Genomic DNA, 48006 nt, shown 5'->3' with positions numbered 1-48006 from the left:
GGCTATTTGCATTCTTTGGTTGAAACGTCTCTGACACGCTGTTTTAGCTTGTGCAATAACTGGTTGAAACCATCCTTCATGTATGCAATTCCAGTTTCATCCCAAGTTATTAGTATGCTTTAAGTATTCAAAAGCCAGCTCAGATTAGAACGACTTGGACAACCCTGATTCGTTTCTTTTACCTGGTCTGCATGTGTTTTATGGTAGTCAAGAAATGATAGTCTGCACCTTATCTTCCATATGCCGCCTCTTTTATCAAGATAAAACGGATTGTCGATATCCTGCCGGTAAACAGGCTTAGCATCGCTTTCATTCAGTGCTTGGCCAAGAAGGTCGAGTGCGGCAGACATTGGCTTTATTCCAAGGATTAGATACATGCGTTCAAATCTCTGTTTGGTTTCTTCATCAAATGAGATCGGTACTGTTACCCGAAGATAACTATGCGCATAATCCAAACGCCTTATGGTACACCGATCCCTATATGTCTGAATCAGGTGTGCGGGGATGGGATTCACATCCAGTGTATGCCAAATAATAAAAGAAATGATATTATCATAGCCATCTATGTGCAGGTACCTGCCATAAGATAAAAAGCCATTTTTCGCATGTTGGGTGAGTGTGTAATTTGTACATTTACTCATATAAGTTATGTATTCCTCATGTTAATTAGTTTTTGATGGTACATATGTCCTTTTGTGGCACGTAATATCATTGCTTTCATGTGATTTTTCAACCATCTATTGCACAAAAGATTTTAGATTGCGTTCAATCATTCAACCACTCATTGCTAATACCCATACTTTTGATTGCATCATAGATATGTACCTCGCTTTAGAAAGAAAACTACTTTTCTTAATTGGCTCCTGTGCTCCCGAATCCGCCAGCTCCACGCTCAGTTTCATCAAGAGTGTCTACTTCCGTAAATTCCACGGGAAGATAAGGCATAACAACAAGCTGTGCTATGCGGTCGCCGGTCTTTATCGTCTGCTCTTTGTCTGTGTCATTGTGAAGTGCTACTATAAGCTCTCCACGGTAATCACTGTCGATTACGCCGACTGCATTTGCGGGCCTTAATCCCTGCTTTGTAGCAAGGCCACTCCTGGCATAGATGGCTCCAAAATATCCATCCGGAATTTTTGCAGCAAGTCCTGTTCCAACTTTTACAGTCTCATGAGGCTTGATCTTAAGAATTCCCATTAAAATATCAGTGTTTTCCTTGTTAAGCTCAATTGTTGTGCTCTGACTCATCCTGAGGTCGTAGCCCGCAGCTTTTTCACTCCCTCTTGTAGGGAGCTGCGCATCTTCTGATAATTTTTTTATTTCTACTTGCATATGCTTACCTTCCTTTACTGTTCGCTTACCTGAATACCGTTAAGTTCGATATCGCCCTCAAGCACAACTACTATACAGTTTTTACCATCTACTTTCTTTTTCTGCACAAGGCCTGTCTTATCAGGCTTTATCTTTATCTCCACATCAGGAGCTTTGATATTGAATTTACTTATTTCCATAAGATTCTGAGGAGCAAAGTCTGTTGTGTCATTGCCGCCTGCCCTCTCATAGATATGATCAAAATCTGAAAGCTTTGAGTCGTCTACTCCGGCCTCTTTTAAGATGGTCTTAATATCTTCCTTGTCGAGTTTTTTATCATTTGCATTTATTTTTGCTTCTTCTGCCATCTGGGAGAGATTTTCATGCAGAGTCTTAACAATCTCAAAACCTGCCTTATCGTCTGTGACTTCTGCAATAATATTCTCGAAAATTCCCTGCTGTTCTACTGATGAAGTAGGAGCAGCTGTCCCGGTAAGAGCCTCTATAAATTCAGGATGTTCATCATCCGGTTTTTTGGTGAAATAAAGCATTCCTGAAAGATCGGCCTGCCTGTCATTAAATGCTGGATATAAGAATCCGTTTATTGGCTTTTCTACAATCTGAATCTGAGTTGATGAGATCATGCGGCCAGTCTTAGTATCAAGAGTAAGTCCTGCCTTTGTTGAATGTACGGGACAGATAACTGTTACCATGAATTCATAGGTATCTGTCTCGTCTTCGAGTTTTGCTCCGTCAGATGTTTTTACAGGAACATCGTAAACACCATGGCCTGCTACAATAAGGTAATTTTCATTAAAATCGATACTTTGAATGATCCTATCGAAGAATGCATCTCTTACTGCGTCGTTAGTAAACATATCCTTGTAGGTACGCTGTATCTCTTTTTGAGCAGCTATAGATGAAGCTGATGAAGTGTATTCAAGATTGATCAGTTTCTTTCCGATTGTTCCAGTCAGGGCAGAGCTTAAGAGCTCAATGTACTTAAACTGCTCTTCTTCCTCAAGCTGCAAATACTTTTCTGTGTTGGATATCAGCTTCTCCTTATTCCCATTTACAAAACAAGTGCATATCGTATTTATACAGGGAATGTCGTTCACTGTTATCTTGAATGTCTTTTTAATTTCCATTACATTTGATTTGTTCATGGGTTCTCCTTCTTATTGGGAAAAGTTTACTTATGGGGGCTTTAATGCTTTTTTCAATTGCCTTTTTATAGTGAGCGGCTTTTTCTGTGAGGTTTTCGAAGCTCTCGCTTCTTTCCAGTAGCAGTAAGGGCTTATCGTTCTCATCCGCGGAATTAAATCTGTATATTCGCCCTGGATAATGAGAGACATATTCTCCTTCTTCTAAAGTTCTTAGCAGGTAACTTCCGAATAATTTTGTTTCCAGGGCAAGATAAACAAGCCTTTCCGTTTGAAAGGTTTCTATTTTTATGAGTTCGATCTGATTTCCATTAAAATCTTTAAATGTGTTCATGGCCCAATCCCCATATAACTTGAAACAACTCTTATGGTAACTGCAAAAATAACGGTAAAGATTATTACTCCAACAAGTACCGGAATAATAGACCTGTAATCGATATCACGATTCCGATATTTATGCTCTGACAAAACATGCCCGCATTTATCACACTTTATATACATCTTTTCATTTGACTTATATGACTCTATCTTTTCTGAGCCGCATATGGGGCATTTGTGCTTCTCTTTTTCCTCGGTCATCATCTGCTCAATTCTTAAATCAAAATCCATAGAAAAATCCTTTTTATCACTGCGCTTCACTATTGCTTAATGTGTCATAAATCCTGTACTGCCTGTCAGGATGTTTTTTGGCATCGGAAGTTCCTTTTTGTTTCCTGAATGCTGTTCTTGCCTTTGCAATGTCGCTAAAACGACATTTCTTACCGTTGTAGCTGCATGTATGCCACTGTGCCTTTTCTGAGTCTCTTTTCTGAACTACGTACATTCACAATCCTCCTTATAAAAATGGGTTCATCATGTAAATATATGAATACAAGCTGCTTGCGAGCAGTTTTTCATGTAGTTCTGCTGCGGGCGGTGCAAAAGCTGAAAGATATGTAAGAAGCATCATGAAAAACCACATCTTGATAACTGATATGAGCGCTCCTGCAATAATTCCCAGTACTCTGTCGGGAATGGATATAATAAAACCTCTTCCAAGTACTTCTATCAGAATTTTTACTGCTATTCCTGAAAGTGCATAAATGATGATGAAAGCAACTACATTCCTTGCAATATCGCTTTTATCCTGCTTAAGGTCTTCTTTTAATTCATCTGCGAAGCTGTTTTCAATATCAAAAATTGTTTTCATTGAGTCGTCTTCATCGTATTCAGGCAGGATCTGACTCTCTCTTGTGTAATTCTTTATTATTTCTTCTGTAATGTACTTTGCTGATTCATAGGCTGGCTGAGATATCTTTTCTGTAAAATCCCCCAGGACAAGGTTTCCTGTGCCTGCGACAGACAGGGCAAGTATAAGGGCGATAACGGGGCTTGCTATTGATAAAACGCCTCTTCTTGCGCCCTCAATCGCAGCCTCAACGACAAGTATTATGATAAATAGACATACAAGAGCCGGTGTTCCCATATTCTTACTCCGTTACCGTGATTATCGTGTCTTCATCGTAGCTAAGATCGCCTGTTTCTGTTGTTACAGTATCTATTTCAGTGTCGGTATAGTGGTATACCTTTACTACGTAGCTTCCGCCATTTATGTAAGGTACATTACTGTAAAGAACCTTGTTTTTAGCTTCGTGTTTAAGCTCCTGCGTGGTTCCATCAGGAAATACCAAAAGGGCATAGATCTCAGGGTCTTTGTCTTTGGAATTTACGCTTGTCTTATACTTCACAACAAACTGGGTATTTTCCTGTGCTTCATCGAAAGCAAAGTTGTATGTTTCCTGTGTTATTTCCTGCTGATTTGCACTTGATACGATATTTGCCTTTGTGATGGCTATGTCCTTGGGCTGAATGTAGATATTCCATTTTCCGGCCATGGCTTCTAAAAGACTTATCGTGATAAGCGACTTGGAATAGTCAACGTTAAGGGAATACTCGGTGCCGTCAGGACTTACTGCCTTTCCGGTAATGGATTCGATGTCGTTGATAGATGTAGAGTCGTAGTTAAGATTTATCGTTACATTGGCCATTCTTACATCAAATTCTACGGAATATTTCTGAGCGTAAGCGTCCTCTGCGGAGTATTCATCAGAGTAATAAGGCTCATTCATGCTGATATCGAGTTCATTGGTGCCTTTTTTATCTGCGATATATTTAAACATTCCTGCGCCCTCGATATAGTAGTAGCCGCTCTTTGCATCTTCAGGGAGAGACAAGGCAAAATAACCATTGGCGGTGTTATCTGCTTCATTTATCTCGTAATATTCAAATTCCTGTAATGCGAACATGTCGGCCTGAAGCTGTGATGATGAAAGCTTGGTGCCGGAATAATACTCAAGGGTATAAATGCCGTTCTCTTCAAGGCAGTCAAATATTCCGGTATCATTTATCATGCTTTCTGATACAGGCTGATTATTGATGCTGACAAGCTGAAGGCTTGTAGAATATGTTTTCTTTCTTAATGTCTTGTAGACATTGCTATCCTCGGCAAGATTCTGATCCGTGCTAAGGTCTAGTGTTCCGGTATCTTCGTTCTTCTTAAGTCCGAACATTCCAAGAGTATATCCGATAGTCTCATAGCGGATTATCTCAACCTTTTTAAAGGCTGTGCTCTTTGTGGCAAGAGCGATTATCTCGCCTTTATAAAGTGTGGGTACGGTCTCGAAATCGAGTCCAAGAAATACTGTCTTTTTGTTTCTTCCCGATTCTGTGCTTGTGACATTGTAGGTCTGGGCTTTATATACCTGGACAAACTTCGTGCCGTTCTTGATGTAGTAGACATCATCTTTAAGTTCTTCTTTTGTAAGCTGAACCTGAGCATACTTGTTCTTTTTTCTCTCAATGATGTTGGTGCATCCGGTCAGAAGTGGCATCACAAGGACGATAGCCAGTGCAAGAGGAAGTATCTTATGAATTTGTCTTGATTTATGGTCTTTCTTTTTTAGCAACGTAAGTTCCTTTCAAGATCCTCTGGATAGTATTGGGGCTGCAACCGTATTTGATAGCGAGGTCTCTGATTGATGGACCTTTGGAGTCCCACTGCGATGTAGCCTTATGTTCGAAGTCATACTGACTTTTGATTTCCTCGCAGGTGGCAGCATCGAATTTGCTACCGCCCTCTGCGTTAGAGTCATATAGATGTCTGTTACTCTTTTCGACCTTTAACAGGTCTTCTACGTCATATTCCGGTTCCGTAGTTCCCTTTTTACTGACAATTGAATACATTCTTGTCAGCTCCTCACCTGTAAAAAGTGAATACAGGAGCCTTTCGACACACATCTTCTTATTAAGATTTCCTCCATCGGGAGTTTTTGATATCAGATTGACATAATGGCTCCCTTTGATCTTTTTCTGTCTCAGTTCATGGCCGTTCTTGATGTTCACGATCCTGCCATTTCTGAATATTCTGTAATTGCCGTAGTCGATATAGTCGGGGTACTGCATTTATTTTGTTCCTTTCGATCGTCTGTTTCTTCGTCTTGAAAGCAGTTCTCTCTTCATCTGATAAAGTTCCTGCTTGGTTCTTGCACAGATATACATTTCAACAACGTAATCTGCGAAGATGATAAGTAAGATGACTCCAAGAATGATCGCGATATATCTTGGGTCTGTCATTGTGTTTTCAATTATCAATTTTTCGCCCTGTTCAAGTAGCATGTACTGTCTCCTTATATTTCGATGAGCTGACCTGCAAATACCCTGTACTCAAGCTCAAGGTTTATTGATTTTTTGATCTCGTTGAGTTTTGATGGGTTATCCCCGACAAATTCCCTGATATATTCATCAGTAATAGAATCAAGGTTTTCCGTGAGCTGGCAGCTCTTGATCTCCAAGATGAGCTTTAAAATATCGTCATAATCCATGGCTCTTAGATACTCTTTGGATTCCTTGTCGGTAGGATAAAACTCAGTCTCAAGATATTCTTTTAGCACTGAGCCAATGAAAGCATGATTAAGAGCTTTTCCTGTTGCCTGATTGAGCATCCCTTCAAGGATCTGGAACGCATTAGACAGCTTATTTTTGTTGCCCATGTTGTTTCTGACTTCCACGTAGGCATTAAAAAGGATTCCGGGTGAGATTTCCTTGATAGCCTTATTTACTTCTCTTTTTAAGATGGCGGTATCCTTATTGATAAAAACAATGTCGTTATCTCTTAGAACTGTCATCATAGGCTCTTTTCCGGGTGCAATCCTGATGTCATATTCTGACTGGTTATCCAGAATATCTCCTAAGATATCGCTGTAAATATCAACGATGATATAGTCCTCTTTGTCATATTCTCCAATGACCAAAAGGGATACTTCTCTTCCATCTTCATACTTGACTTCTTCGGCCTTTGCCCAGTCTTTTACTACTTTGTATAATTTCATCTTTTCTTTTTTGACCTCCAAAAAGATAAATACACTGATTGTATCTGTCACTATATTACACCTATAACCCAATTTAAGCAATAACAAAATACACCAATGGCGTAAATTTTAAATTGTTTGTGGCAAGGATTTTTCGCACACATTTGTGTTTTGTATGCTACAATATAAGCATTAAAACAAAAATGTGTATAGTATACCGAAAATGCCTAAAAAGTAAGTATCTGACAGCGTTTGCGGCGTTTGAGAAGGATAAAAATGAAAAAATATAATAACACTAAAGAAAGAGTTCCATTTTATTACAGATATTTTGGACGGCTTGTAGATGCCGGAGTTGAAAAGGTCCATTCCAAGGATGTTGCATCAGAACTGGGCTTTAAATCAGCTAACAGCATTGTAAGAGATTTCAACTTGTTTATTGAGAATGCGGGAAATATAAAATACGGCTACAATAACACCTTTATGTACAATAAATTTAAAGACCTTATGGATATCGGAATTGGTGTCAATGTTGCCGTTGTTGGAGAAAGCCTTCCACTTTTTAATAATGCAGAATGTAGTAGGCGCGGATTTCATATTGTCGGTACGCTGGATAAGATAGATACAGAATTGATAGAGGCTCATGAGATACAGGCTCTTATTCTGACAAATAAAGATGCTCTGGCAGATTTTGGAAAAATCCCCGACATTGTAAAGGTCATAATCAACTTTACAGGGAAAGAAATTGATGATGCCGGTATGGGATTTTACGTGGTAAATATTGATATATTAGAGCTTTTATCAAATGCCTGGTATCTAAAAGGCAAAAAAGAATAGGATAATCAAACTTGTTGAGGGTTTGCCGTCCAAGTTGAGGGTCTAAGATGAGGGTTTACTTCAAAAATGGATTGACTTGTTGAGGGGCAAACTTGAGGGTTTGGTAAATTGAACAACGATTAAGGGATAAGGCGATGATACCTTATCCCTTTTCTCGTTAAATTATACTTCCAACATTTTATCCACCAGCATTTTCTGCTCGCTAGTAAGCTTTCTGTACGCATCAATAACACTTTGCTCTTTCAGCGACATTAAATCTATTATTCGTCCGGTGATAAGCTCTTCCGGTTTAACATGAAGTGCAGTCGCATATCTAAATAATTTTTCAATAGTAAGCTCTACAAGACCATTTTCCACGTTATCTACATCGTCTTCGGATTCTCCTATTTTAAGCGCTAGTTCTGATTTAGGGCAATGTTGCAACATTCTTATGCCTTTAATTCTAGCGCCTACAAGTCGGCTCTCATTGGGTTCACAAGTATATTCTTTCTTCACTGAACGAGAGATGATTTGAACATCAGGAAGTTTAACCTCTAATAAGTTTCTATAATATAGTTCTTGCTCTAAATATATATTTCTCTCACGCTCGTCTCTTGTCTTCCTAGCCTTTTCAAAATAATATTTACACCACTCTGAACCTGCATCCTGTAGTTCACTTTTGTTAGACAATATACCACCTAAAACAATATAACCTGTATCATGCCGATGCAATGAAACAATCCTTACGCCATATATTCCTGACTTCAGCGGTTCTGCGTAACTTTCTAGGCATTCCCTATATGAATCATCGCCCCGATATTTAGCATCTATCATATAATCGTCAGAAGTGTCCTCAAAAAATCTGAACAGACCTTTTTCTAAATCCAAAGGCACAACTAACTGCACTATTTCATTTTGTAGATGCCTTTGATATTTCTTATATCGCTGCTCCTCAAGTGAACATGTTTTTTGTTTTGCCATACGATTCTCCTTATTGAACAGGTATACGGATATAATATCGTATTTTGTTTATGCAGGGCAATGCAAATTGTTTTGCGTTAATTTTCTGTAGTGAAAAACGGAAAGAGATCAATGTACTTCAATTTAATATAGTGACAGCCCCTCAATTAAGCCCCTCAATCACGACCCTCACGAAGGTAGACCCTCAACAACTTTGATTACCCAAAGAATAATAGATAATGCAAGAAGGGCTATCCGCTATGGACAGTCCTTCTTTAGATGTAGGAAGACTTATATGTATGAGCAAGCATTTAGTAAACTTGCTGCCATGTCTTATTGCCCCCTGTAACAAGGGTTATCGTGCTGCCTTTATATGTAAGGAAAGACTCTCCGGCTTTTTCAGCCTGTATTATGGCAAGTTTTTCATCGTCAGTGCCACATAAGCTTATGTTAGTGTGGCTTCCTGTGACAAAGTATATATGGCTTCCAACCTGGTATGTGTATATCCTTTCGGAACTGCCAAGCTGTTCTTGCAATTCAAGGATGTCTGTGCGGTTGTTTTGAATATCATCCGTGTCTATGATCACAGATGCTCTTCCATCCTCGAAATTGACAAGGAGTTCGCCTTTAGAGTTGATCGTTGCACTAAGCTCAGATGGCTCTTCAACCTGAGTCACAGCCTGCGCTACAGGAATGGCTGTAGGATAGCTTGCAGTAATGGTCACGTTGTCATCGGGCATTGTGAATATCAAAAGGACATATCTGTTCTGTTCAGAATCAATAGCATATCTTGTCAGGAAGAATGTATTTTCTCCTGTGTAAGAAGCTGCATTGTCTATAAATGTGAAAGAACCGCTCTCTTTTGCTATCGTAATGCTGCTATCGTCAATATAGTGACCGCTTTTAGCATAAGGAATAGCATATACCACAAGGTCTCCTGCTCTCTTTGTAACAGTTTCTGTCCCTGCGCTTCCGGCATCAAATGTGATAGTCTTATTGTAGGTTGAACCACCACTTAAGAATGGATTAGCCGAGTAAACGATGCTGACACCTACTCCATCTTTTATGTAGGAGCTGATATCTGATGTAAGAGTGCTTAATGTGATTCCCTCTACCGGCATATAAATGTTGCTTACCTGCCAGAGCGAACCGGTAAGGCTTTCATCATCATTACTGCGCCTTAGGTTATTGGATGTATTATTTCCGTAGGCAGTAGCTTCTTCATATACAGCCTTAATGTTCACATCTCTTGCGGGCATATAAAATCCCAGGATCGCCTTACCCTCAGAAATATTTACATCTCTGTATGTATATTTTGGAAGTCCGTCTGTAGCCCCACTTGTCAGATCCTCCCATCCTTTTAAAAGATAGGTCTTGTTGTCATTTGACGTTATCTGCAAGTCCTGTCTCAGTTCAACGTATACGCCTTCTGTTTTGCCTTCAAGTGTTGTAGGGCTTGAAGCGGCAGAGTCATTTACCTGTGCATATACATTGATGTCATATTCTGTTGTGTCTGCAAATACCGGTGTTGCCCTGTTAAATGCTCCTACAATAAAGAACATAACAAGAAGTGTTGCTGCAAAAAGGGAAATTTCCTTTGCAATGCTTTTAAAACTGATACCCATATCTATAAACCTCCAATCCCATAATTACTTGTGTCCACTAGGAATTGTCATTGTTACTGTTGTCTTACCATCTGAATTGGTTGTTATCGAATAAGATGGAAGTGTATCACTTAACTCTCCCATACTGTTTATTGTGTAAGCCTGTAAGGAATCTATCTTATTAGTAAGAGAGGTATTGTAGTTGGAGATGAGGTTTTTGAGCTCTGTCTCTTTTACGCCAAGCTTATTTGCAAGCTCTTTTATCTTGGAATCATCACTGCTTGAATTGGATGAAATGAGAGCTGTGAGCTGTTCTACTGATACTCCAAGTTTATCTGACAGCTCCTTAAGTTTTGCACTGTTTGATGTTTCATAAGCTGAAAGGAACTGTTTTACATCATCCTCTGACATGCCATATTTCTTGACTACATCATAGATATCTGAATAGGAATAGTTGTTTATGGTCTCAAGCATCTTCTGAAGCTCAAGGGTCTGTTTGTTCAGGGCGTCTATCTGTGCCTGATACTTTTCAATAAGCGTGTTGTTATCTTTTAAAGTCTCACTGAGTTGCGCTTTTACGATATCGTTTGCAAGCTGACTTATCGTTTCGGATGCAACTGTTGTAAATTCTGACTCAAGATATGTCTTAACCTGATCCATAAGGCTCTTAAGCTGCTCGTCTGTCAGGTTTTCTACGTCCATAGTGGCTATGGAGTCATTAAGGTCCTTGCTTATCTGTGCTGCAATCCTGCCCATTTCAGCTTCTGATACATTTAACTCTGAACCGGAAAGTGCATCAAGAACGTACTTCTTCGTTGCATAATTGTCTCTGTAATAAGTGTTCATAAACAGAAATACAATGAGCACTATTGCAAATGCTGCTCCAACGCTTGAGAGCGTTACAATGAGTTTCTTATTTTTCCTTGCTCTTGCTGTGTTTGTAGCCATCTTTAAATTCCTCCTACATGAAAATATGCCGAGTAATGTTCTGTTTCTGTGCCAACTTCTCCGTCTCCAAATTTAAGGACATATTCTTTGCATCCGTTTGGTACGGCGTAAAATACTTTTATATTTCTCAAAGTCTCGTTGGATGAATCATCTTCTATGTCGTAATCAACGTAGTATGTTCTCTGTGGTGCAGGAACACCTCTATACTTTAGTACGTTTCCATCAACACCAAGCATTCTTACGTCTATTTCATGTCCCGGATCTGCTCCAGTGTAAATGATGTCATATTCGGCAACCTGCCAGGAATAACCAAGTGGTGCTTCGAAATAGTCATACCTTGTGGTAGATGAAGCCTGCTTCTTTACTATTTCAACTGCATCATTTCCGGTGTAGACGGCTTTTAAATGGACCACGGGGTACTTTATCTCACCGTCAGAATCAGAATTTACCATGATACCGTAATTACCGGTCTTTAAAAGAGAATAGATGTCTGAACTATAAACCTTTTCTTCTGTAAGATCTCTTTCTCTTTGGTTCGTGCGTACCTTTTCATCACTTTCCGTGGAAACAGCTACAACTTTCACTTCTTCTGAGGAAGGTTCTTCTATAACAGGCTCTGTGGTTTCTGGTGTTTCTTCTGTCTCTTCCGGCTCTGACCAAGGTTCCTCTGTTACCGCTTCTACTATTTCAGTGACCTCTGTTGTTTCTTCTGCTTCCTCAGCTTCGCCTAGATCGAGGATTACTTCATCTGTTTCTGTGTCGGATTTCGAAACTTCTGTAGTAGCCGATTCTTCTGTTTCCACCACGGGCTCGCTGATTGTATCAGCCTCAGGGATGGTTCTTTCATTGGCCGCTGCTTCGGTAGTTTCAAGATCATTTATAACTACGTCATAATCCGGGGTATTGGTCTGTATAACGCTTTCTCCGTGAGTTGCTTTCATTGAGCTGACTACTGTATCGATTACCGCAAGCTGCTCTTTTGATATGTCGGATAAGCTGCTTCCTTTTACTCCTGCAAGCACGCTCCATTCTTCTGTACCATCTTCTATTACTGCAAGGCGGCCTACATAGTCACCATAAAGCTCTGTTGTAATTGAGATATTTTCTGCAACATCCCCGATTATCTTATACACGCCGTCCTCTGTAGATTCCGTATAGCTGAACTTCTTGCCAAGCTTGGAACACATTGAATCAATGACACTTGAGGAAGAAAGAGCGCTCTCTTTTGTCTCTGTTCCTGAGAAGTTATAGCTTGTGCCTTTATTTGCAAGAATGACAAGCTCATCCATACAGAAGAACATATACTCATCTTCTCCATTTGCGTAGGAGTAGATGCCATCTGTTGTAAATTCCTGATCGTTGGCAATCCTTGTTACTGCGGTGGCCTTATTTGAAAAGTTTTGAGGAATTTCAAAGGTAATCCCGTCTATGCTTGATATCGTTGTATAGCCTTCGCCGCCTTCTTCATACGATGCAGCCTTTTTGCTGCCACAGGCTGTGAGCATCATTGCAGTGCTCATTACAAGGCACATTGTTTTAATAGAATTCTTTTTCATAGTCTCCTTTTTATGTATTGCATCAATTTTCCTAAAGGTGTATTTATTATAGGATAAATATACCGCAAAGCTCTCAATTTTTCAAGTGGTAGACATAGAGAAAACGCCCAAAGCATATATGATGCAAAAGGCGTTTTGTATCTGAGAAAATCAGTTTTGATTAGGATATGTTTCAGGTATGGTTACTGTAACAGAATTTGTTATGCTATTGGTCTCATAAGAAGGAGCTGCTGATTTATCAAGCTTGGTGTCTCTAAGTTCCTGAATGAGTGTTTCAAGGTTCGTATTGAGTCTGTCAAGCTTATCGGAAAGCTCCTGCTTATTCGCAGCATCCTCAGCCGATAATTCGCTTGCTGTCTCGGCAAGGTCAGCAACGGTCTGATCAATCCTCTCGTTCAGATTGCTGCTTGTCTGATTAAGCTTTGATGTAAGCGTATTATTTGTTGTTTGTAAGAGGCTTATAAGGTACTGCTTGTCTGCGGTATCTGACGCCTGAAGTGATGCGGTTGCTTCACTTATGGCCTGTTTTCTCGCATCTATTTCAGCCTGAAGGCTTGCTGCTATCCCCGAATCAAGTGAGGAAAGCTGTCCTTTAAGAGCTGCATCTGCTTCGTTTAATGCTTCCATGACTGCTTCTAATTCTGCGTAGATATCTTCATTCGTGCTTAAAGTATTATTCTGCAATTTCTTAAGCGCGTCATTAAAAGAAGTTGTTGCTTTTTCAATCGATGAATTAAGTTCATTTTTGTTTGATGTCTGTGCCCCGGACAAAGTATTTATCTGTGCCTGGAGGTCACTGTCTTTCTGCTTTAGTTTTGCAATCTCGTTATTATAAGTATTCTGTATCTCAGCTATCTTGGCCTGAGTACTGTTCTGAGTTTCCTTGATACTTGCAAGAGTATTCTGAACAGACGTATAAAGGTTCTTTGTTTCGTAAACTTCGCTCTCAAGCTTCTTTGTATAGTCCTGAAGCTCTTCAAGAACTATAACCTTAACAGATGCAGCAATATCATTGGCTTCTTTGTCGGTATACTCCTGATAATGCTGCCTTACGATATCGTTAATATCGCTCATGAGCTGATCCACTACAAGATCTTTGAGTTCGTCCTTATACTCAGTAGAAATCTGACTGATAACCAAGGATGCAACGGTATCTGCAAGCTCCGCTGCTCTCTCATCATCTGTTTTGTTGTCTACTGTCCCAGTACTAGCGTCAGTTACAAGATTGCTTTCTCCAAGAGGTGCCTGACTTATGATGTTGGTTGTGATCTCTCGGTTTAAAGCATCCTTGAGGTCGGTCTGTAATGCTTTGACTGACAACAGCTGTATATTGTAGATAAGAAACTGCATAAGTAAAATGATCAGTATTGCAGCCCCAACAAATAATTCTTTTTTCGAGAATCTGATTTTCTTTAGTTTCACTTTTTAGCTCCCTTCTTTGCCTTTTTCTTGGTGTTGGCAAACTCGAATTCTACTTTTCCCTTGTTAAGTTTTAATTTTGCTGCAAATAAAGTCCCTTTATTTGAAATAAAACCTTGCAGTTCCTCTGTATGTCCTTCTGTAATAAGTGCCATTGCATCTTCTCTTGTGATGTGCTTCTGGCTTATGGTCTCTTTTACGGTTATCACATCCTTGCCGTCATATAAAAGGTATGCGGATAAGTTGTTTCCGGTGTCCTTCTCCTTAAAGCCATCTATAGGTCCTATGACCATATCTGTAAAGAGCCTTGACATTTCATCCTCTGTAATGAGCCTTCCATAGGATGTGTGGAAGAATTTCTTGCCACATGAACATGAATATGTGTATTCATCCTTTACCATGGGCTTTCCGCATTTAGGACAGATAAGTGACGTACTCTCAGTATCTCTGATGAACTGTACCTGGCCATCAACAAGACCAAGGGCAGATGTAAAAGGCTTACCGCTTTTTGATGTAAAGCCTTCAAGAACATCTGTCTTTCCGCCGGATAACAGGACCTGGATTTCTTCATCAGAGAATGCCCTTCCTGCTATTGTCTTTGAAAATGCGAATTTACATGCCTTCTTATCATTCTTTGAGTATTTACTGCATATAAAGGCTTTTTCAGTCTCATAAACGGTCTCTCCACATACAGGACATGTTCCAGCTTCTGTTCTCTGGGTTTCAGGTCTTTCTTCCGCAGACTTGCTCTTTATGGTGTCTACGGTTTTAATGACGAAACTATAGAGTTTTGTTTTATAGGAGTCGGGTGTGATCTCTCCATTTTCAATAGCTGAAAGACCTTTTTCCCAACTTGCTGTCATTTTAGGCGATAACAATGAAGGAACATTATCCTTAACTATGTAATAGACCTCATATCCTATTCCGGTAGGAGTAAGTATCTGAGTCTTCTTATCGAGTGCTATATATCCTAAGGAGACGAGCTTTTTAATAACTTCTGCTCTTGTAGCTGACGTACCGATGCCGCTTCCTTTGATCTGGGCTCTTAATTCCTCATCTTCAATAAGCTGTCCTGCGTTTTCCATTGCAAGAATGATAGAACCTGATGTGTACCTCTTGGGCGGTTTTGTTTGTCCGGCATTAAGTTTATATTCTGATGAAACCTTTTCTCCTGCCTTGAGTTTTGCTATTACAGGAGAAGCTTCCTCGTTTTCTTCATCTTCTTTCCCAAGAACCTTTAAGAATCCAGGGGCTGTGAGTACTTTTTGATTTATGTAAAACATTTCCCCGGATGAGTGCAAAAGCTCTACTGATGACTTTGCATATTCCGCAGCCGGATAAAAGATAGACAAAAATCTCTTACAGATAAGCTCGTATACATTCTTTTCGAGATCAGATAATCCATCTTCGAACTGGCCTGTTGGAATGATCGCATAGTGATCTGTTATCTTGGAATCATCTGTATAACGCTTCTTCTCTATCCCTATCTGCCAGTCATTTGCAAGGATTTCCTCTGCATAATCAGATATCGCCTCGTAATCCATAAGCCCCTCAAGGTTTTTGTCGATCTCCTTGGCAACTGCGCTGGATAACACTCTTGCATCTGTTCTTGGGTAAGTAGTCATCTTCTTTTCATAAAGAGCCTGAGCTACTTCAAGAGTCTTATCAGGACTTATCTTGAATTTCTTTGAGCATTCGTTCTGAAGCTCTGCAAGATTATAAAGAAGTGGCGCGTTCTTTTTCTCGGGTTTATTATCAACAGCCTTTATTGTAAGGGTTGGATCTTCTTTAAGCATGGCTATAAGAGCGTCTGCATCTTCTTTAGACTTAAAGCCGCTCTCATCATATAGCTTATCTTTGTATTTTCCATTTTTATCTGTCTTCCAGTGTGCTGTAAATGACTCGCCATTTGCGCTGCATAGAGCATCAATCTTATAAAAATTCGTGGGCTTGAAATTCTTTATAGCCTCTTCTCTGTCTATTATCATTCCCTGCACGCAGGTCATGACGCGGCCCACTGTGATGGGAACATATTTAGACGAATTGATCTTCCGATTAAATTCATATCCAAACTTACAGGAAAGAGCACGGCAGAAATTGATACCCATAGAATAATCTTCTATGGCACGCATATAAGCTGCTTTTGAGAGGTTGTCGTATGCGCTTTCAGGTTTTGCTTCTCTTATGCCTCTTCTTATTTCATCTTCTGTCTGCGAGTCTATCCATACTCTCAGGATCTTCTTTTTGCCCTCGACACCGGCTTGAGTAAATACAAGTCTTTGAATATATTCCCCTTCTCGTCCTGAGTCTCCTGCATTATAGATAACATCAACATCTTTGCGGTTTAAGAGTGATTCAACGACCTTATACTGGTCCTTTACATTTTTGATCACTTCGTATTTATATTCTGATGGCAAAAATGGGAGATCGGCCAGATTCCATTTAGCATATTTCTCGTTGTATACCTGAGGGTATGAGAGTGATACAAGATGCCCTACGCACCATGTAATTATCCATTCATTATTTTCTAAGTAGCCATCCTTACGCCCGAACACCTTAAGTGCCTGGGCAAACTGCTGCGCTACTGAGGGTTTTTCTGTGATTAAAAGCTTCACTGATGGTCTCCTTTCACTAACGCAAATACACACATGGCGTATTTTAAGTATAATATATTACATTCCGGCTGTTTTTTCAATACACAAAAAAGCGCCTGCACTACGCAGACGCTCGAATTTCGCATATCAGTCATTGTACTTTTCAAAGAGGTTACTGTTTGGAAAGCTTTCATAAGAACCAGTCTCGTAAGGATCTACATGAGTTGTTTTTTTCTTTTTCTTTTTAGGCTTCTCCCTTAAGACTACAGAATCCGGGACTGCGCTTCCCATCTGAGTTAGGATTACAGAATCTGGGACTTCGCCTCCCATTTGGGTTTTCGCTTCTTCAAGGTCGTCCATGAATTCATCTCGGCTGCTATTGATAACGGCTCTTATATAGTCATCATTTATCAGAATCTCCAAGGTTTTTCCGATAGAAAGAGCTTCTTTCCCCTCTCTTTTTCCATAATACTGCATGAGCTTATCAAGCTTTAGGGCGGTTTCTTTTGTCAGCCTGAAGCATTTGGTCACAGTCCTGCCATCCTCTACCGCGGGTCTTCCGGGGCCTTTTACCTTGCTGTTTTCTGTATCTGTATTGTTAGCCATTATTGTTTCTCCTTTACCGTATCAATTATAAGGGATTGTCCGTAATTTTTGCAATACATTTATTATTACTCCAAATGTGTATCATAAATTGTCGATCCACTGAGGACTTCTGATAATAACTCCTTCCAGTGTCTTTTCTGATTTAGCCCTCTCTGAGAAGCTGTCCTCGATGTAGTACATCTTCATTTCGCGGGGAAAGACCTTCCTGTAGGCTTCAAGCACGGAAGTTTTGTCTACATCTACACTGACCCCGATATAGTCAAGTACATTAAGGCCCGGGCAGTGTTCACTTACCCATATCTTCTTTGCTTCAAGCATAAAAGATGAAGCAGATGACATAACATAAACGACTGCCTTGGAATTTGGGTCTTCCTGCTTATGTAAGAGCCAGTCGTAGAGCTTTTTGTTGAGCATACTCTCTTCATAGGCTTTCTTTGCAATATATTCAGGTGGTGATGTAATAAAGTGTCTTGAGCTTATCCTGTGGGAATGAAGGCAAATGGTATCATCAAAATCTATGAATATTTTATCGTTCATGTTATCCTCCTATCGACCTCATCATCATAAAGGCTGATGATATAGGCTTTTTATCTGTATGTTCACTTAGAGTATCCTTTTTCACCGCTTTTATCTCTGCCGGTTCTGATGCGGGTTTTATCTGAGGTTTTATATCTACCGTCTTTGTTTCCTGCGGTATTTCTTTTGTTTCTAACTGCGTAGTGATTGGTGCATGCGCTCCTGCATCTAAATATCTTTTTATTTCCAGGTATTCTGAGATGGATATCGTGGCAAGAGGTCGTCCTGTTACCTCTGAGTATTCAGTTAGTAGCTGTTTAATGTCATTCATGTCTCCCACCTATAATAATATCCATCCGGCGCTACTTTCTGGTCATTACAGTGATTTATGATCGTCTGAAGGTTCATAAAACCCTTCCTTGCGGCTGCTGTAGCTGATGGAAAAAATTCTATCACCTCTCCTGTTTTTTCGAGTTTCGATACCGGTTTTCGCCTTCCTTTAAATCCGTGGATTTTCCCAAGTTCCCTTCTCGAGCATAGGATAAGGTTTTCGGGCGCGTTATCCGTATGCAGGCCGTTTTTGTGAACTACCGAATAATCATCCGGGATAGTTCCCTTGAAAGCTTCATATACAAGTCTTGCAACAATGAGATCTTTGCTCTTTCTGTGTCCAAGGCTGTATCTGACCTTGTACTGGTTCTTAGGTCTGTTGGTGCCGCCATTGGCCCATTTACATAAGACTCTGTATGTGCCATCTTTGTAGGCAAGCCTTATATTGCCTTTGCTTGAAGCCTGCAAGTTATCATAGCCCGGCACATCCTTCCAAATTTCGGCTATCTTCTTTGACATAGGCATGCCTTAGCTTGCTTTCTTTTCTGCTTTCTTTGCTTCCTTAGGTGCATCTGAGATAGAGATTTCCTTTGCCACTCCGGGGTCCTGCGCACACATGATACGAAGGAATCCAAGTACATTGCAGTACTCGGGGTTAGGAAGAACAATGATATTTGAGAATACGGCCTTAAGCTCTGCCTCAATATCCTTTGATGTTCCGCCTATTGCAATGACCTTCATAAGGTCAAGGGACCATTTCCTTGAGTTGCACTGCCTCTTTACTTCCTTTGCATGGTTTAAGAGGACTCTCTTTATTACTTCCCTTGACTCTTCTGCCTGCTCTTCTGAAAGGCCGTACTCCATGGGAAGCACCCTGTCGGCACTCTTAAGGACGTTGGCTGCTATCATTTCCTCGGTGGGTACTACGTGGGATGAGAGCTCCTGTGAAAGCTCCTGTATAAGAAGCGCTCCACCAAGATCGGCTGTAATGGACTTGTCCATGACAAGCTCAGTCCCCTGCCAGTAGGTTGCATTAAGGTTGAGGTTTCCGATATCGATAACGCCGGTGATGGAAGTTGGCTCGATGGAATTATACATTTCATCAGAGAAAAGAGCTCCGATCGACTCAGGGAATACATATCTTCTTCCAATGGTAAATGTCTTTGATATGACCTCGGAGCGGGAATCTTTCTTGATCCTTACGGTCACTTCGCCTTCGGGAAGAATATAATCCTTAAAATCCATTCTCTTTGTCACATTAGCCCATTCGTTAGCAGGAAGGCCGATCGCTACATTGATCGTGTCGTTCTCATTTGAAGATGCGAGCATTCCGAGAACTGTAAGAACACAGATCCTGTGTGTATCTGTCTTCTTGTCAGTTATAAGCTCAGCTCCCTGACCTCTTGCACCGTTACCTACCTTGTACTGTTTACCATCTATCTCTACAACGTAAGTGTTCTTTTCTATGGCATCGTCCCTGAAATCACCATCAGATACCTTTGTCCTGATGCAGAATTTCTTAACGAGGTCTCTTTCCTTGCTGTACTCAGCTACCTTTGTTGCAAATTTTCCACTGTCTATTGCGATAAATCTTTCCATTTTATTCTCCTTTTTAAACTGTGAGAGTTGCGGGCAGTATTTCCTTGCCTCTGGTTACATCTATATATGTCCTGTCCAAGAAATCATCCAAAATATATTTGGTTGCTATGTAGTATTCGTGGCAGTAATAGTAATATGCCAGTGCTACGTTTTTATACTTAAACAGATCTCTTGGGTTCTTGATGTGATATATATGACATTCTTCAAGAGCTTCATCTTCTGTTTCATCGCCATCATCAAACATATCGTCGTAAAAGCTCTTGTCCTCGAATTCATACTTGGAAACATCTTTTGTCCAATGCGATATGGGCTGCCGGCCTTTTGAATCATCTTCTTCTGAAAGGAGCTTTCTTAGAATATTGTCTTCCGAAATTTCCTCTCCAGAATTGACGTTTTCATTAAAAAGCTCGATGAATTCCGAGCGGATCTTATCCATGTCAGATAAGTCTATCTGCATCTTGTTAGATATGATGATCGCAAGGCACATGTCCATATCCAGTATTAGCGGGTTAAAAAAGGGGCATCCGTCAGGGACAATCCCTGCTTCGTACATAGCATCTATAAAACCCATGCTTATAGTTTTTCCTTTTTCGACTTTTTTAAGCTCGTCTTTTATGGCTTTATAAAGCTTTGGACTTGTTTTTCTGAATATAACTCCTGCCTTAGCATCTTCTAATTGATATATCTTCATAAAAATTACTCCTCGCCTGCGATGGCTCTATACCCATCATATTGCCAAAGGCCTGTATTACTTTTCTTGGCCGCATCAATAAGAGCTTTGAATTCTGAGGCATATTTTGTATTTGGCTCAATGGTCATCTGCCTGCAATAACCGTTTTTAGCGATTATGGCATTGGCCATGAAATTAAGATCTGATGTATCATTACGGAGCCATACATAAGCAAGAAGCCTTGAGTATTTATCATACATTTCAGCATCTGTTTCAATATAGATTGTATCTACATCTTTCAAAAGCTCCTTAGTGTATGTGCTTGCCATTGTGCCATATTCATTATTCTTGCTCTCGTCGGCATTTACCGATTCGGGAGTATCTATTCCGATAAGTCTTATCCGGTATTCAAAGCTGTCTTCCCCAAGAGCAACGATTGTGTCACCATCTGTTACGCTAACAAGTGTCATTTTCTCAAGATTTGACTGCCCATTACTCTCTTCATTCGTCTTGGCAGCCGAGCCTGAGGTTTCTTCCTTTGTAGCGTTTTCTGCAATTTCAGCAACTTTGTCAATTATGAATCCTGTGACATCCTTGGCAACTTCTGTTGTGTCGCCGCTTTCTATTCCTTTGCCGTATTTCTCAGTAATCTCATCTGCCTTTTTGTCTATGTTGGAACCGATGCTCTGAGAGTTTGTTCCAAGATCTTCGTCAATTGCCTGGGCAATTCTTTCTGCGGAACATCCGCAGGTAAGAAGTGTTACTATCAAAATTATGGGTAAAAGTAGCTTTTTCATTCTTCTTCCTCCTTGACATCGCCATCCTTCTTTGCCATTTCGAGCCAGTGGAAGAACAGGCTCATATGTGCGTCTTTCCATTCTTCCAGCGCGGCGTTTGTCTTAAATGCCAGTGTGACACAGGCAAAGTCGTTCTTTTCTTCAGGAAGCTTGTGATGGTAAAAAGCTCCGATAAAATCATCGGACTGAGTGTTTGTTTTGAGCGCTTCTTTTAGTGGTATGTGATATTTGTGTGGTGTAAAATCATCACATGCTTGTGCTTTTATTTGTTTGTCATCCAAATCTTTACCAAAGCTTTTGCTGCTTTCATTGTGGCAAACCATGCTGTTATGGCTTTCCTCGAAGGTGCAGAACCGGCAAAGAGCGCATATATTTTCTTTCTTATCTGACATATATTTTCCTTTTTGGTGTACTTATATTTTTAATACACTTATAGTGTACACTAATAGCAAAATAAATGCAATACATTTATTATACAAACAGCTATTTTGCGCAAAAAAAGACTGTCCTCTTCCTATAAAGGAAAAGAACAGTCTAAAATTACTTATCATGCCACAAGGTAGATCTTGATAGGCCTTGAAAGATCCGCTATATCTTCAGTGGTGCGTTTTTCTGCACCCGACTTCTGACCAGGGATAAAACTTCCCTCAGAAATCTCATGGATTCCCATTACACAGTTTTTGCTTTCTATAAAGCGTTTCCACTCCTTATAGATGCGAAGCTTATCCAAAAGGTCATCGTCTCTTGCCATAAGCTGAGATGTATAAAAATATCTCTTAGTTCCCCTCTCGAAGAAACCGATTGTGCAGTGGCGACTTTCTTTAGCCTTTTTCCTGATATCGCGCTTTATCATGTCTTCAGCATCTTTAACCCTGCCTTCGATCACAAGGCACCCCAGGTCGTGAGCAAGCTGCGAATACATGGGCGCATACACTTTTCCGTTAACAGAAAATACGCTCTGCTCAGGAGCGTAACGGTACACTCTGTATGTTATCTTCACGGTCTTCCTCCTTATATTCTTTTTCAAGATACTCAAGAAACTCATCATCGTTGGGCTCATGGTAGTGGTGATTGCCATGGTTAAAGTACCAGTTAATGATTTCTTTTGGAATATCCGAAAAACTCTTATTGCTTTCATCTGCTTCTACGAGCTTTGTCAGAGTCTCATTTAAAGCCTCAAACTGCTCAGAAGAAAGCATTTCCTTGATTCTCTTATAGATATCAGTTCCAAGAACAGCAAGTGCCTTATGAGTCCTTCTGCCTGCAAGTTCTTCTTCGGTATATAGATCCCACGTCTTATCACCATAGTGATATGTAATATTCTGAAGGAATGCGTCGCAGCCGGACTGCTTGTTTACAAACCAGCACTCTCTTGGCGAAAGGTCTCTGCTCATACTTTAAGCCTCCTCGATGAAATTTCCGTCCGCGTCCTGAGTATAGATGTACTTGTGGTCGCTGACTTCCAGCTCTGCATTAGGGTATAAGTATTCTGCTCTTTCCTTTGCTTCTTCGAGATTGTCTGCTTCTACTTCAACGTAAGCTCTTGCTTCTACTGCAAAACCTACTACATATTTTGCCATTTTTCTTTTCCTCTTATATTAAAAAAGACACTCCCCCACGCACGGGTCGTGTCTAAAAGCCCCTGTGCGTGTTGGGCGTATCTATTTAATTTTTATGTATGGCTTATTCGCACCTATCTGATTCCTCAGTAGATGCGATCACCTCCTCGTATTATATAGTCATACCAATTCTTTACCTGTTCTTAAGGTATAGGGTATGCTGTTGAAGATGCTGTGGATTGGTTATCACCTCCTACCGCATAGACGGTTACGGAAAGGCTCCAACCACAGCCTCTTTGTCAAAGTGTTAATCAGTTAGATACCGCATGACGGTTTATGTAGAACGAGGTTACATCGGCAGAGAGCCCTGTGGATCCAATACAGCGTCAAATACTTTTAAGGAGGATCATGTGTATGATCTATGTTGGTATCGATGTTGCAAAGGATAAACACGATTGCTGCATCCTGGGATCAGAATCCGATAAGCTATATCCGGTATTTACCATCCCGAATAATAAGACTGGCTTTGATGAGCTGTATGAGAAGATTTTCTCCGTGACTGATGATAAGTCCGAAATAAAAGTAGGTCTTGAAGCTACCGGTCACTACTCACTCAATCTTCTCGGATCGCTCATTGATAAAGGTCTGACCACCTGTGTTATCAACCCGTTACATACAAATCTTTACAGAAAAGGTCTAAGCCTTAGAAAGACGAAAACGGATAAAGTCGACGCCGGTTCGATTGCTATGATGTTGATGACCGATAAGACTCTCAAGCCCTACTCAGACACATCATATCATAGCGAAGAACTCAAGTCATTAACCCGTTACCGTTTCGATAAGGTTCACGAACGTGCGAAACTCAAAACATCTGTTGCTCGTCTCGTAAACATTCTTTTCCCCGAACTTGAAAAGATAGTCCCCAGCCTTCATATGGCTTCCGTGTACGCTCTGCTTTCCGAATTCCCCGGCGCTTCATACATCGCTGACAGTCACCTTACTCATCTCAAAAATGTCCTTGAAATAGCTTCTAAGGGACGCTACGGACGAGATATGGCTGTCACCATAAGAGATGCTGCCAAAGATTCAATTGGTTCTGTTATGCCAGCAAAATCAATGGAGTTGAAACACACCATCCATCTGATCGAGGTGCTGACGGATGAAATTGATGAAATCGAAGTTTCAATCAAATCCATCATGGATACTTGCAACTCTCCGATTATGACAATCCCCGGCATTAGCTACCGTATGGGAGCCATGATTCTTGCAGAGGTTGGCGATTTCACCCGTTTCAACAATGCCGATCAGATACTTGCATTTGCAGGGTTATCGCCATCTACATATCAGTCAGGGCAGCTTGATTCAAGCTATTCCCATATGGAAAAACGAGGATCCCGTTATCTGAGGTATGCTTTATTTAATGCAACTAAGTTCGTGTGCAAATGGGATGAAAACTTCGGAGCCTACCTTTCAAAGAAGATAAGTGAAGGCAAGCATTACAATGTTGCAGTCGGTCATGCAACGAAGAAGCTGGTACGTACCATCTACCGAATGGAACTTACAGGCGAGGCCTATCGAAAATAACTTCTTAAATCCATATCCTTTTCTGTGAGCACCTATACAGATGCTCTGTTTGTCATGCAGTTTTCAAGGTACTAATTGAGACTTAAGCCTGCCTCTGGGCTATCTAAAACATCCAACATGTTTTATTCAAAAAAACTCATTTTCCTATTGACTTTTAATAGTTAGTCTTTCCATTAGCGGATGCAAGGCTGTTAGCCTTTTCAACAGCATCTGCCAAACGGTTCATAGCCTTGGTCAGTTCCGGGAGCTGAGATTCAAAGAATCTCTTTCCCATTACAGTCTGATAGAACTCTACCATCATGCCACCTCCTTATCTACGAGAGCTGCAAGGTCCTTGTCGCTCATTGAGAAGAATGCGTTGTCTTCAACATAACAAAATATGTCATAGTCAATGACCTTTGCACGCTCATTTACGTACTCATCATTGACGATAAGCGCATCTTCAAAAGACTGCGAAGAGACTGTCTGCATCCCATGCTTGGGGGTTGTAACTACTCTGGTATAGTAGGACTTTCCACCAAATCTATACTCGTCAAAAGTGATTTTGGGTATTGCCATAATTATCCCTCCTTATGCAACAGCGGGAAAATTTACCTTATTCTTCTCCTGTGCATACTTTGTGTAGTTGTCAAACTCTTCAGTTACAAACTTTGTCCTAAGGCCCATAAGAATATCATCCAGCGCATCAACGTCGAATGAGTTCTCAGCTTTGCGGATAAGGTCAAGTCTTGTCTGCTTCAGAGAATAAGCTTTCTTTACAAAATTCTTACCCTCTTCGTCATTAAAGAACAAGAGATTTCCGGATATAACTGAGAGTACATACTCTTCCTCTATTGGAGCTACTTCTACGATGAGATTGTCATACTGCTCTTCCATATTCTTAATGGATGTGGCAAGCCTGTTGAAAGCACTTTTGTACTTATCAGGTATTTCTCCATTAACTTCTATGGCATTACGATTTCTCTCAAGCTTGTCCTTAGAGGCCGAAATCTCGGCCTTTAAGGATTTAAGCTGATCGTAGCGAACTTCAATATCTTCGCGACCTATCATACGTTAGCCCTCCTGTCGTATGCTGCATAGTCTACATAAAGGTATCTGGCAACCTTTTCCTGCATGTCGATCATCTGAGAAAGGTTGAGGTCTCCGGCCATATCTCCTACACACTGGTTAAGTGCAAGATAGATATCCATGGCGGATGTGGCAATGAACTGAACACTCTGATAGATCTTTTTGGGGATCTTGAGCTCTTCTGCCATTGTCTCGAAGACGCTCTGAGCGTTTACGATGCTTGTGTTACCAAGCTCCTCTACCCTGTCTTCAGCTTCCTGAAGAGAGGCTGCTACCTTTGTGAGAGCTTCTTCCCACATCTCAAGGGTGTTTCCTACATCGTGACGAAGCTCAATGCGCTTGCCAAGTCTCATAGGTGTTCCCTGCACTTCGATGATAGGAGAAGCTGCAACGCAGCTACTTCCGATGTCAGATGTTGATACAAGAAGTCTTGTCTTGATATCGTCTGCCGTCAGACCAAACCCAAACTGGGAAAGGAGATTAGCAAATCCATCTTCCATCATCTTAGCGTTAAGCTTGTACTCAACAACAAGTCCTTCGTGTGATACACGGCCGGTACTGTACTCATACTCAGGAAAAATAGATGAGAGTCTATTCTCTGTATGAGATACAACCTCCCACTGCATGAAAGGCTGATACTTCTTAGACTTCATGCTGGAAATCTTCCCATCTCTGACAAGGATCTTGCAAGGCTCTGCGTTAAGCGCAAAGCACTGTGAGAGCCAGAAAGCCTTGATCCTTACAGGAAGCACCTGAATATCCTGCTTCTCAGTAGAATTCTCAATAGCTCTTCCATAAAGGCCTGCTCTTGCCTCGATATCGGGAAATGCTGTGTATCTTACAGGGTGTACCAAGTTTCCGAAAAGGTTGTTAACATAGAGTGAAAAATGATTGTCATTCTCTATTGTTGCCATTACCTCGTCGTTGGAAATGCTCACGTTATTGACCTTCAGAACTTCTTCTACATTGGTCTGTGAGTCAAGTCCGAGTACCTGGCACTCATTGACAGTTGGTGTTACCCACTTGTCTGTTGCCTCGATGTGATCAAGGTACTCCTGAAGTGCTTCTCTTGAGTTAAGCATTTTTTCCTCGTAATCATTCAAAAATATTTTGTTCTGATCCATTATTTTGTCCTCCAAATTGAAAAAAGAAACATACCGAAATACAACGGCGGCGCAAAGCTCGACATTGTATTACTCTTGTGGCGAGCCTTACCGCCCTACGGTGATGCTTCTTTGGTTTAATAGTGATATATGTAAACGCCCTGAATGGACGGAACTTAAAGAAAATCTATATGAAACGTCAAAAAGAGCCATGACCATGAAGTCATGACTCTTACAGTTTTTTACGCATTTCTATTTGACGTTACAATTATTTTACTATGGGTGTAATGAAAATGCAAGTGAAAATCTTCCAAACTCAGGTATGAACTACCATGACTGATGACATCGGAAATGGCTTTAACAATACAAAAGCAGTATAATAAAATGATAAGCTGACTTGATCTATAAATACAGAAATTCATTTATACTTAGACAAAAGTATTATGAGTCTTGCCGTGACTCGTTTTCATGCGTTAAATATATGGTATATTCAATTACCTCGTTGTCAGGGAAAGCTTTAACTTTGACATAATTGATGTTTTGCTTTCTGAGGTGCATTGCGTACTCATGTAGTTGCGTCTCCTCGCTCTTCAACTTTTTTCGCCCTCTTCGGGTTTTCTCTTTCACTTTTTTCTTTCCGTGTATATAAGAAAGTGTTTCGTAACTGCAAAACTCTGTAGCTACTCCAAGATCTACAATCTTAAGAATGTCATTTGCTACTGTATCGAATGTATCTTGAGCATTCTCTATGCTAAAGAATCTCAGATTAAAATTCACAAATCTATATGAGGCAATAGCTTCATATAGTGTGCTCCCCGGAATAATCTTGCACGAATTTGAACTTTCAAACACAAAAATGTTTGTATGAGCTGACTTTGAGTCTAAAGAATGAGAAAACTCATAGTTTCTGGCATACTGCGGAATGATATAGCCTGCATACGGGGAGAATGCGTCTTCTGTTATCAGATATATATGTTTTTCCAAAAGAGCCTCAAATAGTGGCCTCTGCTCGCCTGATATAACCGTGTTAAGCTTATAGAGATTAGTAACAGCCATACGTGCGCTCATAAGACATATATCATATACCACACCGCTAATATCGTTAGAAAGCTCAAAGGAGCCATCAAGCCTGTCAAGTAGAAGCGACGCAAGTTTTCCTTCTTTAGCTTCCGTTAGAATATCGGTAAAAGCCTCTATCAGAATTCTTTTAGTTCCAATACGCCAAAAATCATCAGGATCTCTGCTATCTTCCAAAAGGCAATCAACAAAGACATCTATAGCGCCTCTCATGTCATAACGCTCATACATTAGCATGCTTTTAATGTCTATATCATTAAGCGATGCAATATCTACTACCCTATATCCTTTCTCCTTGCCCCTTCTTACAAGCTCGTTCTTATAATGAGAGTCTTTTGGAATAACGATAAATAGATTCTCGCCTTCTTCCATACAATGAGTGATCTCGGATTTCATTATGGCTTCTGCGATGCTTGCATGTCCACCAAGAACTATATTGCTTCGTCTTGGCCTGGGTTTGTAATTGTCATTTGCTTTTTGCATTTCTCTGAGCAGTGTCGGCATTATGAGCTGACATGATTTTCCTTCTCCAGATCCAGCAATCACCTTAAGGTTGAGATTGTCAGCACTGTCTTCATCCTTTGCGTTGAGTATTGTTATATTGTAATCAGACATAGCCTCTCTTGTCTTCTCGTATAATTCTCCCTTTGGGTTTTCTATTTTAATGTTATTCTTTAAGTCTTCCATGGCCTTTTCAGGATTGTGGTATAGATTGTAAGGCATGTCAGGATATAGGAGCTTAGCCATCTCATCAAGTCTTGCATTACAGCACTGAGCGTATCTTATTGCATCTACAAATTTAAGACCAACGCCTTGCTCATATCTTGTGATATTCTCTCGGCTGAATTTGTCCCATCCTGCTTGTCCCATTAGTATTGCTAATTCTTCCTGTGAAAGGCCGGCCCTTTCTCTAAGTACTTTTAATTTATTGTTTTCAGTTCCCACATCCCATCTCCTTTCTGCGTACATCATACTACACTAAAGGTGTATTTTTCAATGTAAATATTATGCACATAAGCAAACAAAAAGAGCCTTCCTGTTAGGAAAGCTCTAAATGTACGTATCATGCACAAATAATATCTGAAAACTCTGAGAAGAAATTCTCCTGCATCATCTTAGTCTGTGAAAGCCAAGGCTCTTCGAACAGCTTGCCACCATTAAGACTTGCCTTGCCGTTCTTGAAAGTATAGACATCTGTAAAGGTCTTACCTGCATCCTTTATGTGGTACACTCTGTCTGAGAGCCCACATGTTTCAGGATATGTGTAGTTAAGTCTTACCGATATCTCATCACCTTTCTTTGTGAATGTGCCGCCAAGAAGTTTCCTTGCCGGTCCAATGCCGCCGCTCTCGCTGGCGTTTATGATGTCTGCAAGAGTGAATGCTGCAAAAGCAGCTTTCTTGCATCTTTCTACAGTTTCATTTAGTTTTGCATAAATCATAATTATTCCAATCTCCGCTCCATTCGGGCGGACAAGTTGGCTTTTCAGCTCTTGGCAGCCCGTAGGCATCGATTGTTGCTATTTAGTTTTTTTCCTTATCTCAGCTTCTTTGCATACCTTGTTGTTATCCGATGGATGTAAGCTGCGATTTTAATTTCTCAAGCTCATGTTCTTTTTCTTTTATTTCAAACTCTATGGCTGCACGCTTTGATTCTCTTGAATACTCCATGCACTCATCAGCAATCATATCAAGAGTATATGCATGCTCAAGATCTGGAATATCACCCACATTGGCCGCCTCACATATCCTGTCAGAATACTTAATGTAATATTCTGTATCATATCTCCTTTTTTCGATAGTGTTTGAGTGAGTGCTCATGGCGATTATTGGCCAGTTTTTGTATGTGATCATAAAATCTGAATAGCCACTGAAATAGCCGCATCCTGAAAAATACTTTATTTCAAGAAAATCAGCTATCTCCGGAAAGGTTTTCTTTGCATAGGCAAGGATGTTGTCAGATACGTCTCTTCTTTTAGCAAGCTGCGTATTTGAGTAGCCGCCATTAGAGAACATCTTGATCCTGCCTGCTAATTTATCCTGGAAATCTTTTAATATAATTCCCATAGCTCTCCTAACTGCTACATCCCCTCTACGCAGGGGGATATAGCTTATTGTCCCATGCGTAGGGGTCTATAGTTAGTTTCATCTACCGCATATACTAAAGCAGTAAGATTTAATTTTGTTACGCTGCAAGCTTCTCTAAAAGTCTTTCCGGTGCTTATCACGTTATCGAGGAAGAAATACTTCCCTGATAACTTGATATCTTCCGATAAGTAAAGGCCCGCTGCATTTCTTTTTCCTTGCTTTTTAAGGTCATACAGCATATCCCTTGGATGGCACTTTAAGATGTTCAGGACCTTAGCTCCTGTTACAGTAGATACACGTTCTGCAATCTGCAAAGTGTAATCAGCATATCCGTAATGCTGTGGTGCAGGGATGATGATACTTGACCCATCAAGGATATTCAGGTCAGAGAAATATTCGGCCATTGTCAGAATTGCATCTTTATTAGAAGACGTATTCTTAACATCATGGCATATTTCCCTAACTCCTTTTGTGTTATAGTAACTGTTCATGTTTCTCCTTAGAGACCACCCGTCGGTGGTTTAATATAACAACCACCGTTAGGTGTCTCCCGTCGGAGATTACTTTCCAAAATCATTGTCCACAAGGAACGAAGCATTAGCACTTCCATTGTCTTATCTACTGCATATTTAGATGCCGAGCTCAAAAGTGAGCTGAGGGTTTGTCTCCTTAATCAGCTCTCTTGGATAATCCTTGAGCTTAATGTCATCCAGAGTAAGGCTGTAAAAGTCCGTCTTGTCCGGATTGATCCAAATATAAGGAGCACAGTCGATAGAATCACGGTCAAGCATTTCCTTAACCTGCTCGATATGCCTGTCATAGATCTGGATATTGTCTACGAACCAGGTAAATTTACCAGGCTTATATCCAAGACAGTGTGCCATGATCACAAGAAATGTAGCATACTGTACCTGATTGATGCATCCAGCTGTGGCATAATCACTTGATCTCTGATAAAGGCACATATCAAGATAATCAACGCCATCTTTTCCATGTCTTACATTCCAGTTTGTCTGATATGCACATGGCTTTAAACCATGAGGTTCCTTAAAGTCCTGTTCCTGCCACATGTTAATAATGTGACGGCGGCCATCAGGATCTTTCTTGATGCCGTTAATGACATTGTTTACAAGCTCATGGCGTTTTACCGTGGCTCCATAGCACTGCCCAATATAAGGGTGTCCAAGCTCGTTGAGCTTATAACTTCCGTCCTCATTTCTGAGAGCCCATTCTTCCCACCAGTTATTGATCTTCCAGTTTTCGCCATCATAGAAAGAAGGCTTATTTATCAGGGCATCAAATAACACGAGGTCACTTGATTGCTGCTGATAGATCCATAACAGCTCAGCTATTGCTGTTTTAACTGCAATAGGCCTGAGTGTAATGATAGGAAATTCTCCCTTGGACAGATCATAACTCTGCATGTGGTGATTGAATGAGAGTGTATGTGCCGGTGTTCCGTCTGCATAATGCGGACGTGGATTTATATCCATACACCCCTCATCCAAGATTTTCTGAAATGTGGCTTTAGCCATATTATCTTCTTTTCTCATGTTTCTTTCTCCTTTTTTTCGCAAATTCAACTGCGTTTTTTTTTACATTTGATGTATAAACCTTGCGCGGGGATAAGGCTGTTTTACCTGTCCCCGCTGGGTTTAATATTTTTTACCTTCCAAAGCGTGAAATGAACTCATCCTCTGAAATGATCGGAATGTTCAACTCCTTGGCTTTGGCGTTCTTTCCTGAAGTAGAGGTGATATCATTATTCACAAGGAACGAAGTCTTAGCACTTACTGATCCTGCGACCTTACCGCCTCTCGCCTCAACAGATACCTTAAACTCATCTCTGTTTTTATAATCATGGACTGAACCGGTGATTACAAAGGTGAGCCCTTCAAGGCTGTTGTCAGAAGACTCTGCCTTAGGCTCAGGGAAGTTCAGCTCGTTAATGAGAGCAATGAAATCTTCATATTTCTCACGATAAGCTGTAGTCTCTTCAACCCAGTTGATGATGTTCTTAGCTTTCTCAGCTCCTACACCATCAATCTCACAGAGCTTTCTGTATTCTGCTTCATAAACTCCTTCTGCATATGCCTCATCATCACGGGAATAATCACCTTCATAAAGTCCTGTGAAAGACTCTACAAATGCCTTGAAGGCATTGATGTCATCCTTCCAGTACTTTGACAGCTTCTTTGAAAGGTCGTTTCCAAGGAGCGGAATGTTAAGGCTGTACAGGAATTTCTGAAGTGTTGTGCCTCTGGAAGCATCAATCGCATCCATGAGATTATCCCATTTTTTCTTTCCCCAGCCATCCAATGAAAGAAGACCATCTTCCATTGCTAAAAACGTGATGTCATTCTGGCATATAGAATCTTTGTCCTTGTTCACTAGACGGTAAAATGAAAGTGGTGTTGAATCTACAAGTCCTGCTCCCATAAGATCTACTATCTGACTTTCGCCAAGGCCCTTAACGAACAAACCATCCTTTGAGAAGGTGTTCATTAAGCTTCCAATCTGACGTGCCGCGCAGTTCCTGTTTTCACAGTGGAGTGTCCTGACTCCATTATCTTCAGAAACATAAGTTGTTTCTCCGCAGATAGGACATGTTCCCGGATAATGAATATCCTCTCCTTGTCCGTCTGTTTCTGCAATTTGCGGAATAATCATGTTTGCAAGATAAACTTGGGCCTTGCTTCCAATTTTAACTCCGAGCTTTCTCATAATGCTGAGATTGTGAAGGCTTGCTCTTGTAACATTGCTACCAAGGCCAAGACGAACCTCGTCAAAAATAGCTACAGGAGTGATGACTCCGGTCTTTCCTACACTCCACTCAATATCACGGATTGTAGTCTCTACCGTCTCGTCTGACCACTTAAGAGCCATTGAATGACGGAAGTGATGTCCGGTGTTCCCAAGACTCATACCGTACTCCATGTCATCAAAAGAGATAACAAGGCCATCTGTGGGGTAGTCAAGTTCTGAAAGAGCGGCCTTCCAAACCTCTATCCTATTAAGGATATTGGTGGAATTTACCTTTTCGTTCTCAACTACGTTAAATCCCAATGAGTAGAGCCAGCCAAATCTCTCAATTTGATACTGAAGATTGAAGTCGATATTTCCGATGAGAACATCGGTTCCAGGTTCTACAAGCTCAAAAGCAATAAATCTGATCTCACGCTTCTTTGACTCGTTTGCATCAAGCATCTGAATGGTTGCGGATGCGAGATTGCGGGGGTTCTCATAAATGCCGTCATTTTCGGCATTTACTTTCTCGAACTCTGCAAAAGTCATTACAGCTTCGCCTCTGACAACAAGATGGTCCTTGAAAGGAATCTCCAAAGGAAGTCCCTTAAAGAATCTTGCATTATGGGTAATATCGCTGCCGACAACTCCGTCTCCTCTGGTAACTGCCTGAGTAAGCTTGCCATTATCATAGGTGGCCACCACTGTAAGGCCGTCATTTTTCCAGCTTATCACGGCGTTGTCATGATCATCGCTATTTTTAAGCCACATAACAAGGTCTTCTCTATCCTTATACTTTACCTTATCAAGGGAAAGCGCAGGAGCTTCATGAGTTACCTTCTTAAGTTCTGATACAACCTCAGCGCCAACCTTGTCGGTAGGGCTGATGTCGTACTTAAAGCCGTTCTTCTCTTCGAGAGTTGCGAGCTCTTCAAGTTTCTTGTCATACTCCAGATCGCTCATAAGAGTGATTCCCGAATTGCGATAAGCCTCGTTTGCTTCTGCAAGTTCCTGTGTAAGTACTGCCTGTGCTGAACCATCAGCTACAAAAGTTTTTGTTATCATGTATTTATCCTCCATTTTGTTTATAAAATTTAGCGAGAAATCCCCTTCCGATGAAGTCGGTTGTGGGATGAATCGCCTTTACACGAACAGTTGTTCGTGATAAAATAAGTATATCGGAACCTTGAAAACTGTATATATAGGGTTGTACCACGAATCTAACAAACCAAGAACCTGTGGTGCGTAAAATATACAAGGTGTTTAGTTCCCACGTGCCACAAGCGCACTAAATAACATTTTCAAGTATACCGAAGGGTTTTACCCAACGGAGTAGCGGCACCGTGAACGTGCCTTACTATACCGTAAGGTATTGTAGAAACTATTTCCGATATCATCGGTGGTGGTAGTTCATCTATGTAATCGCCCATTGGACGTAACTTAGGGAAATCTATATTAAACGTCAAAAAAGAGCCACAGCTTACGCTATGACTCTTTTATGGTTTTACTATATGCATTTGACGTTACCATAATTTTACTATAAGTAAAATATATTTGCAATACCGCAATTACGCCAGACGCATGAATTCTGACAAATCAAGCTGCCTTGCATCGCAGCTCTTTGTTTCATCCTCAGAAAGTGTTATTTTCAGAGGTTTCCTTAAGCGATAACCAAGCCTTCGATACTCCTTATATACCGGAGCCCATATGAGTTCGCACTGCTTCTTCTCATTTGGGAAGTACTTATCAAGAGTATCAAGTTCCTTCTGTACGTGTCTGTTGAATGGGCAGCCTTTACATCCGGTCCTTTCGAAGTTGTAAGGTGGAAGGTATATAGGGCAGATTTTAATCTGAAACTCCTTAATAAACCATTCTTCCCACTTCTTAGTTACTACGCTCATTGGCTGAAACTTTTTGAGCTTGTCATCTTCAAAAGCAAGGCATACTGCGTTTTCTCTTCGCCCGCCTTCATCCTTCATTATTCCGACAATTGCGATTGGCCTATTATGTTCTTCACCCCATCTTTCTAAGGGCTCTTCCTTCATGTTTACACAGCAAAGGTCAGAAACAACAAGTCTTTCAGAAAACTCAGGAGTAAACTGATATCTAAGGCTTTTAGGGCAACGCTGTTTTGTCCCCCAATCGCCGCTTTCTCCAAGATAGTGCTCTACTGAAGGACACATTCCTATGCGGTTGTACCTCTCAACATGATGAGCATGTTTCTTGGATTTAAAGGGATATCCGTCTCTTTCAAGCATCGGCTTGATGGGAACCTGAGGCTTTATGATCTCAACTCTGCTATCTTCCTTCTGAAGGTCAAATACAAAGTCCCTTATCATGTTAAGCTCGATTCCGGTATTCACATATACTCTCGGGATCTTATTTCCCGGAAGTGCCAGGTCGATAAGCGCTGAGAGTACTGTAGAATCCTTGCCTCCTGAAAAAGATATGGCGAATTTATCCTCTCCGTAGTTATTTACTACGGTTTCAATTTTCTGAAGCCTGTCAAGGAGAATGAATTCTTCTTCTGTTGGGTGCTTCAGGTTCTTTAAATCTTCATAAGTTCTCAACAACATCCACACTACACGGTTCTGCCCGTATACGTGTGGCAACATATAATGCTGTTTTCTATTGGAACCCCGAGATTATCCTTCGGTCTAATACCTACCATAATCTCATTACTTACCTTGTAATCGGTATCTTTGGCACGCCCTCGTCACAGTGCCCGGTCTCCGCAATTCGTAGTTATTATGTTTTACCCTGTTTTTAAGCTGATGCACATAAGGAACAACCCTTACTACAACCCATCTTTCTTAAAATGTACGCTGGTTGGGCGCACATTTTAAAATGACGCCCGGCAGCGCTACAGGAACCCCGTCTACGGGGAATCTGTGTTAATCCTTTCTTATGTTCATGAGTTCTGCTGATGTCTTTGGTCTGAAATCATTGACATCAACGCCTACGTTTACTGATCTTTCGATTTGGCTCATCAAGAGCCCTGCACCTTCATTCGAGTTGTGAACGTGTCCGTAGAAGTGCCAGTGGCCCTTCCAGAATCCGTCCCACTCAGCTAAAGGATAGTGACAAAGGACAATCCTTGTGTCATTCTCCCTTACAGCCTTGATATCATATATCTCATCAAACTGTGCTCTGAAATGACGGTGCTTTACCCACCTCGCATCATGGTTTCCCTTGATAAGTATTTTCCGGCAGTTCATAGCCTTAAGCTCATCTGTCGGATCATACTCTGCACAGGAGATGTCTCCAAGGATGTAGAGTGTATCTTTAGGTGATACTGTCTCGTTTACATTCCTTATAAGAACATCCCTCATCTCATCAAGGTCTTTGAAAGGGCGGTTTGTCCTGTCAAAGATTGCCTGACATCCAAAGTGGAGATCGGATGTATAGTAGTTCATGTTATTCCTCCTATTTAAACTTGACTATGTAGTTAAGGCAGATAGCTGAGTCCGAGTAGACAATTACCTCATCTGCTCTAAGCCCTGTATTTACTGCTGCTGCGTGCACACAGTCATAACCATTTGCTCTCACCTGATATTCTGTATATTTTCCGCTGCTTTTTACCATCCATGGATTTCCATAAGCTACTGCATAAAGTCCCATGAATCCGGTATCACTGTTTCCATGTGCCCATGTAGTACCTCTGAAGGATGTGTAATTAAAAGACTTATCTGCTGATGGTGCAAAATAATGGCCATCACCAAACATCCTTCCGTTTGCAGCGGGTTTCATCAGAAGTGAGTTCTGTATTATTGATGCCCAATTTGCATTAACAGAGCCATGCCAAAACTTCCTGATTGCTTTGATATGGTGTTTCTTGCAATACTCACGCATCTTCTTTTCCTGAGAATGTGGCTTTACTCTATAGATTTTGTCTACTTTCGCCTGAAGCCTTGGGGATAAATAGCTCATGACTTCTTTCTTCTGTTCGTCAGTTGCCTCAAACACGTCTATATCAAACTGCTTGAACGAATCGAGCGTGTCCTTTGCAGACTTAACGTTTGGAGAACCGACTACAGCTTCCATGGCAAGGAGAAGTGCCTCTTCTCTGCTAATAATCCTTTCCATCTCATCTTTCTCAAGGCCTGCTCTTTTATTCTTGTCCTTCTGCCAGGAAAAATCCTTTGGAAGAAGCTCAGACATATGAGCTGCGTGGCCCATTGCTCTATTTCCGATATTTCTAGGAGACAAAGCAATAAGTTTTTGAAGATGGTTTGTAAATCCCCTGTATGTGGTCATCGCACAGAGCTTATTGAATTCCTTTCGGGCTTCTTTGACCTGGGCAACCGTGATGTTCTCAGAATCCTGTAAAGACTCTTTTACAACATGATGTGCATAAGCCATAAGCTCTCTGTATAATGCTCCGTTAGGGGAAGTGTCTTTCTTCTTAGATACAATACCTTTTATAACCTTACTTCCAAGCTGAAACTTGGTATGATCCTCATATCCCTTGGATAGTTTCTCATAGTACCTGATCCAGTAAAGATATGGTTCATAAGGTGTCTGCAAGTGTTTGGGCTTGCAAGTATCTGTATCTATGCTTCCGTACTCTGCATCTACAGCTACTGTCTTTCCGGCACTGTCCTGAGGTAGTAGATGGTAAAACTTGTAATTATTGCCTTCAAGGTTTACGCACTTTAGGTATGCCTCAGGGTACTGTGATGGTTTAAGCTGCAAGTAGTTACAGTCACAAGTAACATACATTGATGGAAGCTTTATTCCTTTCTTTACAAAGCTTCCTCTTTTCTGAATATCAAGCACTGCGTACTGGCCTCCACTTGTAACAGTGATTCTGTTAGGTACTGCTATATTAAGCAGATACTCACCGACCTGTTTCCAGAGTGATGACTCTGTGCCGTCGTGCTCGATCTCCTGTGATATTCCTTCATTGTCTATGTCTATGATTGCCTTCATTTTTCCTCCTAAATAAATATCCCTGCGGGATAAACCCGCAGAGATTATCGATTAGTTTTTGAGCTCTATGATGTAACAGATGGTGCAAGCATCGTCGTTATAGACGATACACTCATCGTTACGAAGCTGTGTTCCGGCATGTGCAAATACGCTGTCATACCCCATGCTTCTAACCTTTGTCTCAGTGAGACTTGAGTTAGCTGCCGAGATATCCATCTGCTTACCCATGGCAACTTTAAAGACTGTAAGAAGAACGGTCTTATTTGAATAGGTTGCGCTGCCTGTTCTTGCTGCCCAAAAGCCTGAGTCGGTATAACCAACACTCTTTTTAGCTTTAGGTGCGAAGTAAAGGCCTGAACCAAACATAGCTCCAGCTCTTGTTACTTTTTGAGTAGGTCTGATCATGAGTCCCTGCTTGAAAATGTTCCAGTAATTAGCATTTCTGCTTCCGTGGTAGTAAAATTTGATGCCGCGCTTACCGATTTTGTACTTCTTACAGTAAGCATCGAACCTCTTGCGAGTGGCTTCATTTTCTACATGCCAGCAATTAAGGAACCGTCCTGCTGTCTCAGGATCAAGATGTGACCTGACTTCATCTTTTTCTTTCTGATCGCATTGTCTGATTGAAAGCCCGTTTGCCTCAAGGATTGTCATCCCCTGAGTATTACCGGCCTTAACAGACTTGATGTCGGGATGAGTCTTTCCAACCTTACCTGCCATCGTATCAAGGAGTGCCTGCTCTCTTGTGATGATCTCTGAGAACTCTGATGAGCTCTTAGCGGTCATCTCATTCACATCTTTCATCTGCCTTGGGATTATAAGGAACAGCTCATTTAAGTATCTGTTAAACTGAGGGAGACTACTTACCGTAGTCATAGCATTCAGAATACTCTGAGCCTTATCGATTGCATCCTGATTTACCTCATCAGCGCTTACCGTGTAATTCTTTTTGATTACCTGGTCCGCCCAAGCGAGCATCTTGTCAACGAGAATTCTTATCTCATTGTCATCAATGTCTCTGTACTTAGACTGCGCTGTAAGGATAGTCTTTGCAGATGTGTGAAGATCAGTCTGATCTGTATAGCCTTTTCTGATTTTCTCCTGATATTTATCGTAGAAAAACTTCTGGTCATACTCTCTCGACTGGGCATTAGCTCCTACTCTTCCCCATTCAGCACGGAATTTTCCGTTAGGAAGTGGGATCATGCGATAAAACTTGTTGTGGTTGTCACATGGATCAACCATTATAAGGTACTTTTCCTCTACCATTTCTTATTACCTCCAATATGAAATTATTTTTAAAGTGATTTATGTAATCGCCCTGAATGGGCGGAATTTAAAGAAAATCTATGATTAACGTAAAAAAGAGCCACGGCTATGAAGCCATGACTCTTATTGTTTTACGATTATTCTTTTGACGTTACTGTTATTATACTATAAGTGTAGTTTAATGGCAATAAGCATTTTAGCGCAGTACCATGTGTCCAAGAATAGCTTCTTCCTGCATCTGAGATGTGATGCCGATATATCTCTGAGTAGTTGCTACGGAGCTGTGCTGTAAGAGCTGCTGCACAAGGATTATGTTGTAGTTGTTATTGGTATATATATCCGTAGCATAGAATTTTCTGAAGCTGTGGGTTCCAATATTCTCAAAGCCAAGATAGTCTACAACCTTAAACAGATATTTCTGTACTGCCCTTTCTGTGATCGGGAATAACTTCTCGTTTCCCGGGATGCTATTTTCTACTGCATACAGTTTTATATATTGGTATATGGGAAGTGGAACAGTAAATGTTCTTTTCTTTCCGGTCTTCTTTTCTATTATATTTAATCTGTATCTGTCGCCATCCATTATTATGTCATTTAATTTCAGATTCAAAATATCTTCTATCCTGAGTCCAAGGTTGGCCTCAAGGACAAGAGCGGTAGCGATCCTGTCATTTTTTCTAAAGTAAGGACCACCCGATCTCATGACATCTATAATTTCCTCATATTGTTCATTTGTGAGTGCAACTGTTGTCTTGTTCAAAAACTAAACCCCCAAAATAAGTTCGTATTTTCGATGGCTGTGGTTCGTATATTTAAGCCAAAAAATACGCTTTTTTCACACCCATGATTTTATCACGATTATCGGGTACGTAAAATAGTTCTTTTACGTACCTTTCAATTTAAGAAATAAAAACAATAAAAAAGCTGCCTCCGATTTCTCGGAAAGCAGCTCTCTTAGACTGATTGTTACATCTTCATGTTGTTGAATAAGAGTGTTACGATGTTTGGTGCGATAAGCACAAGGCCAAGTGTAACGGCAGCGATGATAAGAATGTTTCTGAAGAAGTTCTTTCCTTCAGAGAAATTCTTTGCATACCATACTGCGATATACACTCCAAGTATTGCAAGGCCTCCGCTTACAAGGAAACCAACAACACCTGCACAAAAATCAACCAAATCATTAAATAGACTATTCATAATATAATCCTCCATGGCTGCCCCGTCGGGCAGCGTATTTTTTGCTACCCATAAGGGCCTCCCGTCGGAGTACTATATATCTATTCATTCCTCTACTATCGCAAAGGAATGGCGTAAGCCTCTGTCATCTAATGCCTTAGAGAAGAGGTCTTTACCAAGTTCTGAAGAACGGAAGGAATAATAATATCCTTCCGCAGAAGCTTCCTCCTTTGACCTAAAAGTCCTTTCTACGTATATATCTCCGCGTTCTGTATGAAGCTGTCTTGGCTTTTGATCGGGATTGTTCTTGTAAAACTCATCCTTATCAAAATAGCAGATGATAAGCTCAGGCTCATCTTTGGCACCAAAGAGCTTATATAAAATATCTTTTACGATACGCCAGTCACCTCCTGCAAGGCCACATCCCATAAGTCCGGGAACACCTACCTTAAGTCCGCTTGCTTTCGCATAGTTACGGATCTTGGCTACCGCGTGCATCAAAGCATCGTAGTCGGTGTCTTTTCCTTTTCCTGTAGGGATATTCTCACCGAAACAGTTAGCGATTATTCTGCCATCAGGAGCTTCAAGGAGCTGTGTTTTACCAAGAAGGTCAGCTCCCTGCTGTTTACAGATATTAACGTACTTGTTATATTCCTCTGAAGTCAAAAGAGATTTCTTGATCTGTAAAGCGATTCCCGCACCCATAACTCCGGCGCAGTTCGTCTGATGAGCTATGATATCTACAGGCTGCTTTAACAGATCTCCATATACTTCTTTTACCATTTTGGGTTCCTCTTTTCTTATATTGTAGGGTTACTCATCTACTTCCTGAATATCGCAGTCAGGATCAACCTCCCAATCGCCTTTAAATTCGTCAGAGATAAACTCTCCTCCATCTGTTGAATCAGCAATCGCGTAAGCTTCTTCTGCGGTCTCTGCTTCTACATCCAGGTAAGCATAAGATGTCATTTTTGCCCATACTCTAAATTTCTTCATTATATTGTACCTCGTAGCACTCCCCCACCGCAGGAGTACTTATGAACTACTCCCGGCTAGTGGCGGGTAAAGTTACTTTAGTTTTCGATAATCATTTCAGCATCATTTTTGCAAATTGTCTCGAAAAGTAGTCTGATATACTTCTCTTCAAGGCCAAACGGCTCAAGCATTTCTTTGAAGCTCTCGTATGTATAAAGGCCTCTTTCTGAGCAGCCTTCGCACTCATTTTCTTCGTAGAGCCGTTTCCTAAGTCGTCCAAAGAAATGAGGGTCATTCTTATATGCAAGTACAAGCTGTTCTCCCTCTTCTACTGTTAATCCTCCAGACCAAAGGCTTATATCGCCTCCCTTATGTCTGGACAGTGTAAAACAATCAGTAGGAGTGCTTACTATAACATGCCTCTGAGTGAATTTGTCTAACCGACCCATCTTGATGATTGCTATCTTATAATTCATGCAACCACCTCTTTCTGAGCCTTGATGTAGCGTTCTGCTTCTTTCTCAGCATCATTTTCTGATGCATAAGGGCCAAAGCTCGTAAGCTCAACCTCGTGAGTCTGCTCAAAGATGCACTCGGCAATGATCTGAGCATAATCGTTAGGATATTGCGTCTTAATATCATCAAGGCTCTGATAATATCCTTCTACATATGCTTCCTGCTCATCTTCTGAGTAATCAGAAATGTCAACACTGCCTGCTACAACATCAAACTCTTCAGGGTTAAGCTGACTCCTAACCTCTACGAGATCAAATTCATGGTTAGAAACCTTCTTACACCACTGAAGGTCATCTGTCTTAAAGTAGCCGTTCATTTCGTCTTCAAGCTCGATGTTGTATTTGAGTCTATGCGTAATAGCTGATACTACATTGCTATCAAATAGCTCAATAGCCTGCGCTTCCTTCTTAAAAGTCTTCCGGCCACATCTTACAAGACTTTCCCTGAGATAAGGTGTTGCTACTGCAAGACCAAAGGGTTCTGCGACCATCTCTACGTCGCCAAGCATGTACTTATATACCGGGCGAATGTCCCAGAAATAGCACAAGCCTCCTACGGAGTCGTAATTGAGAGACGCAAGGATATAATTTGGGTCGCCCTTTATCCCTTCTCTTTCTTTTGATGTCTCCATACCTTTGATATGGAAATATACTTTTTTGATATTTGTTATCATTGTTTTCCTCACTTTCTCCAGCCCTGTCCTATCTGCTGTCCGTCCTTATCAAAGATGCGGAATGGACATTCCCACTCTGTAGCGATTTTTATTGCTTTTGCAATGCTTTCACATTCCATGGGAGTGAAGATATAACCATTAAGAGGGCTGTTCATAATCAGCGTGCATGGTTTAGCTTTCATAACGCTTTACCTTCCTTATATTTGATATCTATTTAAACGCCACTTCTGGCGGAATTTAGGGGAATCTATCTGAAACGTCAAAAAAGAGCCACGGCAGATGTGCCATGACTCTTGAATGTTTTTACTTATTACGTTTGACGTTGGTTTTATTATACTATAAGTGTATTGAAAACACAACAGTTTTAAGCAACAACAGCCTTTCTCTTGGCCCACAAGCAAAGGAACCTTCCTTCCAGCTCTTCAAATGTAAACATGTCGTCTGCAAATGAGAAATGAAGAATCATTCCATAGTACTGTTTCATCTGAGTAAGGTTGGCGTAATATCCATCTGCTCCGGTGCTAAATTTGTCGGAACCAAACTTGGTCTCACAGACAAAGCTTGCAGTCTCACAGTTGAGGCCGTATCTTTTCTTTACAGCCTTGGGGTAATACTGACCATGCTCATAGGCTTCAAGAATAGCTTCGTTCTTGGCCTGAAAAACATCTACCTTGTATTCATCGTACTCAAACCCGTTCTTGAAATACTCATCGGGTTCACATACAACATGTACTTTGCGAATGCGCAGCAGTCCGAGTGGAGCTGCGCTGATATTGCCAAAGAATTCAAGGTCTGTACCGGACTGATCAAAATCTTCATCATAAAGCCTTAACTTAGTAGTCCCCTGAACTGGATATGTAACTTCTTTAAGAACTGTTATCTTGTCGCTCATGCTGCCGCCTCCCCTGTCTTGAATGATTTGACGCAGTAATCGTAGTTATCTGAGAGATAATCTTCGATCAAGACGTTCTCAAGGTTTGAAAGAGGAATTTCAACCTCTTTTGGAAGATTCTCATTTACGGCATCATACTCAGCCTCATCATCGAAGTCATTCGCATCAACATCCCAGTCAATGTCTGTAACCTTGATCTTGATGTCAGAAATTCTGATTGCCTCATCTATAGCCATCCATTCAGCATCGTGACAATCATCAAGAGTGTCGTTGATATTATCCGCGATAATGGCTACTGCGTCATCTGATAAGTCTATGTTGTAGTTATCCCTGAGCTGACTTCTGATATCATTATGGCTCCAGATCTTGCCTCCGATACAGCTATCCTGTCTGTGAATTGCTCTGAAAACTTCTGAGATGTTTCCGGCAGAGAGCTCATTATGATCAAGAAGCTCTACAATATGCTTTGTAACTTCATTCTCATCGGGTACAGGTGGATTCATGAAATCATCCTTTGCAGGAACGGGTATCTCTGAACCGATACCTTTATCCGTTCTTACCTGAGATACATTCCACTCCATTACATCTTTATTTGAATCCCAATTAGATCCGGAAATTGTAATTGAAGCAAAATGCCAATCGTCGCTACAAATTATCTCAAGGTCTTCTCCCTGAACATGTCCATTTTCTCCTGTCTGGATGCGAAGCTCTTCATCAAACTGACGCTTAAGCTCTGCCCTTGCCTCCTCCTCTGTAGCAAACATCCATACCGGCATGTCGCTGTCAAAAGAATAATAGGTTGAAAGGACAAATGCGCCAAGCTTAGGCTGTGTTTCCTTCTTTGTCCAGCACTCACAGCTGATCTTGAAACCGTTCCTGCCATCAATTTCTCTGTCGTTGACAGATGAATGTGTATAGCCAAGTGTCTCAAGAACTACCGCATCACTGTCAGTTACTGATGATACAAGGATTGTGTTGCTGTCAATATTTTTCTCAAATCTCATTTTAAAACCTCCTAGTACCCCTGCCATAAGCAGGAGCACATTTTTTATCAACGTTTCCTGCCTAATGCAGAAGTTACTATTTAGTTTTAGTACAACTCAATATCATCGAAATTGAGCTGATTTTCATCAAGGTATTGTTTGATTGGATTGTCATCGCCAAGCCGTTCGAAATCGACCTGAATCCAGGCCTGAGGGATGTAGCCTGCCTCATAATTGCCAGAATCTACGCCCTTGAGAAAAGCCTCCTTGATGTCTGTGACATCACAATTTTCTGTACTTCCACAAAGAAAGTTACAGAGCCTTTCCATCTGCTCTTCTGTTACCTCGATTTCCTTTGTTACCCTTGCGTGTAACTTTAATGTATTCGCCATTTTTTCTCCAATCTCTGCCCACAAGGGGCAGTATAAATTGCCCCCTATATGGGTGTTGATTATTTTTAAGCAGTCCTAGCACACACCGGACAAATCAATGTGCGATGCAACTGAAATCGGTGTTGCCGTCAGATCAAAGTGACAGTCCTTAAAGCATACATACGCATAAAGTTTTCCGTCATTATGCATAACGATTTCGTCTGCTTCCTCAGTTCCCGAATCCCAATCATCAGGATCGCCATCAGCTATGATGTTCTGAATCTCTGAAATGAGCTGTTTCTTGAGCTGATAAGTTGTGCCGTGCACAACCTTTACCTCTACATCGTCCATATCTGAACCTGAGATTCCAACAATCCAGTCAACAGGAACAAAATCCCATGCATGGTGTATGAAAACCTTATTCTCATTGGAAAACGTATCAGTATCAGCTACAACCCAGCCATCCTTAGAGAAATTATCTCTAATCCAGCTGTCAGCAGCACTATCAAAAGGAAAATCCTTTTCGTAGATAGCACCGCCTGGTCCGATAACAGATGTCCATGACTCTTCACCTGCATGATAGGTCTCATCTGCAAGCTGTCTTGCTCTCTTGACATCAATGCCTGTATAGACAATGATGTGGCCTTTGTCGTTGTACTGAGAAACGAAAGTCTCAGTAATCGGATTATAGAGATCGCCGCTTTCAAGGTATGCTGTCATTGCTTCTGGAAGACAAAATTCAAGCTCTCGAGAATTCGGATCTTTATAGACCAAACGAATACCGAATGACTCACACCTGAATGCTTTAGGGCTGAAGCCATACACTTTAGAAAGGTACTCTTTCACATCTACTACTGTAGATGGAATGGCTACTGCATCAGTGAGCTTATTGGATGGCTTCTTCCCTTCAGGGATATCCCACTCAATCTCATCAACCCAAACCTGACCAAAGAGCTTTTCAAGGAGCTTTGTTACCTTGTTATCATGCTCTTTCTTGGCGGGGCTGGTAATGCCGCTCTTAGATTGATAAAATCTAAGATTTTCCATCCAATCCTCAAATGCTTCATCACCATGCCATGCAAGGTAATAGCCTACAACCTCTTCCGGTGTAGCATCCTCATCAAAGGTATCATTAGCCCATGCCTCAGGATCGTTTAGGCCGTCATTCTTAGCCTGTTCAAGAAGCTTGTCATACTTCTCATCATAGAGTTTCTGATAGTGTTCTTTGTCTTTGGCCCTCTTCTCTTCAAGCTGTATGAAATCATAAAGGTCAGTAGTTGAATCAGCCGTGTACTCATCAAGCCATTCCTGAAGAAGTCCCTCGTCAGAGACAGTCTTATCATCACCCCTGAAGTCAGGTAGGATGCGCTCCTTGAAATACTTCATAAGCATATCCTTCTTGATGATAAGTGTTCCAAGATTGTCGTCTCCATGGAAATTAGGATCAATAGTATCACGGAAAACAGTGATGGCAATCTCGTCATCCTCTCCCGCGTCTTCAGCGTTTCCCTGATCCATGGCCTTGATGTACTTTTCAAGCTCAAAATCGCAGTATACCTTAAAGAAGCAGCAGTCTCTGTGCTGGCCTTCATCGGCTGCATCTTCTTCGAAGTTGTATTCAACATTCTCCGTATCTACAGTGATATAGTTGTCAAAAAGCACCTCGGGATCGCCGCAGCCAAAGAGGTCAACATACTCTTCAAGAATGCCATCCTCAGACATTTCATCCATTAAGGTATCGCGGTAGTATTCATTCGAAGCGAAGACGCTTTTGGCTTCCTCTTTTATGTCGAAGTTGTTTTTAAGCAACTCAACCGCATTTATGATCAGTGTCACAAAAAAATATTTCTTCATTTTTTATTTCTCCTTTGCAAAGTATGAAATTGGTTTTATTGGTAATCTATGTAAACGCCGGAAACGGCGGAATTTAAAGAAAATCTATTAGAAAACGTCAAAAAAGCCGCTTACACGAATGTAAACGGCTTAGATGATTTTTACTATATGTACTTTGACGTTATGAATATTATACTATAGGCGTATTTGCAAGTCAACTGCCAATAACCGAGGCTGACTTATATGTTTCCAGGTAGTTCTTGATCTCATCAATATAAATGCGATCCTCGGAATCGTCTGAATACCACACGCTGTATTCATAGAGTTCTGCTCCGTCCTTAACACTTATCACAACATCGTTGCAGCCATCTCCTTCGTAAGATGGCATCTCATCTGTAGCAACGACATCTCCGTCGATAACAGACTCAAACTCAAAATCATAATAATCAGGACAGCCTTCCTCTCGCATATAGCCTTCATCGTAATTTTTGATCTCTACGGTGTGGCCAAGTTCCTTTGCAAGCATCAGAGCCTCAACAAGCAGCTTCTCACCATCTTTTAATGATACGTATTTCATATGAATGATCCTCCTTATGCCGCATCAGTCTTTTTCTTCGCTGCAACCATCATCTTGTCTATGGTTCTTGAAGCAATATATCTTTTCTTTGCCTCTGAAAAGAATATTAGCGCTCCAATGGAGAGTATCAACAATCCAACCAGTGTCACGACAACCGGAACGATTACCACTGTGACGCTTCCAAGAAGCCACAGAAGAATAACGATTGCAAGCTGAGTAGCATGTATGAGATTTTCGATTTTCCTCATTATATAGTCCTTGCCCGCAAACGGGCATTTCCTGTTGGGATTTCTCCACAGGGCAGCCCATAGGCAGGTATTAGTGACTATTTAGTTTTCTTCTGAGCCGAATTCCGACTTAAGCTTTGCAATAAATACCTTTTCTGTATGATCGAGGTAATTATTTTCATAGTCGTCAGTTTCGAAGAATTCTTCCTCATATTCCAAAGCCCATGTAGTAAAGAGCTGAAGCTTCTCCATGTAATCTACTGAGTCGAGCTTATCAGGACTTAAATACTGAGAATATACCATCTCACCATATACATCCATGATCCTCATGGCTGTTTCCATGAGGGCTCTTTCTCTGGTCTTAGGAGTGGCCCGGTCAAAGGCATTTTTAGGAGTCATCATCGTATAGACAATTATACCTTTTCCATCGATAACCTCGACCGTCTGCGTTGTTGCCTCAAATGTGGCATCTGCAAGAGCTTGTGCTTTTCTTAAGTCCTCTACATGAAGTTCAGATTCCACATTCCTTGGGTTCTTTAACCGATATGCTCTAACTGTATACATTTTAATCCAATCTCAGCCCCAATGGGCTGATGCAGTTGGCAATTAAGCACTGCGCAGCCCGTGGGCGTTGACTTGTTGCTATTCAGTTATCAGTCTTGTACATTTTCAGCCTTGTACTTGTAGTTGCCCTGTTCAAGAGCTTCCAGCATGGCATTCTCATAAAAGAACTCATAGTCCGTTGCAAGACTGCCATCTGCTCTTGCGATGATGAACTCATTGCCATCTGAGTAATAGGCACATCCATCTGTATCTACAAGCTGAAGTGGTAAGATGCTCTCGCCAAAGTACTTAAGCGGAATCCATCTTGAGTGTTCTGAACCATCCTCCGATGTGTACGTTGTCTGAAGATTGCCATTTTCAACAAACTCATCGACGAAGTTCTGAATATAAGGGATTACATGACTGTATTCAAGCGACTTATCGTTATTGATATAAGCCTTTATAATAGACAGGGCAGCTTCCTCGGCATCGAAATGATGCCCCTGAAAGTTTTCACCAAAGTCTGTTATAAGTTCATTTCCCTTATATATTTCAGGTTCTTCAATCGTTATAGGTTCTGGCTG

The 48006-nt window shown here is 41.0% G+C and carries 59 protein-coding genes; 2 read left to right on the top strand and 57 right to left on the bottom strand.

Translation table 11 applies throughout. The features are described from left to right. Positions 1–119 precede the first annotated feature (119 nt). From J6I68_RS11625 to J6I68_RS11575, 11 genes are all read right to left on the bottom strand, one after another. Entirely contained in the window at positions 120–455 is a 336-nt protein-coding gene (locus J6I68_RS11625; RefSeq protein ID WP_292220510.1) for a hypothetical protein, read from the bottom strand. 397 nt (positions 456–852) lie between these two features. Then, complete coding sequence (gene dut, locus J6I68_RS11620) at positions 853–1332, bottom strand: dUTP diphosphatase (protein ID WP_292220509.1); 480 nt, start codon at positions 1330–1332, stop codon at positions 853–855. Positions 1333–1346: 14 nt separating this feature from the next. Continuing rightward, the gene (locus tag J6I68_RS11615) at positions 1347–2477 is read right to left on the bottom strand and encodes a DUF4317 domain-containing protein (RefSeq protein WP_292220508.1); all 1131 of its coding nucleotides are present in this window, start codon (positions 2475–2477) and stop codon (positions 1347–1349) included. After that, the gene (locus J6I68_RS11610) at positions 2449–2808 is read right to left on the bottom strand and encodes a hypothetical protein (protein WP_292220507.1); all 360 of its coding nucleotides are present in this window, start codon (positions 2806–2808) and stop codon (positions 2449–2451) included. Before J6I68_RS11610 ends, J6I68_RS11615 begins: the two co-directional genes overlap by 29 nt. Next, positions 2805–3083, bottom strand: a complete 279-nt coding sequence (locus J6I68_RS11605; RefSeq protein ID WP_292220506.1) for a hypothetical protein — start codon at positions 3081–3083, stop codon at positions 2805–2807. Before J6I68_RS11605 ends, J6I68_RS11610 begins: the two co-directional genes overlap by 4 nt. A 16-nt stretch (positions 3084–3099) precedes the next feature. Next, on the bottom strand, positions 3100–3297 hold the full coding sequence (locus J6I68_RS11600; protein ID WP_292220504.1) for a hypothetical protein: 198 nt from the start codon (positions 3295–3297) through the stop codon (positions 3100–3102). A gap of 12 nt (positions 3298–3309) precedes the next feature. Continuing rightward, positions 3310–3939, bottom strand: coding sequence for a CvpA family protein (locus tag J6I68_RS11595; RefSeq protein WP_292220503.1), 630 nt, complete (start codon positions 3937–3939; stop codon positions 3310–3312). A gap of 4 nt (positions 3940–3943) precedes the next feature. Continuing rightward, on the bottom strand, positions 3944–5419 hold the full coding sequence (locus tag J6I68_RS11590; RefSeq protein ID WP_292220501.1) for a hypothetical protein: 1476 nt from the start codon (positions 5417–5419) through the stop codon (positions 3944–3946). Next, the gene (locus J6I68_RS11585; protein ID WP_292220499.1) at positions 5397–5915 is read right to left on the bottom strand and encodes a hypothetical protein; all 519 of its coding nucleotides are present in this window, start codon (positions 5913–5915) and stop codon (positions 5397–5399) included. The genes J6I68_RS11590 and J6I68_RS11585 overlap by 23 nt, the downstream gene beginning before the upstream one ends. Further along, positions 5916–6128: a hypothetical protein gene (locus J6I68_RS11580; RefSeq protein WP_292220497.1), complete on the bottom strand. Its 213-nt coding sequence runs from the start codon at positions 6126–6128 to the stop codon at positions 5916–5918. Positions 6129–6139: 11 nt separating this feature from the next. Further along, on the bottom strand, positions 6140–6841 hold the full coding sequence (locus J6I68_RS11575; protein WP_292220495.1) for a hypothetical protein: 702 nt from the start codon (positions 6839–6841) through the stop codon (positions 6140–6142). 255 nt (positions 6842–7096) lie between these two features. Here J6I68_RS11575 and J6I68_RS11570 point away from each other — a divergent pair, with 255 nt between their 5' ends. Next, positions 7097–7654: a winged-helix domain-containing protein gene (locus J6I68_RS11570; protein ID WP_292220493.1), complete on the top strand. Its 558-nt coding sequence runs from the start codon at positions 7097–7099 to the stop codon at positions 7652–7654. 162 nt (positions 7655–7816) lie between these two features. Here J6I68_RS11570 and J6I68_RS11565 read toward each other — a convergent pair whose 3' ends face one another. From J6I68_RS11565 to J6I68_RS11485, 17 genes are all read right to left on the bottom strand, one after another. Then, positions 7817–8614 carry a helix-turn-helix domain-containing protein gene (locus tag J6I68_RS11565; protein WP_292220491.1) on the bottom strand — a complete coding sequence of 266 codons (798 nt, stop codon included), beginning with the start codon at positions 8612–8614 and terminating at the stop codon, positions 7817–7819. A gap of 290 nt (positions 8615–8904) precedes the next feature. Further along, the gene (locus J6I68_RS11560) at positions 8905–10218 is read right to left on the bottom strand and encodes an InlB B-repeat-containing protein (protein ID WP_292220489.1); all 1314 of its coding nucleotides are present in this window, start codon (positions 10216–10218) and stop codon (positions 8905–8907) included. 24 nt (positions 10219–10242) lie between these two features. After that, a complete protein-coding gene (locus tag J6I68_RS11555; protein WP_292220487.1) occupies positions 10243–11145 on the bottom strand; it encodes a hypothetical protein in 903 nt (300 codons plus the stop codon). A gap of 2 nt (positions 11146–11147) precedes the next feature. After that, complete coding sequence (locus J6I68_RS11550) at positions 11148–12701, bottom strand: hypothetical protein (RefSeq protein ID WP_292220485.1); 1554 nt, start codon at positions 12699–12701, stop codon at positions 11148–11150. A gap of 150 nt (positions 12702–12851) precedes the next feature. Next, positions 12852–14123 (bottom strand): hypothetical protein, encoded by a 1272-nt coding sequence (locus tag J6I68_RS11545; protein WP_292220483.1) that lies wholly within the window; start codon positions 14121–14123, stop codon positions 12852–12854. After that, a complete protein-coding gene (locus J6I68_RS11540; RefSeq protein ID WP_292220481.1) occupies positions 14120–16735 on the bottom strand; it encodes a type IA DNA topoisomerase in 2616 nt (871 codons plus the stop codon). The genes J6I68_RS11545 and J6I68_RS11540 overlap by 4 nt, the downstream gene beginning before the upstream one ends. 126 nt (positions 16736–16861) lie before the next feature. After that, positions 16862–17320: a hypothetical protein gene (locus J6I68_RS11535; protein ID WP_292220479.1), complete on the bottom strand. Its 459-nt coding sequence runs from the start codon at positions 17318–17320 to the stop codon at positions 16862–16864. An 81-nt stretch (positions 17321–17401) separates the two neighbouring features. Then, complete coding sequence (locus J6I68_RS11530) at positions 17402–17857, bottom strand: hypothetical protein (RefSeq protein WP_292220477.1); 456 nt, start codon at positions 17855–17857, stop codon at positions 17402–17404. Between the two features lies 1 nt (position 17858). Further along, the gene (locus tag J6I68_RS11525) at positions 17859–18167 is read right to left on the bottom strand and encodes a hypothetical protein (RefSeq protein ID WP_292220476.1); all 309 of its coding nucleotides are present in this window, start codon (positions 18165–18167) and stop codon (positions 17859–17861) included. After that, positions 18164–18685 (bottom strand): HNH endonuclease, encoded by a 522-nt coding sequence (locus J6I68_RS11520; protein WP_292220475.1) that lies wholly within the window; start codon positions 18683–18685, stop codon positions 18164–18166. Before J6I68_RS11520 ends, J6I68_RS11525 begins: the two co-directional genes overlap by 4 nt. 9 nt (positions 18686–18694) lie before the next feature. Beyond that, positions 18695–19765: a ParM/StbA family protein gene (locus tag J6I68_RS11515; RefSeq protein WP_292220474.1), complete on the bottom strand. Its 1071-nt coding sequence runs from the start codon at positions 19763–19765 to the stop codon at positions 18695–18697. A gap of 13 nt (positions 19766–19778) precedes the next feature. Further along, the gene (locus J6I68_RS11510; RefSeq protein ID WP_292220473.1) at positions 19779–20456 is read right to left on the bottom strand and encodes a hypothetical protein; all 678 of its coding nucleotides are present in this window, start codon (positions 20454–20456) and stop codon (positions 19779–19781) included. A 5-nt stretch (positions 20457–20461) separates the two neighbouring features. After that, positions 20462–21232, bottom strand: a complete 771-nt coding sequence (locus J6I68_RS11505; protein ID WP_292220472.1) for a thermonuclease family protein — start codon at positions 21230–21232, stop codon at positions 20462–20464. Beyond that, positions 21229–21624, bottom strand: coding sequence for a hypothetical protein (locus tag J6I68_RS11500; protein WP_292220471.1), 396 nt, complete (start codon positions 21622–21624; stop codon positions 21229–21231). Before J6I68_RS11500 ends, J6I68_RS11505 begins: the two co-directional genes overlap by 4 nt. Before the next feature lie 155 nt (positions 21625–21779). Continuing rightward, positions 21780–22232, bottom strand: a complete 453-nt coding sequence (locus J6I68_RS11495) for a hypothetical protein (RefSeq protein WP_292220470.1) — start codon at positions 22230–22232, stop codon at positions 21780–21782. Continuing rightward, complete coding sequence (locus J6I68_RS11490) at positions 22195–22626, bottom strand: hypothetical protein (protein WP_292220469.1); 432 nt, start codon at positions 22624–22626, stop codon at positions 22195–22197. The genes J6I68_RS11495 and J6I68_RS11490 overlap by 38 nt, the downstream gene beginning before the upstream one ends. A gap of 3 nt (positions 22627–22629) precedes the next feature. Further along, positions 22630–22812, bottom strand: a complete 183-nt coding sequence (locus J6I68_RS11485) for a hypothetical protein (protein ID WP_292220468.1) — start codon at positions 22810–22812, stop codon at positions 22630–22632. 393 nt (positions 22813–23205) lie between these two features. Here J6I68_RS11485 and J6I68_RS11480 point away from each other — a divergent pair, with 393 nt between their 5' ends. Continuing rightward, positions 23206–24375, top strand: a complete 1170-nt coding sequence (locus J6I68_RS11480) for an IS110 family transposase (protein WP_292220467.1) — start codon at positions 23206–23208, stop codon at positions 24373–24375. Between the two features lie 154 nt (positions 24376–24529). Here J6I68_RS11480 and J6I68_RS11475 read toward each other — a convergent pair whose 3' ends face one another. From J6I68_RS11475 to J6I68_RS11335, 29 genes are all read right to left on the bottom strand, one after another. Next, a complete protein-coding gene (locus J6I68_RS11475; protein ID WP_292220466.1) occupies positions 24530–24676 on the bottom strand; it encodes a hypothetical protein in 147 nt (48 codons plus the stop codon). Beyond that, positions 24673–24933 carry a hypothetical protein gene (locus J6I68_RS11470; protein WP_292220465.1) on the bottom strand — a complete coding sequence of 87 codons (261 nt, stop codon included), beginning with the start codon at positions 24931–24933 and terminating at the stop codon, positions 24673–24675. The genes J6I68_RS11475 and J6I68_RS11470 overlap by 4 nt, the downstream gene beginning before the upstream one ends. 12 nt (positions 24934–24945) lie before the next feature. After that, on the bottom strand, positions 24946–25425 hold the full coding sequence (locus tag J6I68_RS11465; protein WP_292220464.1) for a hypothetical protein: 480 nt from the start codon (positions 25423–25425) through the stop codon (positions 24946–24948). Further along, positions 25422–26567 carry a hypothetical protein gene (locus J6I68_RS11460; RefSeq protein WP_292220463.1) on the bottom strand — a complete coding sequence of 382 codons (1146 nt, stop codon included), beginning with the start codon at positions 26565–26567 and terminating at the stop codon, positions 25422–25424. The genes J6I68_RS11465 and J6I68_RS11460 overlap by 4 nt, the downstream gene beginning before the upstream one ends. Positions 26568–26987: 420 nt before the next feature. Next, positions 26988–28568 (bottom strand): helix-turn-helix domain-containing protein, encoded by a 1581-nt coding sequence (locus tag J6I68_RS11455; RefSeq protein ID WP_292220462.1) that lies wholly within the window; start codon positions 28566–28568, stop codon positions 26988–26990. 118 nt (positions 28569–28686) lie between these two features. After that, a complete protein-coding gene (locus J6I68_RS11450) occupies positions 28687–29064 on the bottom strand; it encodes a hypothetical protein (RefSeq protein WP_292220461.1) in 378 nt (125 codons plus the stop codon). Between the two features lie 124 nt (positions 29065–29188). Next, the gene (locus tag J6I68_RS11445; RefSeq protein ID WP_292220460.1) at positions 29189–29689 is read right to left on the bottom strand and encodes a hypothetical protein; all 501 of its coding nucleotides are present in this window, start codon (positions 29687–29689) and stop codon (positions 29189–29191) included. A gap of 44 nt (positions 29690–29733) precedes the next feature. Then, positions 29734–30201, bottom strand: a complete 468-nt coding sequence (locus J6I68_RS11440; RefSeq protein ID WP_292220458.1) for a hypothetical protein — start codon at positions 30199–30201, stop codon at positions 29734–29736. A gap of 138 nt (positions 30202–30339) precedes the next feature. Beyond that, on the bottom strand, positions 30340–31263 hold the full coding sequence (locus tag J6I68_RS11435) for a thymidylate synthase (RefSeq protein ID WP_292220456.1): 924 nt from the start codon (positions 31261–31263) through the stop codon (positions 30340–30342). Between the two features lie 112 nt (positions 31264–31375). Further along, positions 31376–33520 (bottom strand): NAD-dependent DNA ligase LigA, encoded by a 2145-nt coding sequence (gene ligA / locus J6I68_RS11430; RefSeq protein ID WP_292220455.1) that lies wholly within the window; start codon positions 33518–33520, stop codon positions 31376–31378. A 503-nt stretch (positions 33521–34023) separates the two neighbouring features. Next, positions 34024–35025, bottom strand: a complete 1002-nt coding sequence (locus J6I68_RS11425) for a phosphoadenosine phosphosulfate reductase domain-containing protein (RefSeq protein WP_292220454.1) — start codon at positions 35023–35025, stop codon at positions 34024–34026. Positions 35026–35349: 324 nt separating this feature from the next. Continuing rightward, entirely contained in the window at positions 35350–35871 is a 522-nt protein-coding gene (locus tag J6I68_RS11420; RefSeq protein ID WP_292220453.1) for a metallophosphoesterase, read from the bottom strand. A 10-nt stretch (positions 35872–35881) separates the two neighbouring features. Further along, on the bottom strand, positions 35882–37387 hold the full coding sequence (locus J6I68_RS11415; protein ID WP_292220451.1) for a hypothetical protein: 1506 nt from the start codon (positions 37385–37387) through the stop codon (positions 35882–35884). 51 nt (positions 37388–37438) lie between these two features. After that, the gene (locus tag J6I68_RS11410) at positions 37439–38656 is read right to left on the bottom strand and encodes a WGR domain-containing protein (RefSeq protein WP_292220450.1); all 1218 of its coding nucleotides are present in this window, start codon (positions 38654–38656) and stop codon (positions 37439–37441) included. A 196-nt stretch (positions 38657–38852) separates the two neighbouring features. After that, complete coding sequence (locus J6I68_RS11405) at positions 38853–39416, bottom strand: tyrosine-type recombinase/integrase (protein WP_292220448.1); 564 nt, start codon at positions 39414–39416, stop codon at positions 38853–38855. A gap of 206 nt (positions 39417–39622) precedes the next feature. Continuing rightward, positions 39623–39853, bottom strand: coding sequence for a hypothetical protein (locus tag J6I68_RS11400; protein ID WP_292220447.1), 231 nt, complete (start codon positions 39851–39853; stop codon positions 39623–39625). An 84-nt stretch (positions 39854–39937) separates the two neighbouring features. Then, the gene (locus J6I68_RS11395; RefSeq protein ID WP_292220446.1) at positions 39938–40615 is read right to left on the bottom strand and encodes a macro domain-containing protein; all 678 of its coding nucleotides are present in this window, start codon (positions 40613–40615) and stop codon (positions 39938–39940) included. A 30-nt stretch (positions 40616–40645) separates the two neighbouring features. Next, entirely contained in the window at positions 40646–40828 is a 183-nt protein-coding gene (locus J6I68_RS11390; RefSeq protein WP_292220444.1) for a hypothetical protein, read from the bottom strand. Positions 40829–40905: 77 nt separating this feature from the next. After that, a complete protein-coding gene (locus J6I68_RS11385; protein ID WP_292220443.1) occupies positions 40906–41283 on the bottom strand; it encodes a hypothetical protein in 378 nt (125 codons plus the stop codon). Next, complete coding sequence (locus J6I68_RS11380; RefSeq protein ID WP_292220441.1) at positions 41280–41996, bottom strand: hypothetical protein; 717 nt, start codon at positions 41994–41996, stop codon at positions 41280–41282. The genes J6I68_RS11385 and J6I68_RS11380 overlap by 4 nt, the downstream gene beginning before the upstream one ends. Before the next feature lie 8 nt (positions 41997–42004). After that, positions 42005–42178: a hypothetical protein gene (locus J6I68_RS11375; protein WP_292220440.1), complete on the bottom strand. Its 174-nt coding sequence runs from the start codon at positions 42176–42178 to the stop codon at positions 42005–42007. A gap of 182 nt (positions 42179–42360) precedes the next feature. Further along, positions 42361–42888, bottom strand: coding sequence for a hypothetical protein (locus J6I68_RS11370; RefSeq protein ID WP_292220438.1), 528 nt, complete (start codon positions 42886–42888; stop codon positions 42361–42363). After that, positions 42885–43892 (bottom strand): hypothetical protein, encoded by a 1008-nt coding sequence (locus tag J6I68_RS11365; RefSeq protein ID WP_292220436.1) that lies wholly within the window; start codon positions 43890–43892, stop codon positions 42885–42887. The genes J6I68_RS11370 and J6I68_RS11365 overlap by 4 nt, the downstream gene beginning before the upstream one ends. An 86-nt stretch (positions 43893–43978) precedes the next feature. Beyond that, complete coding sequence (locus tag J6I68_RS11360) at positions 43979–44263, bottom strand: hypothetical protein (protein ID WP_292220434.1); 285 nt, start codon at positions 44261–44263, stop codon at positions 43979–43981. A gap of 75 nt (positions 44264–44338) precedes the next feature. Then, the gene (locus J6I68_RS11355; protein WP_292220432.1) at positions 44339–46096 is read right to left on the bottom strand and encodes a hypothetical protein; all 1758 of its coding nucleotides are present in this window, start codon (positions 46094–46096) and stop codon (positions 44339–44341) included. Between the two features lie 193 nt (positions 46097–46289). Beyond that, a complete protein-coding gene (locus J6I68_RS11350; protein ID WP_292220430.1) occupies positions 46290–46652 on the bottom strand; it encodes a hypothetical protein in 363 nt (120 codons plus the stop codon). A 14-nt stretch (positions 46653–46666) separates the two neighbouring features. Continuing rightward, the gene (locus tag J6I68_RS11345) at positions 46667–46900 is read right to left on the bottom strand and encodes a hypothetical protein (protein ID WP_292220429.1); all 234 of its coding nucleotides are present in this window, start codon (positions 46898–46900) and stop codon (positions 46667–46669) included. An 81-nt stretch (positions 46901–46981) separates the two neighbouring features. After that, positions 46982–47443, bottom strand: a complete 462-nt coding sequence (locus J6I68_RS11340) for a hypothetical protein (protein WP_292220427.1) — start codon at positions 47441–47443, stop codon at positions 46982–46984. An 89-nt stretch (positions 47444–47532) separates the two neighbouring features. Beyond that, positions 47533–48006 (bottom strand): hypothetical protein (locus J6I68_RS11335; protein WP_292220425.1); only part of this gene is annotated, 474 nt, incomplete at its 5' end.

Source organism: Butyrivibrio sp. (genome assembly GCF_017940685.1).
Lineage (GTDB): Bacteria > Bacillota > Clostridia > Lachnospirales > Lachnospiraceae > Butyrivibrio.
This window is presented reverse-complemented; position numbering and strand designations above follow the sequence as displayed.

What these genes read in the sequence shown, in the direction of transcription:
- J6I68_RS11550 (WP_292220485.1), bottom strand. Translation starts at nt 12,701, where the DNA reads ATGAAAAAGAATTCTATTAAAACAATGTGCCTTGTAATGAGCACTGCA.
- J6I68_RS11470 (WP_292220465.1), bottom strand. Translation starts at nt 24,933, where the DNA reads ATGGCAATACCCAAAATCACTTTTGACGAGTATAGATTTGGTGGAAAG.
- J6I68_RS11445 (WP_292220460.1), bottom strand. Translation starts at nt 29,689, where the DNA reads ATGGGAATTATATTAAAAGATTTCCAGGATAAATTAGCAGGCAGGATC.
- J6I68_RS11365 (WP_292220436.1), bottom strand. Translation starts at nt 43,892, where the DNA reads ATGAGATTTGAGAAAAATATTGACAGCAACACAATCCTTGTATCATCA.
- J6I68_RS11510 (WP_292220473.1), bottom strand. Translation starts at nt 20,456, where the DNA reads ATGAAGATATATCAATTAGAAGATGCTAAGGCAGGAGTTATATTCAGA.
- J6I68_RS11595 (WP_292220503.1), bottom strand. Translation starts at nt 3,939, where the DNA reads ATGGGAACACCGGCTCTTGTATGTCTATTTATCATAATACTTGTCGTT.
- J6I68_RS11575 (WP_292220495.1), bottom strand. Translation starts at nt 6,841, where the DNA reads ATGAAATTATACAAAGTAGTAAAAGACTGGGCAAAGGCCGAAGAAGTC.
- J6I68_RS11500 (WP_292220471.1), bottom strand. Translation starts at nt 21,624, where the DNA reads ATGTCAGATAAGAAAGAAAATATATGCGCTCTTTGCCGGTTCTGCACC.
- J6I68_RS11570 (WP_292220493.1), top strand. Translation starts at nt 7,097, where the DNA reads ATGAAAAAATATAATAACACTAAAGAAAGAGTTCCATTTTATTACAGA.
- J6I68_RS11610 (WP_292220507.1), bottom strand. Translation starts at nt 2,808, where the DNA reads ATGAACACATTTAAAGATTTTAATGGAAATCAGATCGAACTCATAAAA.
- J6I68_RS11355 (WP_292220432.1), bottom strand. Translation starts at nt 46,096, where the DNA reads ATGAAGAAATATTTTTTTGTGACACTGATCATAAATGCGGTTGAGTTG.
- J6I68_RS11490 (WP_292220469.1), bottom strand. Translation starts at nt 22,626, where the DNA reads ATGAGCAGAGACCTTTCGCCAAGAGAGTGCTGGTTTGTAAACAAGCAG.
- J6I68_RS11465 (WP_292220464.1), bottom strand. Translation starts at nt 25,425, where the DNA reads ATGATAGGTCGCGAAGATATTGAAGTTCGCTACGATCAGCTTAAATCC.
- J6I68_RS11420 (WP_292220453.1), bottom strand. Translation starts at nt 35,871, where the DNA reads ATGAACTACTATACATCCGATCTCCACTTTGGATGTCAGGCAATCTTT.
- J6I68_RS11525 (WP_292220476.1), bottom strand. Translation starts at nt 18,167, where the DNA reads ATGAATGACATTAAACAGCTACTAACTGAATACTCAGAGGTAACAGGA.
- J6I68_RS11390 (WP_292220444.1), bottom strand. Translation starts at nt 40,828, where the DNA reads ATGAAGAAATTTAGAGTATGGGCAAAAATGACATCTTATGCTTACCTG.
- J6I68_RS11370 (WP_292220438.1), bottom strand. Translation starts at nt 42,888, where the DNA reads ATGAGCGACAAGATAACAGTTCTTAAAGAAGTTACATATCCAGTTCAG.
- J6I68_RS11585 (WP_292220499.1), bottom strand. Translation starts at nt 5,915, where the DNA reads ATGCAGTACCCCGACTATATCGACTACGGCAATTACAGAATATTCAGA.
- J6I68_RS11475 (WP_292220466.1), bottom strand. Translation starts at nt 24,676, where the DNA reads ATGATGGTAGAGTTCTATCAGACTGTAATGGGAAAGAGATTCTTTGAA.
- J6I68_RS11435 (WP_292220456.1), bottom strand. Translation starts at nt 31,263, where the DNA reads ATGAGAAAAGAAGATAATATGGCTAAAGCCACATTTCAGAAAATCTTG.
- J6I68_RS11360 (WP_292220434.1), bottom strand. Translation starts at nt 44,263, where the DNA reads ATGGCGAATACATTAAAGTTACACGCAAGGGTAACAAAGGAAATCGAG.
- J6I68_RS11345 (WP_292220429.1), bottom strand. Translation starts at nt 46,900, where the DNA reads ATGAGGAAAATCGAAAATCTCATACATGCTACTCAGCTTGCAATCGTT.
- J6I68_RS11600 (WP_292220504.1), bottom strand. Translation starts at nt 3,297, where the DNA reads ATGTACGTAGTTCAGAAAAGAGACTCAGAAAAGGCACAGTGGCATACA.
- J6I68_RS11485 (WP_292220468.1), bottom strand. Translation starts at nt 22,812, where the DNA reads ATGGCAAAATATGTAGTAGGTTTTGCAGTAGAAGCAAGAGCTTACGTT.
- J6I68_RS11480 (WP_292220467.1), top strand. Translation starts at nt 23,206, where the DNA reads ATGATCTATGTTGGTATCGATGTTGCAAAGGATAAACACGATTGCTGC.
- J6I68_RS11340 (WP_292220427.1), bottom strand. Translation starts at nt 47,443, where the DNA reads ATGTATACAGTTAGAGCATATCGGTTAAAGAACCCAAGGAATGTGGAA.
- J6I68_RS11350 (WP_292220430.1), bottom strand. Translation starts at nt 46,652, where the DNA reads ATGAAATACGTATCATTAAAAGATGGTGAGAAGCTGCTTGTTGAGGCT.
- J6I68_RS11555 (WP_292220487.1), bottom strand. Translation starts at nt 11,145, where the DNA reads ATGGCTACAAACACAGCAAGAGCAAGGAAAAATAAGAAACTCATTGTA.
- J6I68_RS11385 (WP_292220443.1), bottom strand. Translation starts at nt 41,283, where the DNA reads ATGAATTATAAGATAGCAATCATCAAGATGGGTCGGTTAGACAAATTC.
- J6I68_RS11515 (WP_292220474.1), bottom strand. Translation starts at nt 19,765, where the DNA reads ATGGAAAGATTTATCGCAATAGACAGTGGAAAATTTGCAACAAAGGTA.
- J6I68_RS11520 (WP_292220475.1), bottom strand. Translation starts at nt 18,685, where the DNA reads ATGTCAAAGAAGATAGCCGAAATTTGGAAGGATGTGCCGGGCTATGAT.
- J6I68_RS11560 (WP_292220489.1), bottom strand. Translation starts at nt 10,218, where the DNA reads ATGGGTATCAGTTTTAAAAGCATTGCAAAGGAAATTTCCCTTTTTGCA.
- J6I68_RS11395 (WP_292220446.1), bottom strand. Translation starts at nt 40,615, where the DNA reads ATGGTAAAAGAAGTATATGGAGATCTGTTAAAGCAGCCTGTAGATATC.
- J6I68_RS11380 (WP_292220441.1), bottom strand. Translation starts at nt 41,996, where the DNA reads ATGATAACAAATATCAAAAAAGTATATTTCCATATCAAAGGTATGGAG.
- ligA (WP_292220455.1), bottom strand. Translation starts at nt 33,520, where the DNA reads ATGATAACAAAAACTTTTGTAGCTGATGGTTCAGCACAGGCAGTACTT.
- J6I68_RS11450 (WP_292220461.1), bottom strand. Translation starts at nt 29,064, where the DNA reads ATGATTTATGCAAAACTAAATGAAACTGTAGAAAGATGCAAGAAAGCT.
- J6I68_RS11530 (WP_292220477.1), bottom strand. Translation starts at nt 17,857, where the DNA reads ATGAACGATAAAATATTCATAGATTTTGATGATACCATTTGCCTTCAT.
- J6I68_RS11460 (WP_292220463.1), bottom strand. Translation starts at nt 26,567, where the DNA reads ATGGATCAGAACAAAATATTTTTGAATGATTACGAGGAAAAAATGCTT.
- J6I68_RS11375 (WP_292220440.1), bottom strand. Translation starts at nt 42,178, where the DNA reads ATGAAAGCTAAACCATGCACGCTGATTATGAACAGCCCTCTTAATGGT.
- J6I68_RS11440 (WP_292220458.1), bottom strand. Translation starts at nt 30,201, where the DNA reads ATGAACAGTTACTATAACACAAAAGGAGTTAGGGAAATATGCCATGAT.
- J6I68_RS11415 (WP_292220451.1), bottom strand. Translation starts at nt 37,387, where the DNA reads ATGAAGGCAATCATAGACATAGACAATGAAGGAATATCACAGGAGATC.
- J6I68_RS11400 (WP_292220447.1), bottom strand. Translation starts at nt 39,853, where the DNA reads ATGAATAGTCTATTTAATGATTTGGTTGATTTTTGTGCAGGTGTTGTT.
- J6I68_RS11535 (WP_292220479.1), bottom strand. Translation starts at nt 17,320, where the DNA reads ATGGCTAACAATACAGATACAGAAAACAGCAAGGTAAAAGGCCCCGGA.
- J6I68_RS11410 (WP_292220450.1), bottom strand. Translation starts at nt 38,656, where the DNA reads ATGGTAGAGGAAAAGTACCTTATAATGGTTGATCCATGTGACAACCAC.
- J6I68_RS11605 (WP_292220506.1), bottom strand. Translation starts at nt 3,083, where the DNA reads ATGGATTTTGATTTAAGAATTGAGCAGATGATGACCGAGGAAAAAGAG.
- J6I68_RS11615 (WP_292220508.1), bottom strand. Translation starts at nt 2,477, where the DNA reads ATGAACAAATCAAATGTAATGGAAATTAAAAAGACATTCAAGATAACA.
- J6I68_RS11580 (WP_292220497.1), bottom strand. Translation starts at nt 6,128, where the DNA reads ATGCTACTTGAACAGGGCGAAAAATTGATAATTGAAAACACAATGACA.
- J6I68_RS11565 (WP_292220491.1), bottom strand. Translation starts at nt 8,614, where the DNA reads ATGGCAAAACAAAAAACATGTTCACTTGAGGAGCAGCGATATAAGAAA.
- dut (WP_292220509.1), bottom strand. Translation starts at nt 1,332, where the DNA reads ATGCAAGTAGAAATAAAAAAATTATCAGAAGATGCGCAGCTCCCTACA.
- J6I68_RS11505 (WP_292220472.1), bottom strand. Translation starts at nt 21,232, where the DNA reads ATGAAAAAGCTACTTTTACCCATAATTTTGATAGTAACACTTCTTACC.